Origin of the sequence: Mycobacterium sp. SMC-21, assembly GCF_045310825.1 — a bacterium.
Classification (GTDB): Bacteria; Actinomycetota; Actinomycetes; order Mycobacteriales; family Mycobacteriaceae; genus Mycobacterium.
In genome coordinates this window covers 1-55,974 of sequence record NZ_JBJIAO010000014.1, presented here as the reverse complement: position 1 = coordinate 55,974, position 55,974 = coordinate 1, and the positions used below count along the sequence as shown (strand labels likewise).

56 protein-coding genes and 1 pseudogene (1 of these 57 only partly in view) are annotated in these 55,974 nt (G+C 67.1%); 23 read left to right on the top strand and 34 right to left on the bottom strand.

What is annotated here, in order from left to right; translation table 11 throughout:
• Positions 1-253, top strand: partial view of a response regulator transcription factor gene (locus tag ACJH6H_RS15750; protein WP_061005779.1) — the end only. The gene continues 398 nt to the left of window position 1, outside the view; only the last 253 of its 651 coding nucleotides appear in the window; the start codon falls outside the window, past its left edge; its stop codon occupies positions 251-253.
• Between the two features lie 10 nt (positions 254-263).
• Here ACJH6H_RS15750 and ACJH6H_RS15745 read toward each other — a convergent pair whose 3' ends face one another.
• Together ACJH6H_RS15745 and ACJH6H_RS15740 are read right to left on the bottom strand one after the other, a co-directional pair.
• On the bottom strand, positions 264-791 hold the full coding sequence (locus ACJH6H_RS15745; RefSeq protein ID WP_064857298.1) for a hypothetical protein: 528 nt from the start codon (positions 789-791) through the stop codon (positions 264-266).
• Positions 792-1,128: 337 nt separating this feature from the next.
• A complete protein-coding gene (locus ACJH6H_RS15740) occupies positions 1,129-1,980 on the bottom strand; it encodes an SDR family oxidoreductase (RefSeq protein WP_061010310.1) in 852 nt (283 codons plus the stop codon).
• A gap of 151 nt (positions 1,981-2,131) precedes the next feature.
• Here ACJH6H_RS15740 and ACJH6H_RS15735 point away from each other — a divergent pair, with 151 nt between their 5' ends.
• The 3 genes from ACJH6H_RS15735 (at position 2,132) to ACJH6H_RS15725 (ending at position 4,157) form a co-directional block, all read left to right on the top strand.
• A complete protein-coding gene (locus tag ACJH6H_RS15735) occupies positions 2,132-2,467 on the top strand; it encodes a hypothetical protein (protein WP_061005785.1) in 336 nt (111 codons plus the stop codon).
• A gap of 23 nt (positions 2,468-2,490) precedes the next feature.
• Positions 2,491-2,655, top strand: a complete 165-nt coding sequence (locus ACJH6H_RS15730) for a hypothetical protein (RefSeq protein WP_090562895.1) — start codon at positions 2,491-2,493, stop codon at positions 2,653-2,655.
• A gap of 83 nt (positions 2,656-2,738) precedes the next feature.
• A complete protein-coding gene (locus tag ACJH6H_RS15725) occupies positions 2,739-4,157 on the top strand; it encodes a trehalose-6-phosphate synthase (RefSeq protein WP_406775278.1) in 1,419 nt (472 codons plus the stop codon).
• 57 nt (positions 4,158-4,214) lie between these two features.
• Here the strand turns inward: ACJH6H_RS15725 and ACJH6H_RS15720 are convergent, their stop codons facing one another.
• The 12 genes from ACJH6H_RS15720 to ACJH6H_RS15665 form a co-directional block, all read right to left on the bottom strand.
• Positions 4,215-4,703, bottom strand: a complete 489-nt coding sequence (locus tag ACJH6H_RS15720; RefSeq protein ID WP_061005788.1) for a hypothetical protein — start codon at positions 4,701-4,703, stop codon at positions 4,215-4,217.
• Positions 4,703-5,311: a mammalian cell entry protein gene (locus tag ACJH6H_RS15715; protein WP_406775249.1), complete on the bottom strand. Its 609-nt coding sequence runs from the start codon at positions 5,309-5,311 to the stop codon at positions 4,703-4,705. Before ACJH6H_RS15715 ends, ACJH6H_RS15720 begins: the two co-directional genes overlap by 1 nt.
• A 70-nt stretch (positions 5,312-5,381) precedes the next feature.
• Positions 5,382-7,037, bottom strand: coding sequence for an MCE family protein (locus tag ACJH6H_RS15710; RefSeq protein WP_406775277.1), 1,656 nt, complete (start codon positions 7,035-7,037; stop codon positions 5,382-5,384).
• Between the two features lie 2 nt (positions 7,038-7,039).
• Positions 7,040-8,209 (bottom strand): MCE family protein, encoded by a 1,170-nt coding sequence (locus ACJH6H_RS15705; protein ID WP_406775248.1) that lies wholly within the window; start codon positions 8,207-8,209, stop codon positions 7,040-7,042.
• Positions 8,209-9,618 (bottom strand): MCE family protein, encoded by a 1,410-nt coding sequence (locus ACJH6H_RS15700; protein WP_406775247.1) that lies wholly within the window; start codon positions 9,616-9,618, stop codon positions 8,209-8,211. Before ACJH6H_RS15700 ends, ACJH6H_RS15705 begins: the two co-directional genes overlap by 1 nt.
• 8 nt (positions 9,619-9,626) lie before the next feature.
• Positions 9,627-10,682: an MCE family protein gene (locus tag ACJH6H_RS15695; RefSeq protein ID WP_406775246.1), complete on the bottom strand. Its 1,056-nt coding sequence runs from the start codon at positions 10,680-10,682 to the stop codon at positions 9,627-9,629.
• Positions 10,675-11,709, bottom strand: coding sequence for an MCE family protein (locus ACJH6H_RS15690; RefSeq protein WP_406775245.1), 1,035 nt, complete (start codon positions 11,707-11,709; stop codon positions 10,675-10,677). Before ACJH6H_RS15690 ends, ACJH6H_RS15695 begins: the two co-directional genes overlap by 8 nt.
• Positions 11,710-11,734: 25 nt before the next feature.
• Positions 11,735-12,937, bottom strand: a complete 1,203-nt coding sequence (locus ACJH6H_RS15685) for an MCE family protein (protein ID WP_406775244.1) — start codon at positions 12,935-12,937, stop codon at positions 11,735-11,737.
• Between the two features lie 13 nt (positions 12,938-12,950).
• On the bottom strand, positions 12,951-13,793 hold the full coding sequence (locus tag ACJH6H_RS15680; protein ID WP_061005803.1) for an ABC transporter permease: 843 nt from the start codon (positions 13,791-13,793) through the stop codon (positions 12,951-12,953).
• A 7-nt stretch (positions 13,794-13,800) separates the two neighbouring features.
• Complete coding sequence (locus ACJH6H_RS15675; RefSeq protein WP_029105067.1) at positions 13,801-14,565, bottom strand: ABC transporter permease; 765 nt, start codon at positions 14,563-14,565, stop codon at positions 13,801-13,803.
• Between the two features lie 275 nt (positions 14,566-14,840).
• Positions 14,841-15,767, bottom strand: a complete 927-nt coding sequence (locus ACJH6H_RS15670) for a 3-oxoacyl-ACP reductase (RefSeq protein ID WP_406775276.1) — start codon at positions 15,765-15,767, stop codon at positions 14,841-14,843.
• Positions 15,768-15,771: 4 nt separating this feature from the next.
• Positions 15,772-15,963 carry a ferredoxin gene (locus ACJH6H_RS15665; RefSeq protein WP_043398182.1) on the bottom strand — a complete coding sequence of 64 codons (192 nt, stop codon included), beginning with the start codon at positions 15,961-15,963 and terminating at the stop codon, positions 15,772-15,774.
• Positions 15,964-16,164: 201 nt separating this feature from the next.
• Between ACJH6H_RS15665 and ACJH6H_RS15660 the strand changes: the two genes are divergently transcribed.
• From ACJH6H_RS15660 to fadD17, 3 genes are read left to right on the top strand one after another with little or no spacing between them, the layout of a single operon-like run.
• Positions 16,165-17,346, top strand: coding sequence for an acyl-CoA dehydrogenase family protein (locus tag ACJH6H_RS15660; protein ID WP_029105069.1), 1,182 nt, complete (start codon positions 16,165-16,167; stop codon positions 17,344-17,346).
• Positions 17,347-17,354: 8 nt separating this feature from the next.
• Complete coding sequence (locus ACJH6H_RS15655; protein WP_406775243.1) at positions 17,355-18,455, top strand: acyl-CoA dehydrogenase family protein; 1,101 nt, start codon at positions 17,355-17,357, stop codon at positions 18,453-18,455.
• Positions 18,456-18,464: 9 nt separating this feature from the next.
• On the top strand, positions 18,465-20,024 hold the full coding sequence (gene fadD17, locus ACJH6H_RS15650) for a long-chain-fatty-acid--CoA ligase FadD17 (RefSeq protein ID WP_406775242.1): 1,560 nt from the start codon (positions 18,465-18,467) through the stop codon (positions 20,022-20,024).
• On the opposite strand, the gene ACJH6H_RS15645 is transcribed toward fadD17, so the two are convergent.
• Positions 20,021-21,124 carry a methyltransferase gene (locus tag ACJH6H_RS15645; protein ID WP_406775241.1) on the bottom strand — a complete coding sequence of 368 codons (1,104 nt, stop codon included), beginning with the start codon at positions 21,122-21,124 and terminating at the stop codon, positions 20,021-20,023. The genes fadD17 and ACJH6H_RS15645 overlap by 4 nt on opposite strands.
• Positions 21,125-21,225: 101 nt before the next feature.
• On the opposite strand from ACJH6H_RS15645, the gene ACJH6H_RS15640 reads away from it, so the two are divergent.
• Positions 21,226-21,912: an LpqN/LpqT family lipoprotein gene (locus ACJH6H_RS15640; protein ID WP_318985477.1), complete on the top strand. Its 687-nt coding sequence runs from the start codon at positions 21,226-21,228 to the stop codon at positions 21,910-21,912.
• A 29-nt stretch (positions 21,913-21,941) separates the two neighbouring features.
• Here ACJH6H_RS15640 and ACJH6H_RS15635 read toward each other — a convergent pair whose 3' ends face one another.
• Both ACJH6H_RS15635 and ACJH6H_RS15630 read right to left on the bottom strand, forming a co-directional pair.
• Positions 21,942-23,063 carry an NAD(P)H-dependent flavin oxidoreductase gene (locus ACJH6H_RS15635; protein ID WP_406775240.1) on the bottom strand — a complete coding sequence of 374 codons (1,122 nt, stop codon included), beginning with the start codon at positions 23,061-23,063 and terminating at the stop codon, positions 21,942-21,944.
• 13 nt (positions 23,064-23,076) lie between these two features.
• A complete protein-coding gene (locus ACJH6H_RS15630) occupies positions 23,077-24,729 on the bottom strand; it encodes an acyl-CoA synthetase (protein WP_138250785.1) in 1,653 nt (550 codons plus the stop codon).
• A 69-nt stretch (positions 24,730-24,798) separates the two neighbouring features.
• Between ACJH6H_RS15630 and ACJH6H_RS15625 the strand changes: the two genes are divergently transcribed.
• From ACJH6H_RS15625 to ACJH6H_RS15615, 3 genes are all read left to right on the top strand, one after another.
• Positions 24,799-25,599 carry a crotonase/enoyl-CoA hydratase family protein gene (locus ACJH6H_RS15625; protein ID WP_061005817.1) on the top strand — a complete coding sequence of 267 codons (801 nt, stop codon included), beginning with the start codon at positions 24,799-24,801 and terminating at the stop codon, positions 25,597-25,599.
• Positions 25,599-26,567: an NAD-dependent epimerase/dehydratase family protein gene (locus tag ACJH6H_RS15620; protein ID WP_406775239.1), complete on the top strand. Its 969-nt coding sequence runs from the start codon at positions 25,599-25,601 to the stop codon at positions 26,565-26,567. The genes ACJH6H_RS15625 and ACJH6H_RS15620 overlap by 1 nt, the downstream gene beginning before the upstream one ends.
• A 68-nt stretch (positions 26,568-26,635) precedes the next feature.
• Positions 26,636-27,847 (top strand): sensor histidine kinase, encoded by a 1,212-nt coding sequence (locus tag ACJH6H_RS15615; protein WP_406775238.1) that lies wholly within the window; start codon positions 26,636-26,638, stop codon positions 27,845-27,847.
• Between the two features lies 1 nt (position 27,848).
• Here ACJH6H_RS15615 and ACJH6H_RS15610 read toward each other — a convergent pair whose 3' ends face one another.
• The 3 genes from ACJH6H_RS15610 to ACJH6H_RS15600 all read right to left on the bottom strand — a co-directional run bounded on the left by ACJH6H_RS15610 (position 27,849) and on the right by ACJH6H_RS15600 (position 30,941).
• Positions 27,849-29,054 carry a cytochrome P450 gene (locus tag ACJH6H_RS15610; RefSeq protein WP_406775237.1) on the bottom strand — a complete coding sequence of 402 codons (1,206 nt, stop codon included), beginning with the start codon at positions 29,052-29,054 and terminating at the stop codon, positions 27,849-27,851.
• On the bottom strand, positions 29,051-29,725 hold the full coding sequence (locus ACJH6H_RS15605) for an acetoacetate decarboxylase family protein (protein ID WP_406775275.1): 675 nt from the start codon (positions 29,723-29,725) through the stop codon (positions 29,051-29,053). Before ACJH6H_RS15605 ends, ACJH6H_RS15610 begins: the two co-directional genes overlap by 4 nt.
• 184 nt (positions 29,726-29,909) lie before the next feature.
• Positions 29,910-30,941 (bottom strand): LLM class F420-dependent oxidoreductase, encoded by a 1,032-nt coding sequence (locus tag ACJH6H_RS15600; RefSeq protein WP_406775236.1) that lies wholly within the window; start codon positions 30,939-30,941, stop codon positions 29,910-29,912.
• Between the two features lie 58 nt (positions 30,942-30,999).
• On the opposite strand from ACJH6H_RS15600, the gene ACJH6H_RS15595 reads away from it, so the two are divergent.
• The 5 genes and pseudogenes from ACJH6H_RS15595 (at position 31,000) to ACJH6H_RS15575 (ending at position 34,802) form a co-directional block, all read left to right on the top strand.
• Positions 31,000-32,001 carry a Zn-ribbon domain-containing OB-fold protein gene (locus tag ACJH6H_RS15595; protein ID WP_138250791.1) on the top strand — a complete coding sequence of 334 codons (1,002 nt, stop codon included), beginning with the start codon at positions 31,000-31,002 and terminating at the stop codon, positions 31,999-32,001.
• A gap of 14 nt (positions 32,002-32,015) precedes the next feature.
• Positions 32,016-33,080 (top strand): thiolase domain-containing protein, encoded by a 1,065-nt coding sequence (locus ACJH6H_RS15590; RefSeq protein ID WP_138250792.1) that lies wholly within the window; start codon positions 32,016-32,018, stop codon positions 33,078-33,080.
• The gene (locus ACJH6H_RS15585; protein WP_138250793.1) at positions 33,080-34,252 is read left to right on the top strand and encodes a thiolase domain-containing protein; all 1,173 of its coding nucleotides are present in this window, start codon (positions 33,080-33,082) and stop codon (positions 34,250-34,252) included. The genes ACJH6H_RS15590 and ACJH6H_RS15585 overlap by 1 nt, the downstream gene beginning before the upstream one ends.
• A 48-nt stretch (positions 34,253-34,300) precedes the next feature.
• Positions 34,301-34,399, top strand: a pseudogene (locus ACJH6H_RS15580) (LLM class F420-dependent oxidoreductase); the annotation flags it as partial.
• A gap of 1 nt (position 34,400) precedes the next feature.
• Positions 34,401-34,802: a nuclear transport factor 2 family protein gene (locus ACJH6H_RS15575; protein ID WP_138250794.1), complete on the top strand. Its 402-nt coding sequence runs from the start codon at positions 34,401-34,403 to the stop codon at positions 34,800-34,802.
• A gap of 51 nt (positions 34,803-34,853) precedes the next feature.
• Here the strand turns inward: ACJH6H_RS15575 and ACJH6H_RS15570 are convergent, their stop codons facing one another.
• On the bottom strand, positions 34,854-35,378 hold the full coding sequence (locus ACJH6H_RS15570; protein ID WP_138250795.1) for a hypothetical protein: 525 nt from the start codon (positions 35,376-35,378) through the stop codon (positions 34,854-34,856).
• Between the two features lie 56 nt (positions 35,379-35,434).
• Entirely contained in the window at positions 35,435-35,959 is a 525-nt protein-coding gene (locus ACJH6H_RS15565; RefSeq protein WP_133426449.1) for a gamma carbonic anhydrase family protein, read from the bottom strand.
• A gap of 127 nt (positions 35,960-36,086) precedes the next feature.
• Between ACJH6H_RS15565 and ACJH6H_RS15560 the strand changes: the two genes are divergently transcribed.
• The gene (locus ACJH6H_RS15560) at positions 36,087-37,241 is read left to right on the top strand and encodes a Rieske 2Fe-2S domain-containing protein (RefSeq protein ID WP_138250796.1); all 1,155 of its coding nucleotides are present in this window, start codon (positions 36,087-36,089) and stop codon (positions 37,239-37,241) included.
• On the top strand, positions 37,241-37,741 hold the full coding sequence (locus ACJH6H_RS15555) for a hypothetical protein (RefSeq protein WP_138250797.1): 501 nt from the start codon (positions 37,241-37,243) through the stop codon (positions 37,739-37,741). The genes ACJH6H_RS15560 and ACJH6H_RS15555 overlap by 1 nt, the downstream gene beginning before the upstream one ends.
• A gap of 66 nt (positions 37,742-37,807) precedes the next feature.
• Here ACJH6H_RS15555 and ACJH6H_RS15550 read toward each other — a convergent pair whose 3' ends face one another.
• Genes ACJH6H_RS15550 through ACJH6H_RS15540 form a run of 3 tightly spaced genes read right to left on the bottom strand, consistent with a single transcriptional unit; the run spans position 37,808 to position 40,865 of the window.
• The gene (locus ACJH6H_RS15550; protein ID WP_406775235.1) at positions 37,808-38,956 is read right to left on the bottom strand and encodes a sulfotransferase family protein; all 1,149 of its coding nucleotides are present in this window, start codon (positions 38,954-38,956) and stop codon (positions 37,808-37,810) included.
• A complete protein-coding gene (locus tag ACJH6H_RS15545; protein WP_138250799.1) occupies positions 38,953-39,735 on the bottom strand; it encodes an SDR family oxidoreductase in 783 nt (260 codons plus the stop codon). Before ACJH6H_RS15545 ends, ACJH6H_RS15550 begins: the two co-directional genes overlap by 4 nt.
• Before the next feature lie 2 nt (positions 39,736-39,737).
• Complete coding sequence (locus ACJH6H_RS15540; protein ID WP_406775234.1) at positions 39,738-40,865, bottom strand: hypothetical protein; 1,128 nt, start codon at positions 40,863-40,865, stop codon at positions 39,738-39,740.
• A 197-nt stretch (positions 40,866-41,062) separates the two neighbouring features.
• Between ACJH6H_RS15540 and ACJH6H_RS15535 the strand changes: the two genes are divergently transcribed.
• On the top strand, positions 41,063-41,971 hold the full coding sequence (locus ACJH6H_RS15535; RefSeq protein ID WP_226519786.1) for an IclR family transcriptional regulator: 909 nt from the start codon (positions 41,063-41,065) through the stop codon (positions 41,969-41,971).
• A 59-nt stretch (positions 41,972-42,030) separates the two neighbouring features.
• Here ACJH6H_RS15535 and ACJH6H_RS15530 read toward each other — a convergent pair whose 3' ends face one another.
• A complete protein-coding gene (locus tag ACJH6H_RS15530; protein WP_346416052.1) occupies positions 42,031-42,561 on the bottom strand; it encodes a hemophore-related protein in 531 nt (176 codons plus the stop codon).
• A 165-nt stretch (positions 42,562-42,726) separates the two neighbouring features.
• On the opposite strand from ACJH6H_RS15530, the gene ACJH6H_RS15525 reads away from it, so the two are divergent.
• A complete protein-coding gene (locus ACJH6H_RS15525; RefSeq protein ID WP_406775233.1) occupies positions 42,727-43,377 on the top strand; it encodes a GNAT family N-acetyltransferase in 651 nt (216 codons plus the stop codon).
• Positions 43,378-43,382: 5 nt separating this feature from the next.
• Here the strand turns inward: ACJH6H_RS15525 and ACJH6H_RS15520 are convergent, their stop codons facing one another.
• Genes ACJH6H_RS15520 through ACJH6H_RS15500 form a run of 5 tightly spaced genes read right to left on the bottom strand, consistent with a single transcriptional unit; the run spans position 43,383 to position 48,710 of the window.
• Entirely contained in the window at positions 43,383-45,482 is a 2,100-nt protein-coding gene (locus ACJH6H_RS15520; protein ID WP_406775232.1) for a RecQ family ATP-dependent DNA helicase, read from the bottom strand.
• The gene (locus ACJH6H_RS15515; protein WP_406775231.1) at positions 45,439-46,104 is read right to left on the bottom strand and encodes a TIGR03943 family putative permease subunit; all 666 of its coding nucleotides are present in this window, start codon (positions 46,102-46,104) and stop codon (positions 45,439-45,441) included. Before ACJH6H_RS15515 ends, ACJH6H_RS15520 begins: the two co-directional genes overlap by 44 nt.
• Positions 46,101-47,102 (bottom strand): permease, encoded by a 1,002-nt coding sequence (locus ACJH6H_RS15510; RefSeq protein WP_406775230.1) that lies wholly within the window; start codon positions 47,100-47,102, stop codon positions 46,101-46,103. The genes ACJH6H_RS15515 and ACJH6H_RS15510 overlap by 4 nt, the downstream gene beginning before the upstream one ends.
• A gap of 37 nt (positions 47,103-47,139) precedes the next feature.
• Positions 47,140-47,910 (bottom strand): glucose 1-dehydrogenase, encoded by a 771-nt coding sequence (locus ACJH6H_RS15505; protein ID WP_406775229.1) that lies wholly within the window; start codon positions 47,908-47,910, stop codon positions 47,140-47,142.
• A 2-nt stretch (positions 47,911-47,912) separates the two neighbouring features.
• Entirely contained in the window at positions 47,913-48,710 is a 798-nt protein-coding gene (locus tag ACJH6H_RS15500) for an SDR family oxidoreductase (RefSeq protein ID WP_138250807.1), read from the bottom strand.
• Positions 48,711-48,886: 176 nt separating this feature from the next.
• On the opposite strand from ACJH6H_RS15500, the gene ACJH6H_RS15495 reads away from it, so the two are divergent.
• A complete protein-coding gene (locus tag ACJH6H_RS15495) occupies positions 48,887-50,296 on the top strand; it encodes a wax ester/triacylglycerol synthase family O-acyltransferase (RefSeq protein ID WP_406775228.1) in 1,410 nt (469 codons plus the stop codon).
• A 92-nt stretch (positions 50,297-50,388) separates the two neighbouring features.
• Here the strand turns inward: ACJH6H_RS15495 and dmpG are convergent, their stop codons facing one another.
• Genes dmpG through ACJH6H_RS15480 form a run of 3 tightly spaced genes read right to left on the bottom strand, consistent with a single transcriptional unit; the run spans position 50,389 to position 53,169 of the window.
• On the bottom strand, positions 50,389-51,453 hold the full coding sequence (gene dmpG, locus ACJH6H_RS15490) for a 4-hydroxy-2-oxovalerate aldolase (protein WP_406775227.1): 1,065 nt from the start codon (positions 51,451-51,453) through the stop codon (positions 50,389-50,391).
• A complete protein-coding gene (locus ACJH6H_RS15485) occupies positions 51,450-52,355 on the bottom strand; it encodes an acetaldehyde dehydrogenase (acetylating) (RefSeq protein WP_406775226.1) in 906 nt (301 codons plus the stop codon). Before ACJH6H_RS15485 ends, dmpG begins: the two co-directional genes overlap by 4 nt.
• A gap of 28 nt (positions 52,356-52,383) precedes the next feature.
• Positions 52,384-53,169 (bottom strand): 2-keto-4-pentenoate hydratase, encoded by a 786-nt coding sequence (locus tag ACJH6H_RS15480; RefSeq protein WP_406775225.1) that lies wholly within the window; start codon positions 53,167-53,169, stop codon positions 52,384-52,386.
• A gap of 71 nt (positions 53,170-53,240) precedes the next feature.
• Between ACJH6H_RS15480 and kstD the strand changes: the two genes are divergently transcribed.
• A complete protein-coding gene (kstD, locus tag ACJH6H_RS15475) occupies positions 53,241-54,923 on the top strand; it encodes a 3-oxosteroid 1-dehydrogenase (RefSeq protein WP_135356020.1) in 1,683 nt (560 codons plus the stop codon).
• A gap of 1 nt (position 54,924) precedes the next feature.
• The gene (locus tag ACJH6H_RS15470) at positions 54,925-55,785 is read left to right on the top strand and encodes a MaoC family dehydratase (RefSeq protein WP_138250813.1); all 861 of its coding nucleotides are present in this window, start codon (positions 54,925-54,927) and stop codon (positions 55,783-55,785) included.
• Positions 55,786-55,974 lie beyond the last annotated feature (189 nt).

Sequence of the window (55,974 nt, the reverse complement as noted above, 5' to 3'; positions counted from 1 at the left end):
CGTGCTGAACGGCTACCGGCGCGCGCCCGGCGCCCCGTCGGACGACGTCGCCGACCGGCTGACCGCCCGCGAACTCGATGTGCTGCAGCTGATCGGATCGGGCGCGACCAACGCCGAGATCGCCGGCCGGCTGGTCATCTCGGAGGTGACGGTGAAGAGTCACATCGGGCGGATCTTCACCAAGCTGGACCTACGGGACCGTGCGGCCGCGATCGTCTACGCCTACGACCACGGCGTGGTCGCGCCGAAGTAGCGGCTACTCACTACCCGGCGGCGAATTCCTTCAACATCGCATTCAGCTGGTCTTTATCGGGGTCGCCGTACATTTTGTGGCTCGAGGCGGTGTACAGAGCCACAACCGGGCATCGGGTCGAAGGCCCTGGCACGGAGCCGAGGCTTTTGATGCGCTCACCAGTTTTGGCCTCGCGCAACTCCACGTCGTAGTCGACCGAGTAGCGACTCACACGGTCCTTGTCGCCGCCGCTGTCGTAGTCACACGTGCCCTCTTTCTTCTCGCTGCCCGCCCGCCGCGACAGGCACGCGACGACATTGATCGACGAAGGCGGCAGATTGGCCCCGGCATAGTCTGCTCCGGCGCCCAGCATGGTCACTGCCGACCACCCGGTCACCGACTCGTAGAACGTGACGACCTTGTGGGGCTTTTGGTAGTCGGCGGCATTGCTCACCGAACCGTTCTTACAAACGGCCTTGAAATCGTCCGCAGTGGTCGCGGTGGTCGGCGGTTCACCGCGGATGCCCGCGGTGATACCGACTATCGCCGCGATGACCACCGGTATGGCGAAGACCGCGGCGACGACACCGATGATGCGGCCGGCGGCGCTCTTTTTGGGCGGTGGCGGATACTGCGGCCACTGGCCCTGCGGGACCTGACCGTACGGCGCCTGACCATACGCAGCTTGCCAATAGGGTTGCGGCCCTTGATTACCCGCGCCCGGCTGTGCCGCCGCCGGCCACTGCGGAGCCGGCGGCCCGTAGTGCTGCCCAGGCCCTCGACAGCCGGGCGGCGGGTACGGAGGCTGCGTCATTCGTCGATCGTAAGCACAGCCAACGCCCCGGTTTGACGCCAAATACCGACCGCAGTCCCGTGGGCAGGCGCAGCGCACGGCCTCAGTCGGCGAAAACCCCGCGCATGGCGTCGGCGCCGAACATCGGCTCCATCATGGCCGAGAAGTCCGGGCCGCGGCGCAGCTTCTGGCCGCCGTCGACGTTGATCAGCTGGCCGGTGATCCACTGCGATGCATCGCTGAGCAGGAACAGCGCCAGGTTGGCGACGTCCTCGACCTCGCCGGCCCGGGGCAGCGGCGTGCACTGCCGGTAATCCTCCCGCAGCGGCTCGAATTCGAAGATGCTGGCCGCCACGAGATCGGTGCGGATCAGCCCGGGGCGGATGCTGTTGGCGCGCACCCACGAGGCGCCGAGCTCGTCGGCCGCCAGCTGGACCAGGTGGTCGAGCGCGGACTTGGTGACGCCGTACGGCCCGAACCAGCGGTGGGTGTTGCTCGCCGCGATCGACGAGATGCCGACGAACGAGCCGCCGCCGCCACGCACCATCTCCCGCGCGGTGTGCTTGACGACGTACATGCTGCCGTTGACGTTCAGGTCGACGGTCTGGCGCCACATCTCCGAATCCAGGTGCGTGACGGGCCCGACGGTCAGCGAGCCGCCGGCACAGTGCACGGCGCCGGAGAGCTTGCCGTTCCACGCGGCCGCGGTCGCGACGGCGCTGGCGACGTCGTCCTCGTTGGTGACGTCGGCGGTCTGGAAGCGGATGGCGCCCGGTCCCCCGGCCGCGGAGATCTCGTCGACGGCGGACTGCAACGTGGCCTCGGTGCGGCCGACGATGAGCGCGTTGCCGCCGGCGGCCACGACGCCCTGGGCGATGGCCTTACCGATGCCGCTGCCACCGCCGGTGATCAACACCGTCCGGTCCGTCAGCCAACCCTGGACTGAAAATTGCACCGACGTACTCCTCTGGACAGATCGACGGGGATACGTCCTGTATACACTTTTCGAAAGTTGTACACAATGCTGGTCGGGCGGCCAATTTCCCCGTTCGCCACACAGCGCCTGGGCGTACGCTGAAATTTTCCCCGACGAAAGCGGTGACGCCATGAGCATCCGGATCCATCGACGTCTCCTGGTCGCCGGCGGCTTCGCCGTCGCAACGGTCGCCGCGCCCGCCGTACTCGCGCTGAGCGGCCCCGCGTCCCCCGCACTACTCGGGGAAACCAGCTGCCCGCCCGGCATGACGGCGAACCCCGTCAGCGGGTCCTGTTTCGAGAGCGGCAACGAGCAGGCACCCGGCCCCGTCGAAGCGGCGCCGAACCAACTCGGCCAGGTCGACGGCATTCCGTGCACCGGCCACAACACCGGCGAATGCATCGGCCTCTCGGAAGAACAGGTACCCGAGGTGCACCCGCACTCGTCGGTGAGTTCCAGCCCGTAACAACAGTCGCCTAAGGTTGTGTAATGCCTGCAAAAACTGATCCCGCCGATATCGGCGACGTGGAGCCCCTGGCCGACAGCACCGCCCGTCAGGCCCGCCGCGTCGTGGCCGCGTACGCCAACGACGCCGACGAATGTCGCATGTTCCTGTCCATGCTGGGTATCGGGCCCACGAAGCTCGACGCGTGACGGCCCGCGGAGGCAACGACGCTTCTGCGGCGTCCACCGCGAGTCCCAAATCCTCCAAGGGCGGTAAGTCCGCCGCGAAGCCCGTGGGCAACTCCGACTTCGTAGTGGTCGCCAACCGGCTGCCCGTCGACATGGAACGGCTCCCCGACGGCTCCGTCACCTGGAAACGCAGCCCCGGCGGGCTCGTCACCGCACTGGAGCCGCTGCTGCGCAAGCAGCGCGGCGCCTGGATCGGCTGGCCCGGCGTCGCCGACAGCGACGAAGAGCTGATCGTCCAGGACGAGCTGACGATGTGCCCGGTCAAGATGTCGGCCGACGAGATCGCCGACTACTACGAGGGTTTCTCCAACGCGACGCTGTGGCCGCTGTACCACGACGTCATCGTCAAACCCATCTATCACCGCCACTGGTGGGACGCCTACGTCGCAGTCAACCAGCGCTTCGCCGAGGCCACTGCGCGCATCGCGGCGAAGGGCGCGACGGTCTGGGTGCAGGACTACCAGCTGCAGCTGGTCCCCAAGATGCTCCGGGAGCTGCGTCCTGATCTGACCATCGGCTTCTTCCTGCACATCCCGTTCCCGCCCGTCGAGCTGTTCATGCAGATGCCGTGGCGCACCGAGATCATCGAAGGCCTGCTCGGCGCCGACCTGGTGGGCTTCCACCTGCCCGGCGGCGCGCAGAACTTCCTGGTGCTGGCCCGTCGACTGCTCGACGCCAACACATCGCGTCACACCATCGGTGTCCGGTCCCGGCTCGGCGAGGTGAGCCACGACGGCCGCACGGTCAAGGTCGGCGCGTTCCCCATCTCGATCGACTCGGCGGCGCTGGACGCCCAGGCCCGCAGTCGCACCATCCGGCAGCGTGCCCGTCAGATCCGCGATGAGCTGGGCAACCCGCGCAAGATCATGCTGGGCGTGGACCGGCTGGACTACACCAAGGGCATCGACGTGCGGCTGCGCGCGTTCTCGGAGCTGCTCGCCGAAGGCCGGGCCAACCGGCACGACACCGTGCTGGTGCAGCTGGCCACTCCGAGCCGGGAGCGCGTGGACAGTTACAAGGTCATGCGGGAGGACATCGAGCGCCAGGTCGGGCACATCAACGGCGAGTACAGCGAGGTCGGTCACGCGGTGGTGCACTACATGCACCGGGCGATCGGCCGCGAGGAACTCATCGCGTTCTTCGTCGCGGCCGACGTGATGCTGGTGACGCCGCTGCGCGACGGCATGAACCTGGTGGCCAAGGAGTACGTGGCATGCCGCAGCGACCTCGGCGGCGCCCTCGTGCTCAGCGAATTCACCGGCGCCGCAGAGGAATTGCGACAGGCGTACCTGACCAACCCGCATCACCTGGACGGGGTCAAGGACGCGATCGCCGAAGCCCTGACCCAGTCCCCCGAAGAGGGACGACGCCGCATGCGCGCGCTGCGCCGGCAGGTGCTGGCCCATGACGTCGACCGCTGGGCCCGGGCGTTCCTCGACGCCCTGTCGCACACCCGCGACTGACCGACCAAGAACTCAGGCCCCGGAGCACCGCTCCGGGGCCTGAATCATGTTGGGGTACTAGAAGATCGGCGTCATTTCGTCGATCAACCACTTGCCGTCGATCTTGCGGTAGTCGACCTTCAGCCGGCTGCCCTCGTAGTTGGGCTGCTTGCGCTCATCGGTGATGACCCGGTTCACGAACGCGAGGACCGTGCCCGAGTCGCGGTGCGACGAGATCATGCCCGCGCCAACCACATTCACCTGGCTGATCAGCTTGCGCTTCACCGCGTCGTTGAAGATGTTGTTCTTGGCCGTCAGTTCCTCGTACCGCTTGCGGAACGCCGGAGTCATCAGCGTCAGTGCCTGCGTCGTGGAACGCTGCACGCTGCTGTACTCGTAGCCGAGGATCTGTGGGATTTGGGACCTGGCCAGGCTGGGCAGCTCGTCGGCCGTCGCCTGTTCGCCGGAGAGCTCCACGTGACTCCAGAACGCCGAGCCGCCGAGCGCCCCGAGCGCCACCACGGCGACCGCCAACAGTGCGCCGAGCGCCACCAGCAACCGGTTCATCAGTTGCCTCCGTCCGGGTACTTGATGTCGTAGGCCGCCATGTGTCCGCTGTCGTCCTCGCGGATGAACACCCGCTGCCGGTACGGCGTCGACGGCTGGTTCACCCCGTTCATGTCGGACAGTGTCACGCGGACCGTCACGAGCACCTTCGCGATGTTGGAGGTGTTGTCGATACTCTCCAGTGCCGCCGCGGTGATGACCGCCTCCGAGTTGGCCTGCGTCTGCTTGAACAGGTACTTCAGGTTGTCGGCGTTGTTGCTCTGGTTCATCATGTCGCGCAGCGGGCCGGGGCCGATGCCATTGACGAAGCGGTTCACGCTCTCGTCGACGGTGTTCTGCGTGTAACTGAACATGTTGACCACGGTCTGCTTCGCGGTGTCCACGAACCGCTGATCACGGTCCTGCGTCGCCTCGATCTGTCCGTTGCCGTGGCGGAGGAACCAGGTGCCGCCGGCCAGGGCCGCCACCAGCACGGCGACGACCGCCAGGCCGATGGTCATGACCAGCGACCGGTGCGGTTGGCGGCGCGGTACCTGGATCGCGGGCCGCGCCTTGGAGGTCACCGATTGGGTTGATGATGTCTTGCTCGCGGTCGACGGTACCGCCACGTCGAGCACTGTTGCCTCTGCTGAACCGGCGGCTTCGACGTCTCGTCCGTCGCAGCCGGTTCGTCACTCATTAAACCTGCCTTGGATCCTTCATCAGGTCGACCCAGGACTCGCCTGCGTCGCCGTTACTCGAGCCGGCGTTGAACACTCCCGTACCGCCGGCAGGGTCAGCGAAGACCCCGGTATTCGCATCGTACGTCGTGCTCTGCGGCCCCTTCGGCCCGCTAGCCTGCGGCTGGCCCTCGGGGCCGGGCGCCGGCGGGTTGTTGATCGCGTACGGCGGAGTCACCTGATCCGGCGGCGCGAAGAACGGCCAGGGCAGCGGCTGCGGACCCGGATCGCTCGGCGGGTACGGCAGCGGGAACGGCGCGTTGGGCGCAGGTCCCGGCCCGGCGGGCACGCCCGGCGGCAGCTGCACCGAGGGCGGACCCGGGTCGTAGTCGGCACCCGGCGGAATCATGGGGAACCGGTTCGGTGGCGTGATGTTCCGCGGGTCGGTGACCGGGGTGTCGTACGGCACTGGTGGACCGCGCCACGGGTTGCTGCCGATCGGCACGTAACCGCGGGGGTCACGACAGAGCTGGACCGTGGGTGCGCGCTTGCCCGGGTACTCCATGCACGGGTAGTTGCGGGCACCGCGCACAGTGCTCGGGTCGCTCTGCGCGGTCTTGCAGTACAAGTCATTCGGCAGATCGCGCACGGTGGTGTCAGCCGGCGTGCGGATCTCCGGCGCCGGGATGAAGCCCGTCACGCACGGCGGCTGGCCGAGGCTGATCTTGAAGTCCAGCTTGCCGCCTTCGTCGATGGGCAACTGGCCGGCGTCCGTCAGCAGTGCCGCGATCAGCGCCGGGAAGATGACCAGCGCTTGCTCGATCGACTTGTGGTAGATCACGCCGATCCGGCCGAAGTTGGCGAGGTTGGCCGCCAGCACCGGGAACGTCGGCCGGATGCCGTCGAACGTCTCGTTGACGGTGTCGACGGCGCCCGGGACGGTCTTGAGCACCGACCGAATCTGCGGGTCGGCCTGGGCGGCTTCGCCGGTCAGCGTCGCGAGGCTGCTGGCCATGGTCTTGAGATCGGCACCGGCGCGGATCTGCGCCTTGAGCAGCGGGCCGGCCTGATCGAGCAGCTTGTTGATCTCATTGGTATTGGCGTTGGCCTCGTCAACCAGCAGTCGCGACGACTGGATCATGCGCGACAGCTCCGGACCCGACCCGTTGAACGCCTTGAACGACTCCCGCAACAGGTCCTGCAAGCGGGTGTTGCTGATGCTGCTGACCAGACTTTGGGCCTGGTTGAGCAGGTCCACGATGTCCTGCCCGACCGCGGTCCGGTCGACGCCGATGGTGGCGCCGTTCTTGAGCATGTTCTTCGAGACGTTGGCGGGCGGCACCAGATCGATGTACTGCTCACCGATCGCGGACACGCTCTTGACCGTGGCGGTCACGTTGTCCGGCACCGGGGTGTCGGTGTTCAGTCGCATCCGCGCCGTCACGCCGTTGTCAGTCAGGCCGACGTTCGTCACGCGGCCGACCGTCACGCCGCGGTAGGTGACGTTGGCGTTCTGGTAGATGCCGCCACCGACGACGAACTTGGCGTCCACGTTGTAGACACCGAGGCCGACAGCGGCCGGCAGGTGCAGGTACGACGTCGTGATCAGCGCTAGGCAGATGACGGTGACGACGCCGAAGATCGCCAGCTGGAAACGCGCAAGACGGGGCAACAACATTACGGCTTCACCCCTCCATGTTGCGTCGCTGTGCCGGGCGGAATCTTGAACGGATCGGCGGCCTGTCCGGACAGGTTCGCCAGTGCGCCCAACAGGAAGTCCGGCGGGTTGACCACTTCGTCCAGGCGCCTCATGTTCGGGTCGAGACCCCCCGAGGTCGCAAAGAAGGTCTCACCGAGGCGGCGCAGCGTCAGGTCGAACGTCACGTACACGTTCAGGTAGTCACCGCGCACCGCGTTCTTGAAGTACTTGTTGGAGAACGGGAACGTCGCCATCAGATCCTGGTCGTGGATGAAGTCGTCGGCGTTGTCGTTGAGCGCTTTGATGACAGGAAAGAGGTCCTTGAAGTCGGCCGCGAAGTCATCCTTGGTTGCGGCCATGACCTTGGCACCGACCACCGCGAGCTTCCGCAGCGCGGTGAACGCATCCACGATGTTCTTGCGGTTGTCATTGAGGACCTTGATCGCCCCCGGCAGGGTGTCGAGCGTGCGGCCCAGGCTGTCCTTGCTCTTGGTCAGGATCGAGGCGAAGCGGTTCAGCCCGTCCATGGCCCCGACTATGTCGGTGGTCTGCTTGTCCAGGGACTGGGTGAGCTCGGCCAACCGCGGGATGAAGTCGGCGAACTGCCCGGCCCGGCCCGCGACGGCGGCATAGGCCTCATCGGTGATGTCCTGCAGCGCACCGAGATTGCCTTTGTTCACCACCAGGCCCAGCGACGACAGCACCTCTTCGGTGGTCGGGTACCGGGCGGTGTGCGCCAGCGGAATCTCTGAGCCCTGCTTCAGCCGGCCCTGCGGCGCTTCCTCGACGGGTTCCGACAGCTGCACGTGCTGCGAGCCCAGCAGCGACGTCTGGGCGACCCTAGCCCGCGCGTTCGCCGGCAGCTTCACATCGCCGTTGATCGACAGTTTGGCCGCCGCATAGAACGTGCCGTCAGGACGCTGGACCGCGTCCAGGCCCGACACGCTGCCGACGGTGACGTCGTTGACCATCACCGGCGAGTTCTGCGGCAACGTCGCGACGTCGGGCAGCTGCACGGTGACGGTGTAGGAGCCGGCGCCGTGGCCCTGGGTACCGGGCATGTCCAGCGAGTTCAGGCCACCGAACTGGCAACCGGCGAGCATCACGGCACTCGATCCGAGTGCCAGGACCTTCACAACCGTCCTCATCAGTTGCCACCTCCAGCTTCAGCGGGCAGCGGAGCACCCACCGGCGCTGCGGGCGCCGGGGCGGGGCCGGGCAGCGGGCCCGAACCGTTCAGCGGCGCCGGGCCCGGTCCGACCCGCGGCGTGGCCGGCGAAATCTGGCCCGGGACGGCCGGCGGCGGCAGGATCAGGTCGCTGAGCGATCCGTCCGGCTGGACCTTCGGCGGGATGACGCCAGGTGCGGCATTCCACTGCAGGTACGGCACCGGAGTCTGAGCCTTGGCCTCGGTCTGCGGGGTGTCGTAGATGATTTGGCCCTTGTACGCCGTGATGCTGTTGATCGGGTGGAACAGCACCGGCGGGTAGTTCATCGCGATCCGACGCAGCACGGGAGCCATGCGCTGACGGCAGATTTCCGCGCGCTTGTAGTTGTCCGGCGTCGCTCCGATGTCGAAGTTGCCGCCGCACAGGAACTGCACCGGGTTCGCGAAGTTCGGCAGGGACAGCAGACCGTCCAGGGAACCCTGCGCCGGGTTGTAGATGTTGTAGAAGTTGGCCAGGCCGTTCGGTGTGATATGCAGAACCTGCTCGATGTTGTCGCTGTTGTCGGTCAGCATCTGCGTGAACTCGGCCAGCTTGCCGACCTGGTCGATCAGGGCCGTGTTGTTGTCCTTGAGCAGGCCTTTGACGTCGCCCAGGGCCTGGTTGAGGGCGCCGAGCGTCTGGTCAAGCCCAGCGGAGCTCTCCGCCAGCACCTGCGAGACGGACGCCACGTGGTCGGTGAACTGCACGATCTGCTCGTTGCTGTTCGACAACGCATTGACCAGGATCTGCAGGTTCTTGATGGTGCCGAACAGGTCGCCACGCGAATCACCAAGGCGCCCAGCTGTTTGCGACAGTTCACGCAAGGCACTGCGGAACGAGCCGCCCTTACCGTCCAGGGTGTCGGCGGCCTGGTTGATGAAGGCACCGAGCGGGCCCTGCGGCGCACCGTCCTGCGGACCGAGCTGCGCGCTGAGCTGGGTCAGCTGCTTCTTCACGTCGTCCCACTCGACCGGGACACCGGTCCGATTCAGCGGCACCTCAGCGCCGTCGGCCAGCGCGGCGCCACCGCTGTAGGCCGGGGTGAACTGCACGAACCGAGCCGCCACCAGGTTCGGCGAGATGATGATCGCCCGCGCATCGGCTGGGATCTTCACGCCGCCCTGCACCGTGATGCTGACCTTGACCGAATTGGGCTGCGGCTCAACCGAATCGATGGTGCCCACCGGCACCCCGAGCACCCGGACGTCGTCGCCCGCGTAGAGGCCGACGGCGTTCGTGAAGTAGGCGACCACCTTGTGGCCGCCACGCGGCGGCCATAGCAGGTAGGCACCGCCGGCGACCAGCGCCACCAGTGCGACCACCAGGGCGATGATCGCCCCACGTGACATGTTCTTTATCATGGCGACTTCGGCCTCACGACGATCCGTTCAGAGATGTAGCCCTTCAGCATGTCGCCGAGGCTGGCCGGCAGCTTGCCCGGCTGAAAGTACGCGTCGAGTGCGACTTCCGACATCGTCGAGGGCGGCAGGCCGTACAGGTTGATGTTGAAGCCCGGACCGTTAGCGACCACCTCGCCGAGTGTGGTGGCGTAACCCGGCAGCCGCTTGAGCGCCTCGCTGATGTGTTCCTTGCGCTTCAGCAATTCGTCCAGCACCAGGTTCAGCTGCTTGAGGGCCGGACCGAACTCGCGCTTGTTGTCCGCCACAAATCCCGAAAGCTGTTGCGAGACAACGCGAATACCGGATATCAGCGTGCCCAGCGACTGACGCCGCTCGCCCAGCGCGGCGAACAGCTGATTGCCGTCGATGACCAGCTTGTTCACCTGGTCGGCGCGCTGCGCCAGGGTGTCGGACACCTTATTGGCGTGCCCGAGTAGCTGTTCGAGCGCCTGGTCGCGCGTGTTCAGGCTGCGCGACAGGGCAGCTACCCCGTCGAGCGCGCCACGCAGCTGCGGCGTCGCGTCGTGCAGCGTGTCGGTCAGCACCTGGAGCGCCTGCTGCAGCTGCGGCTTGTCCAGCTCACTGGTGTTCTGGCCCAGGTCCTGCAGCGCGGTGCTGATGGTGTACGGAGTCGTGGTGCGGCCCAACGGGATAACTGTGGCTTCCTTCGTGCCCTTCGGGGTGACCCAGAGAGACTTCTGCCCCAGCACCGTGTCGGTCTTGATCGATGCCAGCGACTGGTCGCCGACCACGATCTGACGGTCGACGGTGAAGTTCACTTTCGCCGAGGTCCCGGCGAGCTCCACGTCCCCGACCTTGCCGACCTTGATACCCGCGACGCGCACGTCACTGCCCGGGGTGATGCCACCGGCGTCGCCGAAGTACGCGGAGTAGTTCTTGCCCTGCGGCCAGAACGGCAGGCCGGTGTAGCCAAACGAGATCAGCACCAGGCACACCACGATGAACACACCGAGAATGCCGGTGCGAACCGGATCCTTTTCTGGCTTAGCCACTTTCGGAGCACCTGCCCTTCGACGGATCCGCGGGACCACCGAACGGAACGATCAGATCGCTACCCGCGGGGCCACTCATCTTGATCTTCACCGAGCAGTAGTAGATGTTGAAGAACGCGCCGTAGGCACCGAGGGCGTTGAGTCGCAGGTAGTCCTCCGCGAGGTTCTCGATGACCGGGTTCACCTCCGCCCGGCGCTCGTACATACGCTGCGCGAACGGCCGGGCGTTCTCGATGACGCCCTGCACCGGGCGCCGCGACTTCTGCAGCATCTCGGTCAGGTCGTTCTCGGCCGAGGCCAGCGGGCCGATGGCACCGGCGATCGGGTCGCGCCCCTTGGCCAGGCCGGTGATGAGCTGCTGCAGCTGGTCGATGCTGGTGTTGAACTGAGCACCCTTGGCGTCGACCGTGCCGAGCACCGTGTTGAGGTTGGTGATCGTGTCGCCGATCAGCTGGTCGCGCTCGGCCAGCGTCTGGCTGAACGAACCGGTGTTGGACAGCAGGTCGCTCAGCGCACCGCCCTCCCCCTGCAGGGCCTCGATCATGGCGGCGGTGATCTCGTTGACCTTCTTGCCGTCCAGACCCTTCACGACCGGGCGCAGACCGCCGAGCAGTGCGTCGAGGTCGAGCGCCGGCTGGGTGTTGGCGAGGGCAACGGTGCCGCCGGCGGGCAGCTTGCGCAGCTCGCCGGGGCCGGAGGTGATCTCCATGTAGCGGTCACCGACCAGGTTCTGGTAGCGGATGACGGCGCGGCTCGAGGTGTACAGCTGGTAGCGATCGTTCAGCGTGAACTTGACGTCGACGGTGTTGTCGCTCTTGAGTTTCACGCTCTTCACCGAGCCGACCTGGACACCGGCGATGCGGACGTCCTCGCCGGCCTTGAGCCGGGACGCGTCGGTGAAGTTGGCGTGATAGGTGTTCGACGAGGCGAAGCGGAACTGGCCGAACACCACCACCAGACCGGCGGCGACCAGCAACATCACGACGGTGAACACCGTGACGTTGATCATTGCGCGCTTGTGTCTCATGGGCGGCCCCACTCACTCGCGGACATCAGTAGCGGTCCTTCTCTGCGTAGGCACCGTTGAACAGGAACTGCAGCGTCGAGGGCGCGTCGAACTGCAGCTCGGTGTTCGGCTGGTACGGGATGTAGGCGTTGTCGGTCACCAAGAAGGGCGTGTGATACCACGAGCCGCCGTACTGCTTGGACGGCACGTCCGGAAGGCCACGGCAGTTCGGACCACCCGAGGCGTTCACCATCGGGAGGCTCTCGGGGTAGGTGTAGTTGGGCGCACCCGGGAAGAAGTTCGAGGAGACGAACAAGCCCGGCTTGACGCCACCGAACACCGGGCCGAAGCGGTCGACGGCCTTCGACAAGCCCTGGATGAGGCATGGGAATTCCGGTGAGTAGTCACCCAGAACCTTCAGCGGGGCCCGCAACCGCTGGATTGCGGCGATGTAGTCGTCGGCGGCCGGTGAGATGGTCGCGTACGCGTTGTTGGCGAACCCGGTGGACGCGAGCAGCGCGGCGTTCAGGTCGTCCTTCTCGTCGACCAGCGTCTTGCTGACGGTCGGCGCGTTGTCCAGGACCTTCGCCAGGTCGGGCGCGGCGTCGCCATAGATGCCGGCGACCGTCGAGGTGTCCTTCAAATCCTGCTGCAGCGTGGGCAGCTTGGGGTTGAAGTACTCCAGGTACTTGCTCAACCCGGCCACCGCGGCGCCGGCGTCGTCACCGTGGCCGCGCAGGCCTTCACCGAGCGCGGTGACGGTGGCGTTCAGGCTGACCGGATCGATCTTGTCGAGCAGGTCGGTCAGCGTCTGGAAGACGGTGTTCATCTCCAGCTGGACGTCCTTGGCCTGCACCTGGGCACCGGGACGCAGTGACTCCTTCGACGGATGCTCCGGCGGCAGGAACTCGACCGACTTGGCGCCGAACACCGTCGTGCTGCCGAGCCGGACGCGGGCGTTGGACGGGATGTAGCGCATCTGGTCGCTCAGGACCGCCAGCTTCAGCTTCGCCTGGTCACCGGCGTAGTCGATCTGCTCGACCTTGCCGACCTGGATGCCGCGGTACTTGACCTTGGCATCAGGGTCCATGACCAGACCGGCGCGGGGCGCCATGACCGAGACGGTGTCGGTGGGGGTGAAGGCCGCGGTGTACGACAAATAGGTGAACACCACGGCGGCCAGCATGATGCTGATCAGCACCGCTGCCGCGAGCCTCACATGGCTGCGTTTAGGACCGCCGGAAGACATCGTCGTGCACCCCCTATCCGGAGAGGTTGAAGTTGCCGGACGCGCCGTACACGGCCAGGGAGATGAGCAGGACGATCGTGACGACCACGATCAGCGAGGTCCGCACGGCCTGACCGACGGCGATGCCCACGCCCACGGGTCCACCGCTGGCGTTGTAGCCGTAGTAGGTGTGCACCAGCATGACCGCGACGGACATGACGATGGCCTGCAGGAATGACCACAGCAGGTCGGTGGGCACCATGAAGGTGCTGAAGTAGTGGTCGTACAGACCAGCCGACTGGCCGTTGATGTACACCGTGGTGGCCCGCGCCGCGAAGAATGACGCCAGGACGGCCAGCGCGTACAGCGGGATGACGGCGATCAGGCCCGCGATGATGCGCGTGGACACCAGGTAGGACACCGAGTGCACGGCCATCGATTCGACGGCGTCGATCTCCTCGGCCACGCGCATGGCGCCCAACTGCGCCGTACAGCCGGCGCCGATGGTCGCGGCCAGCGCGATGCCGGCGATGATCGGCGCGACGATGCGCACGTTGAGGAAGGCCGACAGGAAGCCGGTCAGCGCCTCGATACCGATGTTGCCCAGCGAGGAGTAGCCCTGGACGGCGATGACGCCGCCGGAGGCCAGCGTCATGAACGCGGCGACACCGACGGTGCCGCCGATCATCACCAGCGCACCGGTTCCCATCGTCATCTCGGCGATGAGCCGGATGGTCTCGCGGCGGTAGCGGGTCAGCGCGTTGGGGATGTACCGGAAGGACTCCCCGTAGAACAGCGCCTGCTCACCGATGCCGTCGAAGACGCCGGGCACGGCCCGGAACAATCGTTTGAAACGGAGGGTTGCGTCGTAACTCATGGCCGAATCACCTCACCAGTACTCGGACGCCGATGGCGGTCATGATCACGTTGATGACGAACAGACAGATGAAGGCGTAGACCACGGTCTCGTTCACCGCGATGCCGACGCCCTTGGGGCCGCCCTTGACGGTGAGGCCGCGGTAGCAGCCGACCATGCCGGCGAGCAGCCCGAACAACACGGCCTTGATCTCGGCGAGCATCAGCTCGCCCAGGCCCGTCAGCACCGTCAGGCCGTTGATGAACGAACCCGGGTTGACGCCCTGCAGGAAGACGGAGAAGACGTAGCCACCCGAGATGCCGATGGCGCACACCAGGTTGTTCAGCAGCACGGCGACGAAGGTCGACGCGAGGACGCGGGGCACGACCAGCCGCTGGATCGGATCGATGCCGAGCACGCGCATCGCGTCGATCTCTTCGCGGATGGTGCGGGCGCCCAGGTCGGCGCAGATTGCGGTGGCACCCGCGCCGGCGACCACCAGCACGGTGACGACGGGGCCCAGCTGGGTGACCGTTCCGAACGCGGTGCCGGCGCCGGAGAGATCGGCGGCGCCGATCTCACGCAGCAGGATGTTCAGCGTGAAGGCGACCAGCACGGTGAACGGAATGGCGACGAGCAGGGTCGGCACGAGCGATACGCGGGCGATCATCCAGGTCTGTTCGAAGAACTCCCGGAATTGAAAAGGGCGACGCCACATCTTTGTGAATGTGTCGAGGGCCATTTCGAAGAACCCGCCGACGGCCCGGGCCGGAGCCGCAAGCTGTTCGATCAACCTTCGACTCCATTCTCGGTCCGGGCTGAGCAGTCACGGCGAAGAGTGGGGTTTCCCTCTTCCACAGCGGCCTGATCACCACGTTGCAATGCATGGCTCTTGTGAGCCGGCTCATAGTAGCTAGAACATGTTCGCACTGGCAAAAGAACAGCAAAATCACTGAGAAACGACATATAATCGCAGCTCAGGATATATTTTGACGTTGCCGTCACTGTAACAAGTTCTAGTGCCTACGCGGCGCTTTCTACGCCGCGTCAGCACTCGATCCGGGACGTTCAGTCCCTCGACTCCATCAGGGCAGTCGCCGAGAAATTCCGCTCCGGATCGCGGTCAGCAAAATATCCGCGCAACGTGGCACTCAGTTGTGTCATGTCCCACTCAGCGGACGACGCCGTGAAGTGGCTCTCCACGGTCGGGGCTGCTACCAGGGTCACAGTCGGACCATAAACGATGAAGAGCTGGCCATTCACGTTTTCCGACGCGGGCGAGGAAAGGAAACGCACCAATTTCACAACGTGTTCCGGCGACAGCGGGTCGACCTCTCCTTCACCAGGAGCCGCACCGAACACATCGGCCGTCATCGCGGTACGCGCCCGCGGCGCAATCGCGTTGGCGCGGACGCCGTAGCGCTCCAGACCGCGGGCCGCGGTCAGGGTCAGGGCCGTGATGCCGGCCTTGGCGGCGCCGTAGTTCGCCTGCCCCACCGGACCGGCCAGGCCGGCCTCGGACGAGGTGTTGACAATCCGGCCGTACACCTTGCCGTCGGCCGACTCCTTGGCCTTGGCGCGCCAGTAGGTCGCGGCGTTGCGGGTCAGCAGGAAGTGGCCGCGCAGGTGGACCGCGATGACCGCGTCCCAGTCCTCGTCGGTCATGTTGAACAGCATCTTGTCGCGGGTGATGCCCGCGTTGTTGACCACGATGGCTAGCCCGCCCAGGCTGTCCGCCGTGGCGACGATCTCGTCGGCGGTGCTGCGGGCGCTGATGTCGCCCGCCACCGCAACGCCTTTGGAGCCGGCGGCCTCGATCTCGGCGAGCACGTCCGACTTGTCGAGCGCGCCGGCCATGTCGTTCACCACGACGGTGGCGCCGGCCTGCGCCAGGCCGATGGCCTCGGCGCGGCCCAGCCCCGCGGCGGCACCGGTGACCACGGCCACCTTCCCGGACAGGTCAGTGGAGTCGATTTGGCTGGTCAATTTATGAATACCTCTAGTCTTTACGGAGAAGGGCGGCGCGGGGGCATTCCGCGATGGACTGCTCGGCCAGTTCTTCCTGGTCGGCAGGCACCGGATCGGCCTTGACTACTGCATAGTCGTTGTCGTCGAGATCGAAAAGGTCCGGCGCAATTCCCACGCAAACCGCGTTTCCTTCACAGCGATCGTGATCAACTTCAACCCGCATGACACCCTCCTGAGAGCCCGGATTTCGACGGTGAGGCCAACATAACGACACCACCATGGCGATGCCAGTGTGGCACGCTCTGGACCCCAAGACTAGAACGTGTTACAAGTTTGAATAGGCACGGGTCGACGAAAGCCGCCCCGGCAACGTGACAAACGGACCGAAGACCCAACCCAATTCAACTGATAAAGGATGAGTTCGATGCGGATCGGCTACACGCCCGAGCAGGAGGAGCTGCGGCGCGAACTGCGCTCGTACTTCACCAAGCTCATGACCCCGGAGCGCGCCGAGGCGCTGGCGTCCAACGACGGCGAGATGGGACGCGGCAACGTCTACCGCGAGACCGTCGAGCAGATGGGCAAGGACGGCTGGCTGACGCTGAGCTGGCCCAAGGAGTATGGCGGCCAGGCCCGCCCGCCGATGGACGGCCTGATCTTCAACGACGAGGCCGCCATCGCCAACGTCCCGGTGCCGTTCCTGACCATCAACTCCGTGGCGCCGACGATCATGCACTTCGGCACCGAGGAGCAGAAGAAGTTCTTCCTACCCAAGATCGCCGCGGGCCAGCTGCACTTCTCCATCGGCTATTCCGAGCCCGGCGCCGGCACCGACCTGGCGTCGCTGCGCACCACCGCGGTCCGCGACGGTGACGACTACGTCATCAACGGCCAGAAGATGTGGACGTCGCTGATCGCCTACGCCGACTACGTCTGGCTGGCGGCCCGCACCAACCCCGAGGCCAAGAAGCACCGCGGCATCTCGATGCTGATCGTGCCGACCACCGCCGAGGGCTTCTCCTGGACACCGGTGCACACCATGTCCGGTGTGGACACCAGCGCCACCTACTACCAGGACGTTCGCGTCCCGACCTCCAGCCTGGTCGGCGAAGAGCACGGCGGCTGGAAGCTGGTCACCAACCAGCTCAACCACGAGCGCGTGGCCCTGGTGTCTGCGCAGCCGATCTTCGTCGCACTGGACGGGGTTCGGGAATGGGCCCAGAACACCAAGGACCACCACGGCAAGCGCCTGATCGACTCCGAGTGGGTGCAGCTGAACCTGGCCCGGGTGCACGCCAAGGCCGAGGTGCTGAAGCTGATCAACTGGGAGCTGGCCTCGGCCACCGACTCCGCGCCCTCCCCCGCCGACGCATCGGCGGCCAAGGTCTACGGCACCGAGCTGGCCACCGAGGCCTACCGGCTGCTGATGGAGGTGCTCGGCACCTCGGCGACGCTGCGCCGTGACACCCCGGGGGCACTGCTGCGCGGCCGGATCGAGCGCTGGCACCGGTCCTGCCTGATCCTGACCTTCGGCGGCGGCACCAACGAGATTCAGCGCGACATCATCGGCATGGTGGCTCTTGGCCTGCCCCGAGTGAACCGGTAAGGACTGACATGGATTTCAAGACAACCGAAGCATCTGAGGACCTCGGCGGCCTGGTCCGGTCCATCACCGAATCGGTGGTGACCCCGGAACGGCAGAAGGAGCTGGACAAGCTCGACGAACGGTTCGACCGTGAGCTGTGGGACAAGCTGATCGATTCCGACATCCTGTCCACCACCGCACCGGAGTCGGTGGGCGGCGGTGGTTTCGGTCCGCTGGAGCAGTCCGCCGTGCTCGTGGCACTGGGCCGTCAGCTCGCGGCGGTGCCGTACCTCGAGTCGACCATCCTGGCCGCCGGCGCCATCGCCGAATTCGGTTCGGCCGAGCTGCAATCCGAGTGGGCCGCCCCGGCGGTCGCCGGCAGCAAGATCGTCGTGCCGGCGCTCGACGGCGAGATGGGTCAGGGCCCGGTGCAGGCCACCGGCAGCGATGAGACCGGCTACAAGCTCACCGGCACCCGCACCCAGGTCGCCTACGGCCCGGTCGCCGACGCCGTCCTGGTGCCTGCCGAAAGCGATTCCGGCGTCAAGGTTTTCCTGGTCGCGGCGGCCGACGCGGGCGTCACCGTCACCTCGCTCGACACCACCGGGCACGGCAGCGTCGCGCACCTGGATCTGCAGGGCGTGACTGTCGCCGCTGACCGCATCGTCGGCGGCGCCGAGGTGCTCGCCTGGCTGCAGCTGCACAATGCTTTGGGCCGCACCGCATTCCAGCTCGGTGTGGTGGAGTGCGCGCTGGAGCTCACCGCGTTGTACGCCCGCGAGCGCGAGCAGTTCGACCGCCCCATCGGCAGCTTCCAGGCCGTGTCGTCCCGGTTGGCCGACGGCTACATCGACGTCAAGGCGCTGCGCCTGACGCTGACCCAGGCCTCCTGGCGCGTGGCCGAGGGCCTGCCCGCCGAGGTGGACGTGAACACCGCGGCGTTCTGGGCCGCCGAGGCCGGACACCGGGTGGCACACACCGCGGTGCACGTACACGGTGGTGTCGGCATCGACATGGATCACCCCGTGCACCGCTACTTCCTGGCCGCCAAGCAGACCGAGTTCGCGGTCGGCGGGGCCACCGGGCAGCTGCTGCAGATCGGGCGCGAACTCGCCGAGACGCCCGTCTAGATTCGACTGATGTCCTCCCGGCCCACCGTCAGCGACCTGCTGCGCCCGCTCATCGACGTCACCGACCGCGGGTTGTACGACTGCACCACGGCGCCGGACGACTCATCACAAGATGACGGCGGCCCAGCCGGTTTCACCAGCTGGGCCGACCACATCGCCGCGGGCGCACAGTTGGCCGCGGCGCTGAAGGCGCGACTGGACCCGGCCAAGCCGCCGCACATCGGTGTGCTGCTGAGCAATACGACGTTCTTCTCGTCGCTGCTGGTGGCCGCCGCGCTGGCCGGGCTGGTTCCGGTCGGCCTCAACCCGACCCGCCGCGGGGCGGCGCTGGTCGGCGACGCCGAGCGCTCCGACTGCCAGTTGGTGCTCGCCGACAATCCCGACCTGGTCCCGGCCGGTCTCGATGCCGCGGGCATCGACGTCATAGACGTCGAATCCGCTTCGTGGGCAACCGAACTCGCCGGGTTCGCCGGCACCGCGGTGCAATTCGCGGACGTCGATCCCGACGACCTGTTCATGCTGATCTTCACGTCGGGCACCAGCGGTGACCCCAAGGCCGTCCGGGTCACCCACGACAAGGTGGCGTTCCCGGGCCAGATGCTGGCCGATCGTTTCGGCCTCGGGCGCGACGACACGTTCTACCTGTCCATGCCGCTGTTCCACTCCAACGCCGTGATGGCGGGCTGGGCCGTGGCGCTCGCCGCGCAGGGGTCGATTGCGTTGCGCCGCAAGTTCTCTGCCTCCGGATTCCTCCCGGACGTGCGCCGCTACGGCGCCACCTATGCCAACTACGTCGGCAAGCCGCTGTCGTACATCCTGGCCACCCCGGCCCGGCCGGACGACACCGACAATCCCCTGAAGTTCATGTACGGCAACGAGGGTGCCCCCCGTGACCTCAACCGGTTCGCGCAGCGCTTCGGCGTCGTCGTCGTCGACGGCTTCGGCTCCACCGAGGGCGGTGTCGCGATCGCCCGCACCCCGGACACCCCGGCCGGCGCGCTCGGGCCGCTGACCGAAGAGGTGGCCATCGTCGATGTGGAGACCGGCCAGCCGTGCCCGCCGGGCGTCGTCGGCGAAATCGTGAACCCGACCGGCCGGGGCTGGTTCCGCGGCTACTACAACAACGACGCGGCCGAGGCCGAGCGCATGGCCGGCGGCGTCTACCACACCGGCGACCTGGCCTACCGGGACGAAGCGGGGTTCATCTATTTCGCTGGGCGCCTTGGCGATTGGATGCGGGTCGACGGCGAGAACCTCGGCACCGCACCCATCGAGCAGGTGCTGCTGCGGCACCCTGACGTGGTCGAGGCAGCCGTCTACCCGATACCCGATCCCGCCGTCGGCGACCAGGTGATGTCGGCACTCGTCCTCCTCGACCACGCGGAGTTCTCCGCGGACGACTTCAGCGCCTTCCTTGCCGCACAGGAGGATCTGGGCCCCAAGCAGTGGCCCCGGTTCATCCGCGTCGCCACGACGCTGCCGCGGACCGAGACGTTCAAGGTCATCAAGCGGCAACTGTCGGCCGAGGGCACCGACTGCGCCGACCCGGTTTTCGCGATCGCCCGCTAGTCGTGGACCGGGACGGCCTCGACGAGTGACATCGGACCCGCCGTCGAGACCACGCGGCTCTGCCGAAAGCCGGCGCGCGCCAACAGGTCCGCGTATTGCGCACCGGTACGCTCCCGACCACCGGCAGCCACCAGCATCTCCAGATCGAGAAGCATGCCGGGATGGTGCGCCGTGCCTTCCGGCAGGACCATTTCGATGAGGGCCAGGGTCCCGGCCGGGTCGATCGCCTTGCGGATGTTCCGCAGGATCACCAGCGCACTGTCCTCGTCCCAGTCGTGGATGATCGTCTTCAACAGGTAGGCATCCCCACCTTCGGGGACCGCTTCGAAGAATGAGCCGCCGGTGACCGCGACCCGGTCGGATACGCCGGCCGCGTCCAGCACCGGACCGGCGCCGGCCACGACGGACGGCAGATCGAACAGCACACCCTCGGCATCAGTGGCCTGCTGCAGCACCGCGGCGAGCAGCGCCCCGTGCCCGCCGCCGACGTCGACGATCGTCCGGAAACGAGTGAAATCGTAAGCGGGCATGAGGGTTTCGATCGCCATGGCCGATACCGCGGTCATCGCGTTGTTGAACACCTCGGCGAGGTCGCGGTCGGTCTCCAGGTATTCGAAGATGGGCATGCCGCGCAGCATCTCCGCGGACGTCTTGCCGGTCTGCACCGAATACAACAGCTGCCCCCAGTGCTCCCAGTGCTTCGGGTGGCCGACGAACTGCAGCATGGGCGCCATGGAACCCGGCGCATCGGACCGCAGCGCATCTCCGAGCCGGGTCAGCGCGAACCGGCCGTCGCGATCCTGCTTGAGCAGCGAGTTGCCGGCCAGCGCCCGCATCAACCGGAACGTGGCGCCGGGATCGGCGCCCACGCGGCGCGCGATGTCATCGGCAGTTGCGGGACCACCAGCGAGAGCGTCGAAGATGCCGAGTTTGGACGCCGCGTACATCGCCTGGGTCAACCAGCTGCCCTGCACCATCTCGAACACGGTCAGATTGGGCGGCACCACGGCCTGCCGGATCTGACTCAGCCCTTCCCGGACCCGGCCGATACCGTCCATGAACCAGGCGGGCGGTGGTTTCTGCGCATTTGCCACTGGCACACAGTAATGCCACAGCTAATGCCCACGCTAGAGCCGGTTTCGAGTAGCTCGCCGTCCGGCTCACAGGATCACCGCGAGCATTGTCGATTAGTCTCGGCCATATGAGAACGTCCGCGATCACCGGCCTCGTCGCGGCAGCGACCGCACTGTCTGTGGTGCTGGCCGGTTGCGACTCCGGCAAAGACGCGAGCGCGTCGTCCGACAACGTGACAAGCGCCGCGCCGACCGCGGCGGACGCGGGCAACAAGCAGGCAACCGACGGTCCCAACCCGACGATTGCCAGCTACATCAAAGACCACAAGATCACCGAACAGCAGGTGCACCGCACCGATCCGGGCGAGCCGAAGGTCGACCTGCCGAAGCCCGATGGCTGGCGAGCCTCCGGTGATGACAACCCGCCGTGGGCCTACGACTCGATCATCTACACCGGACCGGTCGACGCGGCGAACTATGCGCCGAGCGTGATCGCGCTGCTGTCGAAGCTGACCGGTGACGTCGACGCCAAGGCGCTGATGGCCACCGCGCCCGGGGAGATTCAGAACCTCCCGGGCTTCACACCGGCGGGCCCCGGCACCGAAACCAAGGTGCGCAACTACCCCGCCTACCGGATCGCCGGTACCTGGGTTTCGGACGGCAAGACGAAGTTCGTCGCACAGCAGACGGTGATCTTCCCGTCGGACGGGGCAACCTATGTCCTGCAACTGAATTCAGACGGCGCGGCGGATCAGACGCCCATCATCCAGGCCGCCACCGATGTGGTGGCGCAGCAGGTGAAGATCACGCCGTAGCGCTGATCGTCACCTGCCGCGCGGCGAAATCAGTTGTCGCGGATGGCGTCCAGGCGCTTGGTGGCGGCCTCGAACTCGGCGACCAGTTCGGCGATGATGACCGCGACCGGACGGATCTCGTTCATCCGGCCGACGATCTGACCGACCGGCATGGCGACGGCGGTCGGGTCACCGGACTCGTTCATCCGCTGGTGGGCCTCGCTGACGAGGATGTTCTGCAACGGCATCGGCAGTGGATCGGGTGCGCCGTCGGCGTCCCAGGCGTCGGTCCAGCGGCTCTTGAGCAGCCGGGCCGGCTTGCCGGTGTAGATCTTGCGGCGGACGGTGTCGGCCGAGGTCGCGTTCAGCATCGCCTGCTGCACAACGGAAACGCCCGATTCCAGACGGACCCCGAGGTCGTATTCGGCCGAGGTCAGGAACGCCGAGCCCATCCAGACGCCCTGCGCGCCCAGCGCCAGCGCGGCGGCCAGCTGGCGTCCCGTGCCGATGCCGCCGGCGGCCAGCACCGGGGCCGAACCACCAAGGGCGTCAACGATTTCCGGCCACAACACCATGGAACCGATCTCACCGGTGTGGCCACCGGCCTCGTGCCCCTGGGCGACGACGATGTCGACGCCGTTCTCCACGTGCCGTGCCGCGTGCTTGGCCGAGCCGGCCAGCGCGGCGACCGGAACGCCCGCGGCATGCGCCTGGTCGATGACGTCCTTGGGTGGCGAGCCGAGTGCGTTGGCGATCAGCTTGATCGGGTGCTTGAGCGCCACCTCGACGTGGCTGCGCGCCACCGAGTGCAGCCAGCCGAGCACGCCTTCGTTCTTCTCCTCGTCCGCCGGCAGCGGCGGCACCCCGAGCTCGGCGAGGGTCTTGGCGACGAAGTCCTTGTGCCCCTGCGGGATCAGCTTGTTGATGTCGACGCTGGTGCCCTCGGTGGGGACCTTGGCGGGCATCACGATATCGACGCCGTACGGCTTGCCGTCGGTGTTGGCGTCCATCCACTGCAGGACGTTCTCGAGATCGTCGGCGTCGTTGAACCGGACGCAACCCAGCACGCCCATGCCGCCGGCGCGGGTCACGGCGGCGGCCACCTTCTCCGACGGCGTGAAGACGAAGATCGGGTATTCGATCCCGAAGCGTTCACAGAGTTCGGTTTTCATTTCTCGTTCCTGACTAGGCTTGTGCGCCTGCGTGTTTCGCGTGAACCTCATCGGCGGGACGCGCCTCGGTCTGATCCTTGGCCCAGCGGTAGTCGGGCTTGCCGGCCGGGGAGCGCTTGACCTCGTCGACCAGCCACAGGCTGCGCGGCACCTTGTAGCCGGCGATCTCGCTCCGGACGAACGCATCCAGGTCTGCCAGCGCAGGCCTGGTGCCCTCGCGGGGCTGCACCACGGCCGCGACGTGCTGACCGAAGCGCGGGTCCGGCACGCCGACGACCAGGGCGTCGAACACATCCGGGTGTCCCTTGAGCGCGGCCTCGACCTCTTCGGGGTAGATCTTCTCGCCACCGGAGTTGATCGACACCGAGCCGCGGCCCAGCATCGTCACGCTGCCGTCGGCCTCGACCTCGGCGTAGTCGCCGGGGATCGCGTACCGGACCCCGTTGTAGGTGCGGAAGGTCTCGGCGGTCTTCTTCTCGTCCTTGAAGTAGCCGACCGGGATGTGCCCGCACTTGGCGATGATGCCGCGCACGCCCGAGCCCGGAACCACCTCGTTGCCGTCCTCGTCGAGGACCTTGGTGTTCTTGTCGATGGTGACGCGGGGACCGCCGGTGTGCGACTGGCCCTTCGCCACGATGCTGGTGCCGCCGAAGCCGGTCTCCGACGAGCCGATCGAGTCGGTGATCACGCGGTTCGGCAGCAGCTCGAGGAACTTCTCCTTGAGGCTGGTCGAGAACAGCGCGGCGGTGCTGGCGAGCAGGAACAAGCTGGAGAGGTCGTATTCGTTGCCGGCGTCCTGATGCGCCAGCAGCGCGTCCAACAGTGGCCGCGCCATCGCGTCCCCGGTGAAGAACAGCAGATTGACCTTGTGCTCGTGGATCATTCGCCAGGCGGCGTCGGCGTCGAACTCCGGCATCAGCACCACGGTGTGTCCGGTGAACAGCGCCATCCAGGTGGCGGACTGTGTCGCGCCGTGAATCATCGGCGGAATGGGGAGCCGAATCATCGGCGGGTTGGCGGCGGCCTGCTTGGACAGGTCGTACTCGTCGGCGATGGGCTCGCCGGTGGCGAAGTCGGTGCCGCCGAACAGCACGCGGTAGATGTCCTCGTGCCGCCACATGACGCCCTTGGGGAATCCGGTGGTGCCGCCGGTGTAGAGCAGGTAGATGTCGTCCTCGCTGCGCGGACCGAAGTCACGCTCGGGCGAGCTGTCGGCGATGGCGGAGTAGAACTCGACGCCGCCGTAGCGCTGGAAGTCGTTGTCGGACCCGTCCTCGACGACGAGGATCGTCTTCAGCAGCGGCAACTCGGGCAGCACATTGGCGACCCGGTCGGAGTACTGGCGCTCATGGATCAGGGCGACCATGTCCGAGTTGTCGAACAGGTACTTCAGCTCGCCCTCGACGTAGCGGAAGTTGACGTTGACCAGGATCGCGCCGGCTTTGACGATGCCGAGCATGCCGATCACGATCTCGATGCGGTTGCGGCAGTAGAGCCCAACCTTGTCGTCTTTCTTCACGCCCTGCGACTGGAGGTAGTGAGCCAGGCGGTTGGCCTTCTCCTCCAACTGGGCATAGGTCAGCTGTTCGTCGCCACAGATGAGTGCGACGCGGTCCGGCACAGCATCAATGGCGTGCTCGGCGAGATCTGCGATGTTCAGAGCCACGTTACATAAACTAGAACGTGTTACATTTTGTGACAAGTCTAACGATCTCGAGACCGGAAGTTGGTACCCGTGAGCGAACCCGAAAAAGGCCCCGACGCCCTCATTGAGCAGCGCGGACACACGCTGATCGTCACCTTGAACCGGCCCGAGGCCCGCAACGCCCTTTCGGGCGAGATGCTCTCGATAATGGTCGAGGCGTGGGACCGCGTCGACAACGATCCCGAGATCCGCACCTGCATCCTGACCGGTGCCGGCGGCTACTTCTGTGCCGGCATGGACCTCAAGGGCGCCACCAAGAAGCCGCCGGGCGACTCGTTCAAGGACGGCAGCTACGACCCGTCGCGCATCGACGGTCTGCTCAAGGGCCGCCGCCTGACCAAGCCGCTGATCGCGGCGGTCGAGGGCCCGGCCATCGCCGGCGGCACCGAGATCCTGCAGGGCACCGACATCCGCATCGCCGGGGAGAGCGCCAAGTTCGGCATCTCTGAGGCCAAGTGGAGCCTGTACCCGATGGGCGGTTCGGCAGTGCGCCTCGTGCGCCAGATTCCGTACACCATCGCGTGCGACATGCTGCTGACCGGCCGGCACATCACCGCCCAGCAGGCCCTGGACTACGGGCTCATCGGATACGTCGTGCCGGACGGCACCGCGCTGGACAAGGCTCTCGAGATCGCCGAGGTGATCAACAACAACGGTCCGCTGGCGGTCCAGGCCATCCTCAAGACCATCCGCGAGACCGAGGGCATGCACGAGCTGGACGCCTTCAAGCCCGACACCGCCAACGGCATCCCGGTCTTCCTGTCCGAGGACTCCAAGGAAGGCCCGCTGGCGTTCAAGGAGAAGCGCGCACCGCAGTTCAAGATGCGCTGATGCACATCGCAGTGACGGGAGGCACCGGCTACGTCGGCGCCCACACCGTCCGCGCCCTGCTGGCCGCCGGGCACACCGTGCGACTGCTGGTGTTTCCCGGCGGCAGCGACGATGCCGCGCTCGACGCGCTGGGCCGGATCGGTCCGCTCGAGATCCTGACCGGCGATATCCGGGACCCCGCAACGGTTTCCGAGCTGTTGGCCGGCTGCGACGCCGCGCTGCACGCCGCCGGCGTCGTCGGCACCGACAGCCGGCGCACCCAGCTGATGTGGGACATCAACGCCCACGCCACCGAGGCGCTGCTCACGCGGGCCTGCGAGCTCGGGCTGGACCCGGTGGTGTCGGTGTCGTCCTACAGCTCACTGTTCCCGCCGACCGACGGCGTCATCGGGCCCGACACTCCCCCGGCGCCCGGTCGCAGCGACTACGCCCGCACCAAGGCCTACGCCGACAATGCGGCCCGCCGGTTGCAGGCCGAGGGCGCGCCCGTCGTCGTGACGTACCCGTCGTCGGTCGTCGGTCCGGCGTTCCACACGGCAGTCGGTGTGACACAACGTGGTTGGGACCCCATCGTGCGCTACCGCGTCGCCCCGCGGCTGCGCGGCGGCATGCAGATGATCGATGTCGGTGATGTCGCCCGGGTACACACGGCGCTGATGCGGCCCGGCCGCGGCCCGAAGCGCTATGTCTGCGGCGGCGTGCTGCTGACGTTCGATCAGATGGTCGACGCGCTGCAGTCGGCGCTGGGCCGGCCGATCCGGCGGATTCCGCTGTCGCCCGGCATGTTTCGCGGCGTCGGCCGGGTGTCGGATGTCGCCGGGCGCTGGCTGCCCCTGGCCGAGGGGCTGAGCTACGAAGCCGCCCTGCTGCTGACGGCCGCCGTCCCCACCGACGACAGCCTGACCTTGTCCGACCTGAGCCTGACCTGGCGCGACCCCCGAGAGTCGATCGTCGAATCTTTTGCGTGATTTGTGCACGATTTTCCGCGGCCATCGCGGAAAATCGTGCACAAATCACGAACGCCGGGGGGACCAGGATGCCAACCACCGACACCTCGCTGGTGCGTGGTCTGCTGCTGCAGTTCGCGCTGCGGGCGCTGTTGGTGGTGTTCGTCGGGTTCGGCCTGTTGCTGGAGCCCCCGAACGCCAACCTGCCGCTGCACTGGGGCGTCTTCGCCTGTTACGTCGCGATGGTCGCGGCATGGGGTTGGTGGGGACGGCGCTCGGCCGACCAGTCCGACCGGCGCACCCAGCGCGTGGTGGCACTGCTCATGCTGTGCGCGGATCTGACTGTGGTGGCGGTCATTTCCGTGGACAGCGGGCTCAGTTCCCCGGAAACCTGGACGTCGGACGTGATGCAGCACGGGCTCTTCCTGATCCCACTGATCGCGGCAGCTCAGCTCGATCCCGCCGTCAGCGCCATGATCGCGATTCCCACCGTCGCCACGTTCTTCGTCGTCAACTGGATCGACCGGGAGGCCAACGGCGACGAACCCTGGGGCTCGATCCTGCTGCGGACCGCCATCGTGTTCGGCCTGGCCGCCGGTTCGGTCGCGCTGTCGTGGGTGCAGCAGTCCAAGACCAGGACCATCGCCGGGCTGGCCCAGGAGCGGACCCGTCTGCTCGAAGAGGTGATCAGCCTGGAGAAGCGCGAACGTCAATCCCTCTCGGAGCGCCTGCACGACGGTGCGCTGCAGTACGTCCTGGTGGCGCGGCACGACATGGAGGACGTCCGTGACGGGTCGGTCGAGGGCATGGACCGCGTCGACTTCGCGCTCGCGGAATCTTCCCGGCTGCTGCGCGACGTGGTGCGCGAACTACATCCCGAGGTGCTGGCCCGCTCCGGCCTCAAGGCCGCGATCACCGCGCTGGCCGACGGCATCGGCGCACGGACCAGCATCACGGTTCATCTGGACGCCGACGACTGGCCCGACAGCCTGCGCACCGACGCCGACCATCTGCTCTACAGCGCGGCCCGGGAGTTCTCGACCAACGCGATCAAGCACGCGCACGCCGACAATCTGCGATTCACGCTGGCGCACAAGGGAAACCGTGCCGAGCTGTGCATCGCCGACGACGGCGTCGGGATCCCGCCCGACCGGCTCTCCCAGAGCGTCGAGGACGGGCACATCGGGTTCGCGTCGATCTGCACGAAAGTGCTTGCCACCGGCGGCGAATTCACTGTCACGGGCGCACCCGGCACCGTCATCTCGCTCTCGGTGCCCGCGACGAGCACCGAGAGCGGCTAGTTCAGAGCACCCGCGCAGTCGGGGTGAAGACCACCGGCATGGCCTCGGGGCCGCTGACGAAGTTGGCGGCGCGCAGCGGAATGTCCGCACCGTCGGCCAGACGCAGGTCGGGCAGCCGCTGGAGCAGCCGCTCGGTCATCAGGCGCAGCTCCAGCCGGGCCAGCTGGTTGCCCATGCAGAAGTGGGTGCCGAAGCCGAAAGCCAAGTGGCTGTTGGGATTCCGGTCGATGTGGAATTCGTCCGGGTTCTCGAACTGGTCACCGTCGAAGTTCGCCGACTCGAACATCAGCATGACCTTCTCGTCCTTCTTCAGCTCGGTGCCGTAGAAGACGGTGTCCGCGGTCAGCGTGCGACACATGTTCTTGATGGGCGAGGTCCAGCGCAGCATCTCCTCGATCGCGCCGGGCATCAGCGACGGATCCGCGACGAGGCGGTCCCACTGGTCGCGGTTGCGCATCAGCTGCTCGGTGCCGCCGGACAGCGTGTGCCGCGTGGTCTCGTCGCCGCCGATCAGGATCAGCAGTGTCTCCATGACGATCTCGTCATCGCTCAGCCGCTGACCTTCGACCTCGGAGTTGATGAACACCGAGAACAGGTCGTCGGTCGGGTTGGCCCGCCGGTCCTTGATGACGTCCATGGTGAAAGCGGTGTATGCCGCAAAGGTTTCCATCAGCTTCTGGATCGACGTCTCGTCCAGGTGCGACGACAGCCCCGACACCAGCTCATCGGACCAGTCGAGCAACATCTCGCGCTCTTCGGGCACCACGCCGAGCATGTCGCCGATGACGGCCATGGGCAGCGGGGCCGCCAGGTCGCGGACGAAGTCGGCCTCGCCCTTCTCGCAGACGTTGTCGATCAGCGCATCGACCAGACGCCCGATCGACGGCACCTTGTCCATGACGCGCTTGCGGGTGAAGCCGGCGTTGACGAGCTTGCGCCGCAACAGGTGTGCCGGATCGTCCATGTCGATCATGTACGGCATCCCCGGCTGGTCGGGGCGGATGCCGCCGGCGTTGGAGAACAGCTCGGCATTGCGCTCGGCGTCGAGGACGGACTGGTAGGTCGTCACCGCGGCCTGTCCGGTGCGGTCCCGGAACACCGGCTCGTTGGCCCGCATCCACCGGTACGCCTCGTGCGCGGCTGCCCGGTCGGCATAGAACCGGCCGTCGGCCAGGTCAACGTCGGGGCGGGTGATAACACTGGTCACTTGATCTCCTGAGCGTCGGCGAAGGTCATGTCTACGTTGTCAGCGGAACCCGAGAGCATGGCGCGTTTCGGCAATCCGAGGGCCGCCAATTCCCGGGCGTACGGGTGGTCACCGAGGCGCACCGTCACGCCCCCGGGCCGGTAGCGCACGCCGGACGGTCTCATCACGCCGACGGTCTCGCGGGTGACACCGTCGAGGTGCGAATAGGTCGGGGGCGCCTGGGGTTTCGACGGCGCGGGCACCGGCAGGCCGGGCCGGAAGTCCATCCCGACGGCGAACCGGCCGTCGATGGTGACGTCGAAGCCGAAGTTCTTCCCGTCACGGACGGCGAAGTCCGCCATGACCTTCGGATAACCCCAGATCGATCGACCGGCTTCCAGCGTGAAGGCCTGGTCGACGGGCAGGTGATGGATGAAGGCGCCGGCGGACTGCAGGGCGCGCAGGCCCGAGGCGTTCGAGCCGGGCGGGTTCACCATGATGTTGGTGCCGTACTCGTAGTACTCGCCGAGGTCGCTGTCGACGTAGTGCATCAGCATCAGCACGGCCACCGCCCGGCGCGGGCGAAACCGGCACACCTGCAGGCCGCTGTAGTCGATCATGCGCTGTGCGGCATCGGCGTCGACCGAGAACATCGCCATGTGCTGCGTCGCCTTCCGGACGCGCACGGGCATGGTCAGCACGGTGCCGGCAATGACATGCTGCGACGGTGCGGACTCGGTGGCGTCTGTCACAGCACAAATCTAGAACACGTTATAGACACTTTGCAATAAGTGTCTACTGCCAACTTCGCGAGCAGACGCAAAACTGCACGTCGACAGCCCAAAACGACAGTTTTACGTCTGTTCGCGAGGGAAACTAGACCAATTCAGCCAGCTGGTTGATCTGCTCGACCGACTTGGCCCCGACGACCATCATCGTCACGCCCGAGGCTTCCCAGGCCTTGATCTGTTCCTTGACGTAGTCCAGGTTGCCGACGATCGCGGAGTCGTCGACCAACTCGTCCGGAATGACCTTGGCCGCCTCGTCCTTGCGGTCGCTGCGGAACAGCTTGGTGACATCGTCGACGACCTCGGAGTAGCCCATGCGGCGGTACACCTCGGCGTGGAAGTTGGTGTCCTCCGAACCCATGCCGCCCATGTAGAGCGCCAGGTGCGGCTTCATCATCTCCATGACCATCGGCCGGTCGTCGGTGACGATGATCTGTGCGGTGGCACAGATTTCGAACGTCTCGCGGGTCCGGCGAGCGCCGGCGCGCGCGAAGCCCTCGTCGAGCCATTCGTTGTACATGCCGGAGATCCGGGGCGAGTAGAAGATCGGCAACCACCCGTCGGCGATCTCGGCGGCCAGCGCGACGTTCTTGGGGCCTTCGGCGCCCAGCATCACCGGGATGTCCGCGCGCAGCGGATGCGTGATCGGCTTGAGCGGCTTGCCCAGACCCGTCGTGCCCTCACCCGAGAGCGGCAGCGGGTAGTGCGGGCCGTCGCTCGTCACCGGGGCCTCGCGGGCCCAGACCTGGCGCAGGATGTCGATGTACTCGCGGGTGCGCGCCAGCGGCTTCGGGAACTTCTGCCCGTACCAGCCCTCGACGACCTGCGGACCCGACACACCCAGCCCCAGGATGTGGCGGCCACCCGACAGGTGGTCGAGCGTCAGCGCTGCCATGGCGCACGCCGTGGGCGTGCGGGCCGACATCTGAATGACCGACGTACCCAGGCGCATCCGCGTGGTTTCCCGGCCCCACCAGGCCAGCGGGGTGTAGGCATCCGAGCCCCAGGCCTCCGCGGTGAAGACGGTGTCGAACCCCGCTTCTTCCGCCGCGGCGACGAGCGTCGCGTGATCGGTGGGCGGCTTGGCGCCCCAGTATCCGAGCTGCAAACCGAGTTTCATGGGGCCGCCTTTCCGAACGTGCTTGCCACGATTGTTAGAACCTGTTCTACTCGATGCCGTGAGCGTTAGCCAAAGCAGCCCAGCCCAGATGGCAGGCCATGAGCCGCCCCTTTCGGCTCCGCTGAAACTGTCATTCGACTACACCCGTTCAGTCGGTCCGGTCCTGAGTCAGTTCTTCACCGCGCTGCGCGGCCGACGCATCGTCGGCACCCGCGGTTCAGACGGCCGGGTACACGTACCTCCCGCCGAGTATGACCCTGTCACGTACGAGGCCCTGACCGAGGTGGTTCCGGTCTCCAGCGTCGGCACCGTGGTGTCGTGGACCTGGCAGCCCGAGCCCCTGGAGGGCCAGCCCCTGCAGAAGCCGTTCGCCTGGGCGCTGATCAAGCTCGACGGCGCCGACACTCCGCTGCTGCACGCCGTCGACGCCCCTGAGGGTTCACTGAAGGCCGGTGACCGTGTCCGTGCGCACTGGGTCGACGAACCCGTCGGCGCCATCACCGACATCGCCTACTTCGTGCCTGGCGAAGATGCTGTCGAGCCGTTGCCGGCTGATGACCGCGACCCGGTGACCATGCTGGTCGTGCCGTCGTCCATCGAAATCCAGCACACCGCTTCACTTCCCGAGAGCACCTTCCTGCGTGGTCTGCAGGAGGGCAAGCTGCTCGGCGGCCGCACCAAGGTGGGCCGCGACGGCAAGCCCGGCCCGGTGCTGTTCCCGCCGAAGGAGGCCGACCCGGCCACCGGCCTGGAACTCGACGAATTCGTCGAGCTGGTCGATCGCGGCACCGTCACCACCTTCGCGATCATCAACATCCCGTTCGCCGGCCAGCGCATCAAACCGCCGTATGTGGCCGCCTACGTGCTGCTCGACGGCGCCGACATCCCGTTCCTGCACCTGGTCACCGAGATCGACGCGGCCGACGTCCGGATGGGCATGCGGGTCGAGGCGGTGTGGAAGCCCCGCGAGGAGTGGGGCCTGGGCATCGACAACATCTCGCACTTCAAACCGTCCGGCGAACCCGACGCCGACTACGACTCGTACAAGCACCACCTGTAAAAGGAACTGCAACAATGACTTCCAGTGACGTAGCGGTCGTCGGGTTCGCGCATGCCCCGCATGTGCGCCGCACTGACGGCACCACCAACGGCGTCGAGATGCTGATGCCGTGCTTCCAGAAGCTGTACACCGAGTTGGGCCTGAAGCAGACCGACATCGGCTTCTGGTGCTCCGGTTCGTCGGATTACCTTGCCGGCCGGGCATTTTCCTTCATCTCGGCGATCGACTCGATCGGCGCCATCCCGCCGATCAACGAATCGCACGTCGAGATGGACGCGGCCTGGGCGCTGTACGAGGCCTACATCAAGATCCTGACGGGCGAGGTCGATACCGCGCTGGTCTACGGCTTCGGCAAGGGCAGCGCCGGCACCCTGCGCCGGGTGCTCGCCCTGCAGACCGACCCGTACACCGTCGCGCCGCTGTGGCCGGACGCCGTGTCGATGGCGGGTCTGCAGGCCCGCTTCGGTCTGGACGCCGGCAAGTGGACCGCCGAGCAGATGGCTCAGGTGGCGCTCGACGCGTTCGCCGCCGGCGGCCGCACCGACCGCGAAGAGGTCACCGGCAGCATCGACGACCTGTTGTCGCGGCCGTTCTTCGCCGACCCGCTGCGCCGCCACGACATCGCCCCGATCACCGACGGTGCCGCCGCCATCGTGCTGGCGTCGGCCGACAAGGCCCGGGAACTGCGGGAAAACCCGGCCTGGATCACCGGTTTCGAGCACCGCATCGAGACCCCGATCCTGGGTGCCCGCGACCTGACGACGTCGCCCTCGACCGCCGCCTCGGCGCAGGTCGCCACCGGCGGCGACGCCGGTTCGATCGACATCGCCGAGCTGCACGCGCCGTTCAGCCACCAGCAGCTGATCCTCAAAGAGGCCATCGGACTTGGTGAGTCGACGAAGATCAACCCGTCCGGTGGCGCGCTGGCCGCCAACCCGATGTTCTCGGCGGGTCTGGAGCGCATCGGCTTCGCCGCCGAACACATCTTCAACGGCACTGCGGGCCGCGTGCTGGCTCATGCCACGAGTGGTCCTGCGCTGCAACAGAATCTGATTGCCGTCCTGGAGGGTAAGAACTAATGGCGAACAAAGCCGCCGTCCTCGGCACGGGACAGACCAAGTACGTCGCCAAGCGGCTCGACGTCTCGATGAATGGCCTGGTGCGCGAGGCGATCGACCGTGCACTGGCCGATTCCGGCTGCACGATGGCCGACATCGACGCGGTCGTCGTCGGCAAGGCACCGGACTTCTTCGAGGGCGTCATGATGCCCGAGCTGTTCATGGCCGACGCCACCGGCGCCACCAACAAGCCACTGATCCGCGTGCACACCGCCGGTTCGGTGGGTGGCTCGACCGCGATCGTCGCCGCCAGCCTGGTGAAATCCGGCAAGTACCGCCGCGTGCTGACCATGGCCTGGGAGAAGCAGTCCGAGTCGAACGCCATGTGGGCGTTGTCCATTCCGGTGCCGTTCACCAAGCCCGTCGGCGCGGGTGCGGGCGGCTACTTCGCCCCGCACGTGCGCGCATACATCCGCCGCTCGGGCGCGCCGGAGCACATCGGCGCCATGGTGGCGGTCAAGGACCGGCTCAACGGCGCCAAGAACCCACTGGCCCATCTGCACCAGCCCGACATCACCGTCGAGAAGGTGATGGCATCCCAGATGCTCTGGGACCCAATCCGTTTCGACGAGACCTGCCCGTCATCGGACGGCGCGGCCGCACTGGTGATCGGCAACGAGGAAGTAGCCGACGCCCGCGTCGCCGAGGGCCATCCGGTGGCCTGGATCCACGCCACCGCACTGCGGACCGAACCACTGGCCTACTCGGGCCGCGACCAGGTGAACCCGCAGGCCGGTCGCGACGCCGCCGCCGCCCTGTGGCGCGACGCCGGCATCACCAGCCCCATCGACGAAATCGACTGCGCCGAGGTCTATGTGCCGTTCTCGTGGTTCGAGCCGATGTGGCTGGAGAACCTGGGCTTCGCCGCCGAGGGTGAGGGCTGGAAGCTGACCGAGGCCGGCGAGACCGCCATCGGCGGCAGGATTCCGTTCAACGCCTCCGGCGGTGTGCTGAGCTCCAACCCGATCGGCGCGTCCGGCATGATCCGGTTCGCCGAGTCGGCCATCCAGGTCATGGGCAAGGCCGGTGACCACCAGGTCGAGGGCGCCCGCAAGGCGCTCGGTCACGCGTACGGCGGTGGCGCACAGTACTACTCGATGTGGGTCGTCTCGAGCGACAAGCCGGGCAAGTAGTTGCCTGGGCGTACGCCGTGAGGGTCGCGCCGGTCCCGACCGAAGTAGGTCGGGTCCGGCGCGACCTTTGACGCCCTCATCGAAAAGAAGAAAGATTCACTGAAGCGGTACGCCGACATCCACATCCACTCCGGCTGGCAGGACTGACATGACAGTTTCCGATCCGAATCATCCCGCGCACCTGGCCGGCAAGCGTTCCCGCGATGCCGTTGCCGCCCGCGACAAGGACGCCTGGCTGGCCAACTTCGCCGACGACGCCATCGTGCAGGACCCGATCGGGCCGTCGTTCCTGGATCCCGAGGGCAAGGGGCACCGAGGCAAGGAAGCCATTTCGGGCTTCTGGGACAAGGCGATCGCCCCCACCGACAGTCTCGTGTTCAACTTCGAGACCACCTACCAGTGCGGCGACGAGGAGGCCAACGTCGGCAACATCGTGACCACCATCGGCGGGCACGACTTCACCACCCATGGCGTCTTCACCTACCGCGCCAACGAAGCCGGGCAGCTGGTGGCGCTGCGCGCGTTCTGGGAAGCGCCGCGCACTTCGTGATTTGTGCACGAAAATCCGCGGCCACCGCGGATTTTCGTGCACAAATCCCGGTCAGAAAGTCCAGGACCCCGACGGCTGCAGCACGAAGCCGTGGCCGCCGTCGGTGGTGTCGATGCATGCGGTGACGCTGCCGGCAACCACACCGCACGTCATCGTCGTCAGAGTCACCTTCTCGCCCGGCGCCAGTAGCGGTGCACCGGCGAGATCGGTCGGATAGTCGCCGCGGTAGTTGCTGATCGTGCCCTCGTTGGCCGCGTGCACCTGCGCGACCCCGAAATCGCGGGGCGCCTTGGCGTTGGGGTCGGCAGTGACGGCCAGACCCGTCGTCCCCGGCACCGGGCCGTAGCACCGCACGGTCGGCGCCACCCCGCCCAGCGCGCTGACGAGGCACGCCAGCCCGTCGGGTGTCGAGAACTTCACCACCTGCTGATCAGTGCGCTGGTAGGTCGCCAGATGGGTCGACGTGACGATGCTGAAGCCCGCGAGGTCGGGAAAGTTGGGTGGCGGCGCGGCCTGTGCGAACGGCGCCGTGAGCACCACGACTGCACCGGTCAGGGCGATGAGCGGCAGCTTCATGCGCCCAGTCTCGGCCGAAGCTCGGCCGGAATGTCAGATTTCGGCGAAATCCGGGGCTACAGCTCTTCCAGGCCGGTCAGGTAGCGCTCGGCCAGTTCCCGGTAGGCCTGCGGATTGGTGTTGATCCACGTCTCGGCGCCGGTTCCGGAGATGGGGCCGCGGATCTTGGCGGGCGACCCCACGACCAGAACCTCATCGGGGATCTTGGTCCCGGCGACCACCAGCGAATGGGCTGCGACGAGCGTGCGCCGGCCGATCACCGCGCCATCGAGAATCGTGCTGTTGTTCGCGATCAGCGCCTCGGCACCGACGTGGGCGCCGTGGACGACGCACAGGTGGGCGATGGTCGCGCCGGGCCCGATGTCCACCGGGATACCGGGAGGGGCGTGCAGCACAGACCCGTCCTGCACGTTTGCCCCGTTGCGGATGACGACCGGCGCGTAATCGGCGCGCAGAACCGCGTTGAACCACACCGACGCCCCGGCCTCGACGCGAACATCGCCGATCAACACGGCGGTGGGGGCGATGAACGCCGTGGGGTCGACGACCGGGCTTCGGCCCTCGAAGGAGTAGAGCGGCATGGTCAGAACCTACCCCGTCGCTTCGCTCGCGCTCGCGACATACCGCAGGTCGGGACGCTTGCATTGCGCTGCACCGAGAAAAAACTGTAACGTGTTCTAGTTACTAGGCACAGATTGGGAGGCCAAGGTGAGCACCGAAACCGCGGGGGTTCGCGAGATCGATACCGGCGCGCTGCCGGACCGCTTTGCCCGTGGATGGCACTGCGTGGGTCCTGTGAAGAACTTCCTGGACGGCAAGCCGCACTCGTTCGAGGCGTTCGGCACCAAATTGGTGGTGTTCGCAGACTCGCAGGGCGACCTGAAGATTCTGGACGGCTACTGCCGCCACATGGGCGGGGATCTGTCGCAGGGCACCATCAAGGGTGACGCGGTCGCATGCCCGTTCCACGACTGGCGCTGGGGCGGCGACGGCAAGTGCCAGCTGGTGCCCTACGCCAAGCGCACGCCGCGGCTGGCCCGCACCCGCGCCTGGCACACCGACGTCCGGGGCGGCCTCCTCTTCGTCTGGCACGACCACGAGGGCAACGCCCCCACCGACGACGTGCGGATCCCGGAAATCCCCGAGGCCGCCAGCGACGAGTGGACCGACTGGCAGTGGAACTCGATGCTGATCGAGGGCAGCAACTGCCGCGAGATCATCGACAACGTCACCGACATGGCGCACTTCTTCTACATCCACTACGGCCTGCCGACGTACTTCAAGAACGTCTTCGAGGGCCACATCGCCAGCCAGTACCTGCACAACGTGGGCCGGCCGGACATCGGTGGCATGGGCACCCAGTACGGCGAGGCGCACCTCGACTCGGAGGCCTCGTACTTCGGGCCGTCGTTCATGATCAACTGGCTGCACAACAACTACAGCGGCTACAAGGCCGAGTCGATCCTGATCAACTGCCACTACCCGGTCAGCCAGGACGCGTTCGTGCTGCAGTGGGGCGTCATCGTCGAAAAGCCCAAGGGCATGGACGAGAAGACCACCCAGAAGCTCGCCAACGCCATGACCGACGGTGTCAGCAAGGGCTTCCTGCAGGACGTCGAAATCTGGAAGCACAAGACCCGCATCGACAACCCGCTGCTGGTCGAGGAAGACGGCGCGGTGTACCAGATGCGCCGTTGGTACCAGCAGTTCTACGTCGACGTCGCCGACATCACCCCGGACATGACCGACCGCTTCGAGCTAGAGATCGACACCACGGTCGCCAACGAGAAGTGGCAGGGCGAGGTGGCCGAAAACCTGCGCTTGCAGGCCGAGGCCAAGGAATCCGCAGAGCAGTCCAGCTGATGACCCAGCACGACGAACGGGCCCAGGCTCGGAGCCCATTTGTCGGCGCCGCCGACGAAGCCGAGAGCCTGGCCCGTTCGATGCTGCAGCTGATGGGGCACGGCGACGATGACGACCACGCGCATCCCGCCTCCAACTCGCCGGCCAACGGATCCTGGTCCAAGGCCCCGGATTTCGCCGGTGACCCGGTGCGCCTGGCCGCGGTTCGCGAGGCCACCGCGGCCGACCGGGAGCGGTACCTGACCTCCGGCCTGGTTCCGGTGGACTGCCGGTTCTGCCACTCGACGGTGGCGGTCAAGAAGCTGGGCCCGGAACACACTGCGGTGCAGTGGAATTCGGAGGCGACAGCGCGCTGCGCGTATTTCAGCGAGATCCGCGCCGAAGGCGGCGACCCCAGCCGCAGCCGCTCCTGCCCGAAGATGTCTGACAGCATCAAGCACGCGGTCGCCGAAGGGTGCCTGGAGGAGTTCTCCACCGCCCCCTCCCCCGGCGACGGCTAGGCATATACCCACAGCGAAAGCCCCCTGAATCGTTTGATTCAGGGGGCTTTCGCAGCTGCCGGGCAATTACAGGTTCGCGAAGCGCTCCTTGACCTGTTCCTCGGTCAGCCCGTAGTCGGACAGCGAGTAGGTGTGCTTCGGTGCGCGCGGACCCTGCTGGCTCTGGGCGTGGCTCTCGGTGATGGCCTCGCGTGCGGCGTCGGTGAACTCGATGTCGAACGTGCGGTAGATACCCTCGACGGCGCCGACCGGGTCCTTGATGAACTCGAAGTAGTCGACGTCGCAGAACTGCTTGGGATCATGCTTGGCCCGTTCGGCATTGAACAGCTCGAGGCCGCGTGACCACGTTTCCATCGAGTCGGCGCCGATCACCTTGCCGGTGAAGGTGTTCGACCAGCCGGCCGTGGTGTGCTGCGCGAGCGAGCACATCGACGCCATGATGGTCTCGGCCGGCCGGTGGCACTGCACGACGAGCGCATCCGGATAGACCTTGAGCAGCGCCTCCAGCGCGAACAGGTGGCTGGGGTTCTTGAGCACCCAACGCTTTTCGGGCTCGTTGAGGCCGATCAGCTGCAGGTTCTTGCGGTGCCGCTGGTAGGACTTGGTCCAGTCCTGCTGAGCCAGCCACTTGGCGTACGACGGCACGTGCGCCAGCGTCTCGTAGGACACCGAGTGCAGCGACTGACGCAGCAGCTGCCAGCATTCCTCGACCTCGTCGGCCGTCATGAAGTGCAGGCCGGTGTAGTCCGGATTCTCCTCGTGCGCCTGCTTGAACCGGGCGTCGAGCGCACTGAAAACCGGGTTGTCCGGCCAGGTTTCGCGCGGCGGCCGCGGCTGCGGGAACTCGGCGAGCCACATCTCCAGGCCCTGGTGCCGCGGGTCGGCCGTCAGGAGCCGGTGGATCACCGTGGTGCCGGTGCGCGGCAGGCCCGTGACGAAGATGGGCCGCTCGATCGGCACGTCGGCGTGCTGCGGGTACTGCTTGAACGCGGCGTTGGACACCAGGCGGGCCACCAGCGCGTTGCGGGTGAAGAACCGCTGCATCTTGCTGCCGAGCTCGGTCAGATCGGCCTCGCGCTGGTACGAATCCAGCAGCACGCCAAGAGCTTCCAGGTAGTTGTCGTCGTCGCCGCCGAAGTCGTCCAGGCCACAGGCCTTGACGGCCGAGGCGTGCAGGTCCTCGACGGTTCCGACATTTGTCCGCACCGCACTCATGCCTTGTACTCCCCGCAGTTGACGTCGAGCGACTGGCCGGTGATGCCACTGGACAGGTCGCTGGCCAGGAACAGGATGGCAGAAGCCACCTCATCCTCGGTCGGCAGCCGCTTGAGGTCGGAGCCGGCGGCCGACGCCGCGTAGATCTGCTCGACGGTGGTGCCATACTTCTGGGCCTGGTGGCTGAAGTAGCCCTCCAGGGTTTCGCCCCAGATGTAGCCCGGCATCACGGAGTTCACCCGGATGCCCTTCTCCCCCAGCTCGGTCGAGAGGGTCTGCGACATGGCCAGCAGCGCCGACTTCGCCATCTTGTAGGCGCCGTACTTGGCCTGCGAATGCCGAACGACCATCGAATTCACGTTCACCACAGAACCTTTGGCGGTCTCGAGTGCCGGGGTGAAGCCCTGGGTCATGCGCAGCGCACCGAACACCGTCAGCTCGATCGCATCGCGCATGTGCTCAAAGGTCGTGTTCGCGAAGGGCTTCATCGACGGCACCCGGAACGCGTTGTTGATCAACACGTCTGCCTTGCCGAACTCCGCCGTGGTGCGGGCCACCACATTGGCGACCTGCTCCTCGTCGGTGATGTCGGCGCCCACCACCAGCGCGCGACGGCCCAGCTCCGTCACCTCCTTGGCGACGACCTCGAGCCGCTCCACCGTGCGGGCGACCAGCACCAGGTCGGCACCGTTCTCCGCACATCGGCGCGCCAGCGTCGTCCCGAGCCCAGGCCCGACGCCGCTGATCACCACCACCTTGCTCGTCAGCAGTCCGCTCACGGTCAGCCCACCATCCTCTCGCCAATAAGCCTCTGGCGCAGCGCAATCCGTGCGCGCCAATCTTCTTCGGAAATCTTGTTGGTCTCGTAGAACGGCAACTTCGACGCCACCTCATCGAGGCCGACGACCTCGCACGTCGGGCCGTCCTCGACCGTCAGCTCGCGGGACACCCGCTGCCAGCGGAACTGCAGGTAGCCCTTGGCGTGGCCCAGGGTTTCGCACCAGTTGGTGACGCCAGGGTTGTTCTCGGACACCACGATCCGGATCTTGCCGTCCGGATCCGCCTGCGCCTGGGTGCCGTTCAGCGACGTCTGGTGGTTGATGTAGTCGAGCGAGATGTACCAGAGGCTGCCCAGCTGGAAGCCCAGGTACGGCGCATCCGACACCGGCAACGTGATGACCATGGCCTGGTCCGGCGTCATGTCGTAGTGCCCGACGGACGAGTACTGCGTGGCCAGGCCGCCCGGCGTCAGTCGCGGCGCGGTCAGGGTGTTGACCGGCAGGTTGTCGTAGAACCACTTCGGGAACTGCAGCCAGGTCTTGACCCGCTGCACCAGCTGCTTGCCGGCGACGGCGTAGCGCTTCTCGATCAGCTCGCGGGTCAACGGCTCCGGTGCGGTGCCCGCGGTGTCGATGCGGGAGATCGCGAACGTGCCGCGCTGCGCCGACCAGTCGTTGTAGACCTCGCGGATCACCAGCTGCGCCGGGGTGGCCGGCGTGAACCGCCACTCGAACGTGCCGTCCTCGGCGATGTCGAGCTTGCGGTCGTCGAACGCCGTCTCGCTGTCCGGCACGTTGGCGTCGGTGTACTCACCGCCGAGCAGCTGGAAGCTGACATCGGTGGTGGTGCCGCGGCGTCCGGTGACGACGTACTCGTGGCCCGGCTGCACGCGGGTGCCGAAGTACATAGTGTCGGGATTGTCGAGGCCCATCTTCTCGAACGGGCCGGTGCCGCTGTGCAGGAACGGGTGGTCCTTGTCGAAGTCGAAGGCGACGTGCGTGCACGACGCGATACACCCGGCGAGGTACTGCAGGCCTTCGAGCAGGTCGGCCTCGGTTTCGATGAACGGCGCCGCGGCGACGAGGCGCTCCGCCTCGGCGACGGCGTCGGCGAACGACTGCGTGAACATACGGTCAACACCCTTCCGTTCCAATATTGGAACGCATCGGTAGATATTCCGACTGAAGAGTAGAACGTGTTGCAGTCATCGTCAATGACGCCCAGCTCGGTCGCGTCAGTCGACCTGCGACTTCGTCCCGAACTGCCCCGACATCCGCACGTCGACAGAACGGTCCATATTTGGACCGATGTCGTACATTCCTTGCCATGACCGACACCGGCCGCGCGTCGCCGCCCACCGCCCGCGTCGTCGCGGTGCTGGATTTCCTGGCCAGTCACCCCCAGGAACAGTTCGGGCTGTCCGAGTTGGCGCGCCGGCTCGACCTCAGCAAGCCGACGTGCCTGGGCATCGTCACGACGCTCGCCGACGCCGGCTATCTGGTGCGTGACGCGGCCGAGAAGACCTATCGACTGGGCCCGCGGTTGATCACGCTGGGCCACACCGCGCAGGAGTCCATGCGCATCAGCCCCGCCGCGCGGGCGGAACTGCGCCGGCTGTCGGAGGCCTTCAACGCCACGGCGGCATTGTCGGCGGTCGTCGACGACCGCATCACCCTGCTGGAACTCGTTGCCCCACACGGCAGTCCGGAGCCCGTACAGGTCGGGCAGAGCTATCCGTTCGCGCCGCCGGTCGGCCTGATGTTCGTGCTGTGGGATGAGCGCGCGGTGCGCGACTGGCTGGCCAAGGAACCGACGATCCCGCTGCGCACCGACAGCGCGCGGCTGGAACGGGTCATCACCGAGTGCCGCGAATCGGGCTATCTCGTGGAGCGGCTGACGCCGGGCGGCCGGCGGCTGTACGCCATGATGGCCGGCATGTCGAGCAACCTGCCCGACGAATTACGGGTGCTGCTGGGCGAATTGGTCTCGGACATCGGCGAGCGCGTGTACCTGCCCAGCGAATCGAGCGCGGCGGCGGGCGGCCGGGCCAAGCACGACATCAGCGTCATCGCCGCGCCGGTGTTCGACCACCACCAACGCCAGGTGATGGTGCTGTCACTGCAGATCGGACATGCCCTGACCGACGCGGAGATCAGCAAGCGAGCGCGCGGGCTGGTGGCCGCCGCCGCGACCCTGACGGCGCAACTCGGCGGCTCCCAGCCCGGCCGAACGTGAGCGTGTGCGCGAAATCCGTTGAGACAGTGGCACACAAGCTCACGTTCGGAAAGCGATGACTAAACCCCGTTGAGGACGGCCAGCGCGTCGGTCGGCGCGACCTGCAGGCCGCAGCGGTCCTTGAACGCGGCCAGCGGGGCCTGGATGCCGCGCAGCGCGTCGGCCTGGTCCGGGTGCTCCTTGAAGTAGTTGTCGAACTGGCTCATCGCGGTGAACGCCGGCTGACGGGTGGCGTCGAGCAGCGAGCTGTCGGCATCCGGGTGCGCGGCGAAGTAGTCCGACAGCTGCAGCGTGACCGAGCTGATGGTCTTGGCGAGCGTCGCGGTGCTGCAGTCGGCGACGGTCGCGGCCGGGGCGACGGTGGTCGTCGTCGTGGTCGACGGCGCCGTGGCGGACGTGGTGGGCGTCGCCGAAGTCGTGGGGGTGGCGGCGGTGGTCGCGGTGGTGCTCGGCGACGCGGTGGCCGTCGTGGTCGGCGCCGTCGGGCTCACAGGATCGGCCGATGCCCGAGGCACGACAACCGCGGCACAGGCAGCGCCCAGGGCGATGAAGCCGAGGGTGGAACGGCCGAACGGAACGGCACGAGTCATGGAATCCTCCTTTGTTCTGGCCGCATCCGTCTTCCCCGGCCTCTGGGTGTGTTTCGCTCGGCCCGGTGCAGCTGTTACACATGCGGCCAAAGTTGCAGGTCAGCCCGGCTCGGGACAGAGAATATTCGCTTTCGTGAATTAGCTCGGCTGTGTTGGTATTGAGGCATGCGTCCTTCGCCCTGGCCCCTGGCGGAACTGGAGGTGATCACTCCGGTTCTGCGGCTCTGCCATGTGACCGACGACCTCGCCGACGCACTCGCCCAGCTGGCCGCCGAGGGCATCCACGATCCGGCCACCATGCCGTTCGCGGTCCCGTGGACCGACGCGGTCTCCCCCGAACTGGAGCGCAACACCGTCGCGTACTTCCAGCAGACCCGTGCCGAGGTGTCGACGGAGCACTGGGACGTGCCGCTGGCCGTCATCGTCGGAGACGAGGCCGTGGGCGTCTGTGCGGTGACCGCCGACGGTTTCCCCGCCCGACGGACCGTGTCGACGGGCTCGTGGCTCGGCCGCCGCTACCAGGGCCACGGTCTCGGCCGCGAGATGCGCACAGCCGCGCTGCAGCTGATCTTCGCCGGGTTCGACGCCGATGCCGCCCGCACCGCCGCATGGCACGACAACGCGGCATCACTCGGCGTCACGCGGTCACTGCCCTACGTACAGACCGGCTCGTCACGGCAATCGCGGCGCGGGGTTTTCGACACCATGCTCGAGTTCACCATGACCCGTGCGCAGTGGGAAACGCTGCGGCGCAGCGACATCGAGTTGATCGGCGTCGACGCCGTGATCGACCAATTGGCGCTACGGCGTGCGTAGCCCACTCAGCTGACCGATGCCATCGCGAACGGCAGCACTGCCGGCGCCCCGGCGGTGCGCAGTACCTGCGTCGCCATGGTGATGGTCCAGCCGGTGTCGACCAGGTCGTCGACGAGCAGCACCGGACCGGTCACGTCCAGCGTGGGCGCCTCCCACGAATCCACCAGCGCCGCAACCCGATACGCCGAGTTGGCCGCCGTCACGGGTCGCCGCTGCGGCCGGTAGTACAGCGTGCCCAGGTTCTGCAGTCGGCCCAGCTCCGCCAGTCGGGTGACGAGCGATCCGATCAGCAGAGGATGCCGCTCGGAATCCAGACCCATCACGGCCACCGGACGCTCTTTCCAGTTCCACGCCTTGAGGACCGCGACGGCCGCCTGCACGACGACGTCGGGAACCTCGCCGTCGGGCCCGTCGAGCAACTGGCGCAGCCGGGCGCCCCACCCCAGGTCCGTCAGGCGCCCGATGACGCGGCCCGGTTCAGCACCGCCGGAGATGCGTCCGGACAACCCGATTCCCAGGGAGCCCAGCCCCGTCGGCCATTGTTTGCGCGGGGCGATCTCGACACCCGGCCGCATCAGTTGGTCGCGCACCGCCGATGCCGCCTCCACATCGACGTCAGCGGTGTAGCGCGCACCCGCACAGTTGTCACACCGGCCGCAGCCCTGGCCGTCGAGCTCGGGATCGTCGAGCTGACTGCGCAGGAACACCATTCGGCACTCGGTCGTCGATTGGTAATCCAGCATGGCCTGCTGTTCACGCTGCCGCGCGGCATCCAGATTGCGGTAGCGCTCCTCGTCGTACGACCACGGCTGGCCGGTGCTGATCCAGCCGCCCTTGACGCGGCGCACCGCGCCGTCGACGTCCAGCACCTTGAGCACCATCTCGAGCCGCGACCGGCCCAGGTCCACCAGCGGTTCCAGGGCCGCCGTGGACAACGCCCGGTCGGGTTCGAGTTCGCCGATCACCTTGCGCACCAGGGCTTCCGACGGGAACGCGACCGAAGCGAAGTACCGCCAGATGTCGGCGTCCTCTTTGCCCGGCAGCAGGATCACCTCGGCGCTCGAGGTGGCGCGGCCGGCACGGCCGACCTGCTGGTAGTACGCGATGGGCGACGACGGGGCGCCCAGGTGCACGACGAAGCCCAGGTCCGGTTTGTCGAACCCCATGCCCAGCGCCGAGGTGGCAATGAGCGCCTTGACCCGGTTACCCAGCAGGTCGGCTTCCAGCTGTTCGCGCTCGGCGGTCTCGGTGGAGCCGGTGTAAGAAGCGACGGTGTGCCCCTGCTCACGCAGGAGCGCGGCCATGTCATGTGCCTGCGACACCGTCAGGGTGTAGACGATGCCCGAGCCGGGCAGCGAATCCAGATGCGCCGCAAGCCATGCCGCCCGTTGCGCCGGCCCCCCGGCGTGCACCACCGACAGGCGCAGCGACTCGCGGTCCAGCCCACCGCGCAGCACCAGGGTGTCCCCACCGCCGACGCCCAGCTGCGCGGCGACGTCCTGCACCACGCGGTCATTGGCGGTCGCGGTGGTGGCGAGCACCGGGATACCCGCACCCAACTCGCCGATCAGGGTGCGGATGCGCCGGTAGTCCGGGCGGAAGTCGTGCCCCCAGTCGGACACACAGTGCGCCTCGTCGACCACGACCAGCCCGGCATCGGCGGCCAATGCGGGCAGAACGGCGTCACGAAAGTCGGGATTGTTCAAGCGCTCCGGACTCACGAGCAGCACGTCGAGATCGCCGGAGGCGACGCGCTGATGCACCTCGTCCCATTCGGTGACATTGCTGGAGTTGATGGTCGCGGCCCGGACGCCCGCGCGTTCGGCGGCCGCCACCTGGTTGCGCATCAGGGCCAGCAGCGGCGAGACGATGACCGTCGGGCCGCGGCCGGCGGCCCGCAGCAGCTTGGCGGCGATGAAGTACACCGCGGACTTGCCCCACCCGGTGCGCTGCACGACGAGCGCCCGGCGGCCCTGGACGACCAGGGCCTCGATGGCCACCCACTGGTCGTCACGCAGCACCGCGCCCGGGCCGGCGAGCTGTTCCAGCAGGGCCTGCGCGTCAGTACGCGTAGGTGTTGCGGGGCTTGGGTATTGGGTCGGCACTGGTCACTTCCATGGTCGGGACGAAATTCGTGGACGGATTGGACGTCCCGGGTATCACCTTGCCCTGCACCTTCAGCCAGGTGTCGTTCGGGTGCGCACCGAGTGCGCCGGTCAGGTGAATGCGGGCCAGCTGCGCGTCGGCGGCACAACACACGATCACGACCCGGGCCAGATCGTCGCCCATGGTGAAACCGGTGACGGTGATGGTCCGTCCCTCAAGGCTTTTCGTGGAATCGGCAGCGGCCCGCAGCACGACTTCCGGCAGCGGCACCACGCCGTCGGCCGGCAGCGGCGGGAACGCCCGCTTGGGCGGCGCCACCGCCGCGGTGACGGTCTCCGCGCCGACCGCGCTCATCGGCGGCACGCTGACGAACGCGGTGAGCGCCACCGGGACGAGCAGCAGCCACGCCAGCAGTCCCCGGTGGTGATGCCCGGCCAGCGGCCCCTGGCGCAGATCCCGCACCAGGCACACCGCGGCGAGCGCCACCAGCAGGACCGCCGCCACCAGCAGCCACGGGAACAATGCCGGCTTCACGAAATTCAGGTACGTGCCCTTGACCGCGATCAGGCCTGTGCTCAGCCCGATCAACAGCACCAGGATGTTCTGCGTTTCCCGGCTCACGACGCGCCCCCGAGCACCAGCAGCCCGACGACCGTCGCACATGCCGTCGCCACCACCAGCGTCACCGGTGCGAATCGCACGGCGAACGGCCGGCCGAACACGCCGGCCTGCATCGCGAACAGCTTGACGTCCACCGCCGGACCGACCACCAGGAACACCAGACGCGGCACCAGCGGGACCATGGTCAGGCTCGCCGCGACGAACGCGTCGGCCTCCGAACACAGCGCCAGTACGACGGCCAGCAGCGCCATGGTCACCACACCGACCACCAGGTTGCCCGCGACGTGCTCGAACACCCACGGCGGCACGGCCGCGCGCAGCACCGCGGCCGCTGCGGCGCCGACCACCAGATATGCCGCGGACTGCAGGAAGTCGTGGCGGGCCGCCTCGGTGAAGACGGTGAACCGGGAGGCGCCCTCGTCGTGGTGCGCGGGCAGCGTGCGGGTGACCCATTCGGTGCGGCCCCAGCGCTGCCACAGCAGCCCCATCACCACGGCCGTCGCCAGCGACGCCACGCAGCGCGCCACCACCATCTGCGGCTGGCCGGGGAAGGCGACCGCCGTCGCCACCAACACCACCGGGTTGATCGCCGGTGCGGACAACATGAAGGTCAGGGCGGCCCCGGCCGTCTCCCCGCTGAACAACCTGCGTGCCACGGGCACCGAGCCGCATTCGCATCCGGGCAGCGCGGCACCACCGACACCTGCGACCGCCACCGCGAGCGCCGGCCGGCGCGGCAACCGGCGGGCCAGTCGCTCCGGCGTGAGGTACGCGGCCACCAGGCCGCTCACGATGACGCCCAGCACCAGGAACGGCAGGGCCTGCACGAAGACACCGCAGAACACCGTGGCCGCGGCGGCCAGGCGAGCATGGTCGGTCAGGACACCGCTGACCCAGGAACCCGACAGTGCCAGTGCGGTGAGGGCGATGAGCAACAGTTCCATCGACCCGGCCCGCCGCCGGCGAACCGGCGCCAGTGTGGATTCGTCCCCGGCCATGCGCCCATCTTGCCGGGCAAGTCTGACAAGTCGCTCGCTACGTCGCTTGTGGCCGGGTGGGCACGACCGGGATCCGGCCCGCGCTCGCGCCGCCGTCGACCGCCAGGTCCGCACCCGTCATGTACGACGACGCGTCCGACGCCAGGAACGCCACCACCTCGGCGACTTCCGCGGGGTCGCCGACGCGCGTGAGCGGCGCGCCCGGGTGCCCGCCGGGGCCACGTTCGATCGGCAGGTGCGCCACCATCGGGGTGTCGATCATGCCGGGGTAGACGGTATTGACGCGAATTCCCATGGGGCCCAACTCGATTGCGGCGACCTTAGAGAAGCCCCGCAGGCCCCACTTCGACGCGCCGTAGGCGCTGTAGCCGGCCAGGCCCTGCAGACCGGCCTGCGAGGACACATTGATGATCGAGCCGCCGCCGACCGCTCGCATGGGCTCGACGACGGCCTTGGTACCCAGGAAAGGCCCGATCAGGTTGACCCGCAGTTGCCGTTCCCACGACTCGGCGGTGTGGTCCAGCAGCGGTTCGACGGTACAGATCGCGGCGTTGTTGACCAGCGCGTCGATCCGGCCGAACTCGCTCAGCGCAAGCTCGACTGTTGTGCGCCAATCAGTTTCGCTGCCGACGTCATGCCGTTGGAACCGGGCGGCGGTGCCGATCGACGCGGCGACCGCCTCCCCTTCGTCGACCAGGACGTCGGTGAGCACGACCTGCGCGCCGCGCTCGGCGAACAGCCGCGCCTCGGCCTCACCCTGACCGCGCGCCGCGCCGGTGATGATCGCGACCTTGCCGATCAGGTCCATAACTAGTCGCTGTCCTGGTCGATGCCGGTCAGCATGAGCTCGGAAACCCGGCGCGGGGTCTCGGTGAGGTAGGCCATCGCCGCGATCCGCTTGGGCAGGATGACGTGCTTCTTCTCCTTCTCGACGGCATCAGCGATGGCCTCGGCGACCATGTCGGCGTCCAGCGGCTCCTGCGGGATCATCCGGAATTTCAGGGACCGCTCGATGGTGCGGCGGGCCGGCCCGAACGACCGGATGTGGTCGATCATGTCGGTCTTGACCTCGCCGATCTGCACCAGCGTGGTGCCCACCGGCTTGTTGCGCAGCTCGGAACGGATGCCTGCGGTGAAGTGGCTGAGGCCGGCCTTGGACGCGCCGTACAGAGTCACGCCCGGGCCGGTGGAGATGGCGCCCATCGAGGACACGTTGACGATGTGCCCGCGGCCGCGCGCGATCATCCCCGGCATCACCTGACGACACAGCTCCATCGGAGCAATCAGGTTGACCTGCAACAGGTCTCGCACGTCCGCCGCCGACGCCTCGTAGAAGCGGCCGACCCGGTCCACACCGGCGTTGTTGATGATGACGTCGACGGGGCCGTCGGCTTCGACGCGGCCGATCAGCTCCTCGACCGCCGCCGGATCCATCAGGTCCGCGGGATATGCCTTGCCGCCCAGCTCTTTCGCCAGCTCTTCGAGCTGCTCGGCGTTACGGGCGACGAGTGCGACGTCGGCGCCGCGGCGGGCCATCGCCTGCGCGATGTTCCGGCCCAGGCCACGGCTGGCACCGGTGACCAGAACCCGGCTGTTCCTCAGTTGCATATCCCTGCTCCATTCACGATCGTGCTGTCCCGGCGGAGCCCTCGAGCTCCGCATCGCGACGCCGAGTCACCTCGTGGTGAGCACGCTAAGCGCGGGACGCGCCGAAATTCAGAGGTAGTTCCCGATCACCGAGACAACATGTCCGCTGGCTCACATTTTTGGCTTCATAGTGATGTATGCGACGTTTATCGGGCGAGGACAACAGCTTCCTGGCGTGGGAAAGTGCCGTCCAGCCGCAGCACACCATCAAGGCCGTCGTCCTCGATCCGGCGCAGGGCCACGAGCCCGTCACCTTCGAAGCCGTGCGGGCCGCGCTGCCCGGCCTCGTCGACCGCGTCGAACCCATGCAGTGGCAGCTGATGTCGCCGCGATTCGGCGCCGGCCGGCCGTGGTGGATCACCCGCGCCCGGGGCGACCTGAACTACCACATGAAGCGCGCCACGGCCGCTACGCCCGGAACCGATCGCGAGCTGGGTGCGGAGATCGCCAAGCTCTTCGAGGAGCCACTCGACCGGAACCGCCCGGCCTGGCAGCTGTGGTACATCGACGGCCTGGCCGACGGCCGCATCGCGCTCGTGCTCAAGATCCACCACGCGGTGGCCGACGGCATGGCGTCGCTGAACCTGCTCGAGCAGTTCTACAGCCAGGATCCCGCCGACCGACTGCCCGAGCCGTCGGCCCGTCCCGTGCCCGACGAGCACCGGCCGCCGACCGCGGAGTGGCTGCCGATGGTGGCGCGTCAGCAGGTCAAGTCGCTCACCAGGTTTCCGAAAGTCCTGGCGCGCACCGCCAAGGTCACCCGCACCATCCAGAACCGGCAGAAGGCGGGCAAGCCCGGCTACGCCGAAGCCTTCATCCCGCCGGCCCTGCCGTTCAACGAACCGCTGACCGCGCGCCGCGGCTTCGCGTTCGTGGGCGTCGAGATGGACCAGATCAAACGGGTGTCGAAGGCGTTCGGCGTGAGCGTCAACGATGTCTTCCTCGCCATGTGCAGCACCGTTCTTCGCGAGTACCAGGCGTCCCGCGGTCCCGTGGGCGACGACACCATGACGGCCGTGGTGCCGGTGTCGATGCGCCCGCAGGACGGCGACCGCTGGGGCAACAAAGTGGCGCGCTGGAACGTCGAGCTCGCCACCAACATCGCCGACCCGGTCGAGCGGTTGAAGACCATCTCGGCGAACACCGCCACCGCCCGTGAGGTGCAGAGCGAGCGCGATGCCTGGCTGCAGCACGACTGGATGGAGTACTGGCCGCTGTTCAAGGTGTACTCGCGGGTGCTGCCGACCATCGGGGCGCAGGTCAAGAAGCGGCCGATGTTCAGCATGATCGCCTCGAACATGCGCGGCCCGCAGCAGACGCTGTATTTCGGCGGCGCACCGGTCGAGAAGCTCATCTCGACCGGGCCGCTGGTCTTCCCGATGGGCATGAACATCACCGGCTGGAGCTACGAGGGCGGCATGCAGATCTGTGTGCTCACCTGCACCGACCAGGTTTCCGATCCGCAGGCCATCGCCGACCGCCTGCCGGCGGCGCTCGCTGAGTTGGTGGCGCGCTGCGAAACCGCCGCGGACCCCGTCACCAGCTGACCCGGCTACGCAAAACGCTTCTCGGCTGACGAATGTGAGTGTTACGCACGGAATTTGGCTCAAATCCGTGCATAGCACTCACAGGCGTCGAGCTAGGACTTACCCTCGGCCCGCTCGCGCTGGATCTCGAGAGCGATGTCGATCAGTTGATCCTCCTGGCCGCCGATCAGCTTGCGCTGGCCGACGCGGAGCAGCAGTTCGTGAGCGGGCACGCCGTAGCGTTCACCCTGGCGCACCGCATGCTTGAGGAAGCTGGAGTACACACCCGCGTAGCCCATCACCAGCGCGTTGCGGTCCAGCAGGCACTCAGCCGGCATCGCCGGGGCGACAACCTCTTCCGCGGCGTCCGCGATGTCGAAGAAGTCGATACCGGTCTTGACGCCGATCTTGTCGAACACGCCGACGAGCGCCTCGACCGGCGCGTTACCAGCACCGGCACCGAAGCGGCGGCACGAACCGTCGATCTGCTTGGCACCCGCGCGCACGGCCTCGACCGAATTGGCAACGCCCAGACCGAGATTCTCGTGCCCGTGGAAACCCACCTGCGCGTCGTTGCCGAGTTCGGCAACCAACGCACCCACGCGGTCGGCGACACCTTCGAGCACCAGCGCACCCGCGGAGTCCACCACGTAGATGCACTGGCAGCCGGCGTCGGCCATGATGCGCGCCTGCGCGGCCAGCTTCTCCGGGGAGATGGTGTGGCTCATCATCAGGAAGCCGACGGTCTCCAGGCCCAGCTCGCGGGCCAGGCCGAAGTGCTGGATCGAGACGTCGGCCTCGGTGCAGTGCGTGGCGATGCGGCAGATCGACCCGCCGTTGCCCTGGGCTTCCTTGATGTCCTCCTTGGTGCCGACACCGGGCAGCATCAGGAACGCGATCTTCGCGGTCTTCGCGGTCTCTGCCGCGATCTTGATCAGTTCCTGCTCCGGCGTCTTCGAGAAGCCATAGTTGAAGCTCGAACCGCCGAGTCCGTCGCCGTGCGTGACCTCGATGACCGGCACACCGGCGTTGTCGAGCGCACCGACGATCGCGCGGACCTCGTCACCGGTGAACTGGTGGCGCTTGTGGTGCGAGCCGTCGCGCAGCGAGGTGTCCGTCATCCGGACGTCCCAAGCTGCGTCGAAGAAGATGTCTCCGGGCTCCAGTGCGGTGCTCATGCCTTAACCTCCACGATCTGCTTGGCGATCTCTTCGCCCACCTTGGTGGCCGCGGCCGTCATGATGTCCAGATTTCCAGCGTAGGGCGGCAGGTAGTCACCTGCACCCTCCACCTCGACGAAGATGCTGACGACGTGCTGGCCGCCGTTGACCATCGACGGCTCGTCGAACTGCGGCTCGTTGAGCAGCCGGTAGCCGGGCACGTAGGTCTGCACCTCGGCGGCCACGTCCTTGACCGACTGCGTGATGGCGGCGTGGTCGGCATCTTCAGGGATGGCGCAGAAGATGGTGTCGCGCATGATCATTGGCGGATCGGCCGGGTTCAGGATGATGATGGCCTTGCCGTCCCTGGCGCCACCGATGTCGCGCACACCGGCGCTCGTGGTCTTGGTGAACTCATCGATGTTGGCGCGGGTGCCGGGGCCGGCCGACGCCGACGACACCGACGCCACGATCTCGGCGTAGGGCACGTCGACAACGCGGGACACCGCGTAGACCATCGGGATGGTGGCCTGGCCGCCGCACGTGACCATGTTGACGTTCATCGAATCCAGGTGCGCCCGCAGGTTGGCCGGCGGGATCACGCCCGGGCCGACGGCGGCCGGGGTCAGGTCGATGGCCCGGATGCCGGCTTCCTCGTACCGCGGCGCGTAGGCCTTGTGCACGTAGGCGCTGGTGGCCTCGAAGATGAAGTCCGGCTTCTCGCTCTGGGCCAGTAGCCAATCCGCCCCTTCTGCGCTGGTCTCCAGACCCAGCTTGCGGGCGCGGGCCAGGCCCTCGCTCTCCGGGTCGATACCGATCATCCAGCGCGGCTCGAGCCAGTCCGACCGCAGCAGCTTGTACAGCAGGTCAGTACTGATGTTTCCCGAGCCGACGATCGCGACGCTCGCTTTGGACGGCATGCTCACTCCTCTATAGAAACTTTGGGTATTACACGAAAGACAGGTGGACAGAACCCAATCCGGCGAATTCGGCGACGAAGTCGTCACCCGGCTTGGCATCGAACGCCCGCATGCAGGCACCCGGCAGCACCACGTCGCCGGCCTTGAGACGCACGCCGAACTGGTCGACCTTGCGGGCCAGCCACGCCACCGCGGTCACCGGGTTGCCCAGCACCGCGTCGCTGCGGCCCTCGCCGAGCACCTCACCGTTGCACTTGAGCACGGCATCGATGTTCCTGATGTCGATGTCCTTGGGCGACACCCGCTCCTTGCCGAGCACCCAGCCGGCCGAGGACGCGTTGTCGGCGATGGTGTCGCACAGCTTGATCTGCCAGTTGGTGATGCGGGTGTCGATCAGTTCGATGGCGGGCGCGAAGGCGGCGGTGGCGGCCAGCACGTCGTCCTCGGTGCAACCGGCGCCCGGCAGATCGTCGGCCAGGACGAAGCCGACCTCAACCTCGACGCGCGGCGACAGGTAATTCGAGGTCAGCACGGGCTTGTCCTCGAATACCTGCATGTCGTCGAGGAGGTGCCCGTAGTCGGGTTCGTCCACATTCATCATTTTCTGCATGGCCTCGCTGGACAGACCAACCTTGTGTCCCACCACGCGGGCACCTTCCGCGACCCGCTGCCGGATGTTGAGCAGCTGAATCTCGTACGCGTCGATGACGTCGATGTCGGCATGGTCGTCGGTCATCGGCGTCATCGCGACCCGGCTGCGCTCGGCTTGGGCCAGCGCGGCGGCGAGCTCGGCACGCACGTTGTCGGACAGCATTCGTGAATTCCCCTAACTTCATGGACCGGCGCAGTTGTCCACAGGCCGGGCAATTCTATAACGTGTTCTACATGACTGGACAGGAGTACGACGTTGTCGTCGTCGGCAGCGGTGCAGCCGGTATGGTCGCCGCCCTCACCGCAGCCCATCAGGGCCTTTCGACAGTAGTCGTTGAAAAGGCCCCACACTATGGAGGTTCCACTGCGCGGTCAGGTGGCGGCGTCTGGATCCCGAACAATGAGATTCTGCAGCGTGCGGGGGTAAAGGACACCCCGGAAGCGGCCCGCACCTACCTGCACAAGATCGTCGGCGACGTGGTGCCCGCGGAGAAGATCGACACCTACCTGCAGCGCGGCCCCGAGATGCTGTCCTTCGTTCTGAAGAACTCGCCGCTGAAGCTGTGCTGGGTGCCGAACTACTCCGACTATTACCCGGAGGTCGAGGGCGGTCGCGCAGGCGGACGGTCCGTCGAGCCCAAGCCGTTCAACGCCAAGAAGCTCGGCGTCGACGAGAAGGGCCTGGAGCCGGCCTACGGCAAGGTCCCGCTGAACATGGTTGTGATGCAACAGGATTACGTCCGGCTCAACCAGCTCAAGCGCCACCCGCGCGGCGTGCTGCGCAGCCTCAAGGTCGGCATCCGCGCCACCTGGGCCGGCGCCACCGGCAAGAACCTCGTCGGTATGGGCCGCGCCCTGATCGCCCCGCTGCGCATCGGCCTGCAGAAGGCCGGCGTCCCGGTGCAGCTGAACACCGCGCTGACCGACCTGTACTACGAGAACGGCCGGGTCGCCGGCATCTATGTCCGTGACACCAACGCTCCGGAAAGCGCTGAGCCGCAACTGATCCGGGCCCGCCGTGCGGTGATCCTGGGCAGCGGTGGCTTCGAGAAGAACCAGGAGATGCGCACCAAGTACCAGCGCCAGCCGATCACCACCGACTGGACCGTCGGCGCCAAGGCCAATACCGGCGACGGCATCCTGGCCGCCGAAAAGCTCGGCGCCGCACTGGAAATCATGGAAGACGCCTGGTGGGGCCCGACGGTGCCGCTGCCCGACAACCCGTGGTTCGCCCTATCGGAGCGCAACTCCCCCGGCTCCATCATCGTCAACATGAACGGCAAGCGGTTCATGAACGAGTCCATGCCGTATGTCGAGGCCTGCCACCACATGTACGGCGGCCAGTACGGCCAGGGCGAGGGCCCGGGCGAGAACGTGCCGGCCTGGCTGCTGTTCGACCAGCAGTACCGCAACCGCTACATCTTCGCGGGTCTGCAGCCGGGACAACGCATCCCGAAGAAGTGGACCGAGGCCGGCGTCGTCGTCAAGGCCGACACCATCGAAGAATTGGCAGCGCTCACCAACCTGCCCGTCGACGAGCTCAAGGCCACCATCGAGCGCTTCAACGGCTTCGCCCGTAGCGGCGTCGACGAGGACTTCGGCCGTGGCAACAGCGCCTACGACCGGTACTACGGCGACCCGACCAACAAGCCGAACCCGAACCTGGGCGAGATCAAGCACGGCCCGTTCTACGCGGCCAAGATGGTGCCGGGCGACCTCGGCACCAAGGGCGGCATCGTCACCGATATCCACGGCCGCGCGCTGCGGGAAGACGGCTCGGTGATCGAGGGCCTGTACGCATCTGGCAACGTCAGCGGACCGGTCATGGGTCACACCTACCCCGGCCCCGGCGGGACCATCGGCCCCGCCATGACATTCGGATACCTCGCGGCACTTCACGTGGCAGGAAAGGGCTGACATGCCGATCAATCTCGACGAGGCCATCGGAGCTGAACTCGCACCCGTCGAATTCTCGTGGAGCAGCAGCGATGTGCAGCTCTACCACCTGGGCCTGGGTGCCGGCGCCGACCCGATGAGCGAGCGCGAGCTGCGCTACCTGATCGACGACAAGCCCCAGGTGCTGCCGACGTTCGGCAACGTGGCGCAGAGCTTCCACGAGACCAAGGCGCCGTCGGTCAAGTTTCCGGGCATCGACATCGAACTGAGCCGGGTGCTGCACGCCAGCGAGGCCATCTACACCGATGCGCCGATCCCGCCGTCGGGCACGGGCCGCGCCGTCACCCGGTTCACCGAGATCTGGGACAAGGGCAAGGCCGCAGTCATCTGGTCGGAGACCACCGTGACCACCCTCGACGGTGCTCCGCTGTGGAAGCAGAAGCGGTCCATCTTCGCCCGCGGTGAGGGCGGTTTCGGCGGCGACCGAGGTCCGTCGACCTCGGCGGCCGAGCCCGACCGCGCGCCGGACCTACAGATCGCGCTGCCCACGCTGCCGCAGCAGGCCCTGCTGTACCGGCTCTGCGGTGACCGCAACCCGCTGCACTCGGACCCGGCGTTCGCCAAGGCCGCCGGCTTCGACCGCCCGATCCTGCACGGTCTGTGCACCTATGGCATCGGCTGCAAGGCCATCGTCGACAACGTGCTCGACGGCGACGCCGGCCGGGTCCGGTCCTACGGCGCGCGCTTCGCGGGCACCGTCATCCCTGGTGAAACCTTGCAGGCCAACCTTTGGCGTGACGGTGAACGAATTACCGGCGTGCTGACGGCGCCGAGCCGAGACAACGTCGTCGTACTTGCTGGAATCGAGCTCACCGCGTCCTGACCAGGACGTATTCGGAATCGGCCGCCTATTCGGCGGCCGATTCCGGCAAACCAGGGCCGGCGGTCGGGTCGCCGACGGCGCGTCAACCTCTATCCACAGCTGACGCTTAACCGGCTCTTCGCACTTGACGGTGTAGGGACGATCAGCTGCTTTCGGTTGGTCCTGTGATCGGGTGTCTGGTTGGCTGGG

Coding starts and splice junctions, on each gene's coding strand:
- fadD17 (WP_406775242.1), top strand. CDS start 18,465: ATGTCCTCCCGGCCCACCGTCAGCGACCTGCTGCGCCCGCTCATCGAC.
- ACJH6H_RS15585 (WP_138250793.1), top strand. CDS start 33,080: ATGGCGAACAAAGCCGCCGTCCTCGGCACGGGACAGACCAAGTACGTC.
- ACJH6H_RS15690 (WP_406775245.1), bottom strand. CDS start 11,709: ATGAGACACAAGCGCGCAATGATCAACGTCACGGTGTTCACCGTCGTG.
- kstD (WP_135356020.1), top strand. CDS start 53,241: ATGACTGGACAGGAGTACGACGTTGTCGTCGTCGGCAGCGGTGCAGCC.
- ACJH6H_RS15615 (WP_406775238.1), top strand. CDS start 26,636: ATGCCAACCACCGACACCTCGCTGGTGCGTGGTCTGCTGCTGCAGTTC.
- ACJH6H_RS15640 (WP_318985477.1), top strand. CDS start 21,226: ATGAGAACGTCCGCGATCACCGGCCTCGTCGCGGCAGCGACCGCACTG.
- ACJH6H_RS15495 (WP_406775228.1), top strand. CDS start 48,887: ATGCGACGTTTATCGGGCGAGGACAACAGCTTCCTGGCGTGGGAAAGT.
- ACJH6H_RS15575 (WP_138250794.1), top strand. CDS start 34,401: ATGACAGTTTCCGATCCGAATCATCCCGCGCACCTGGCCGGCAAGCGT.
- ACJH6H_RS15485 (WP_406775226.1), bottom strand. CDS start 52,355: ATGCCGTCCAAAGCGAGCGTCGCGATCGTCGGCTCGGGAAACATCAGT.
- ACJH6H_RS15660 (WP_029105069.1), top strand. CDS start 16,165: ATGCGGATCGGCTACACGCCCGAGCAGGAGGAGCTGCGGCGCGAACTG.
- ACJH6H_RS15635 (WP_406775240.1), bottom strand. CDS start 23,063: ATGAAAACCGAACTCTGTGAACGCTTCGGGATCGAATACCCGATCTTC.
- ACJH6H_RS15735 (WP_061005785.1), top strand. CDS start 2,132: ATGAGCATCCGGATCCATCGACGTCTCCTGGTCGCCGGCGGCTTCGCC.
- ACJH6H_RS15680 (WP_061005803.1), bottom strand. CDS start 13,793: ATGAGTTACGACGCAACCCTCCGTTTCAAACGATTGTTCCGGGCCGTG.
- ACJH6H_RS15590 (WP_138250792.1), top strand. CDS start 32,016: ATGACTTCCAGTGACGTAGCGGTCGTCGGGTTCGCGCATGCCCCGCAT.
- ACJH6H_RS15655 (WP_406775243.1), top strand. CDS start 17,355: ATGGATTTCAAGACAACCGAAGCATCTGAGGACCTCGGCGGCCTGGTC.
- ACJH6H_RS15535 (WP_226519786.1), top strand. CDS start 41,063: ATGACCGACACCGGCCGCGCGTCGCCGCCCACCGCCCGCGTCGTCGCG.
- ACJH6H_RS15620 (WP_406775239.1), top strand. CDS start 25,599: ATGCACATCGCAGTGACGGGAGGCACCGGCTACGTCGGCGCCCACACC.
- ACJH6H_RS15510 (WP_406775230.1), bottom strand. CDS start 47,102: ATGGCCGGGGACGAATCCACACTGGCGCCGGTTCGCCGGCGGCGGGCC.
- ACJH6H_RS15470 (WP_138250813.1), top strand. CDS start 54,925: ATGCCGATCAATCTCGACGAGGCCATCGGAGCTGAACTCGCACCCGTC.
- ACJH6H_RS15685 (WP_406775244.1), bottom strand. CDS start 12,937: ATGTCTTCCGGCGGTCCTAAACGCAGCCATGTGAGGCTCGCGGCAGCG.
- ACJH6H_RS15705 (WP_406775248.1), bottom strand. CDS start 8,209: ATGAGGACGGTTGTGAAGGTCCTGGCACTCGGATCGAGTGCCGTGATG.
- ACJH6H_RS15480 (WP_406775225.1), bottom strand. CDS start 53,169: ATGCTGTCCGACAACGTGCGTGCCGAGCTCGCCGCCGCGCTGGCCCAA.
- ACJH6H_RS15570 (WP_138250795.1), bottom strand. CDS start 35,378: ATGAAGCTGCCGCTCATCGCCCTGACCGGTGCAGTCGTGGTGCTCACG.
- ACJH6H_RS15730 (WP_090562895.1), top strand. CDS start 2,491: ATGCCTGCAAAAACTGATCCCGCCGATATCGGCGACGTGGAGCCCCTG.
- dmpG (WP_406775227.1), bottom strand. CDS start 51,453: ATGAGCACCGCACTGGAGCCCGGAGACATCTTCTTCGACGCAGCTTGG.
- ACJH6H_RS15555 (WP_138250797.1), top strand. CDS start 37,241: ATGACCCAGCACGACGAACGGGCCCAGGCTCGGAGCCCATTTGTCGGC.
- ACJH6H_RS15530 (WP_346416052.1), bottom strand. CDS start 42,561: ATGACTCGTGCCGTTCCGTTCGGCCGTTCCACCCTCGGCTTCATCGCC.
- ACJH6H_RS15665 (WP_043398182.1), bottom strand. CDS start 15,963: ATGCGGGTTGAAGTTGATCACGATCGCTGTGAAGGAAACGCGGTTTGC.
- ACJH6H_RS15600 (WP_406775236.1), bottom strand. CDS start 30,941: ATGAAACTCGGTTTGCAGCTCGGATACTGGGGCGCCAAGCCGCCCACC.
- ACJH6H_RS15605 (WP_406775275.1), bottom strand. CDS start 29,725: ATGCCCGTGCGCGTCCGGAAGGCGACGCAGCACATGGCGATGTTCTCG.
- ACJH6H_RS15525 (WP_406775233.1), top strand. CDS start 42,727: ATGCGTCCTTCGCCCTGGCCCCTGGCGGAACTGGAGGTGATCACTCCG.
- ACJH6H_RS15540 (WP_406775234.1), bottom strand. CDS start 40,865: ATGTTCACGCAGTCGTTCGCCGACGCCGTCGCCGAGGCGGAGCGCCTC.
- ACJH6H_RS15500 (WP_138250807.1), bottom strand. CDS start 48,710: ATGCAACTGAGGAACAGCCGGGTTCTGGTCACCGGTGCCAGCCGTGGC.
- ACJH6H_RS15720 (WP_061005788.1), bottom strand. CDS start 4,703: ATGAACCGGTTGCTGGTGGCGCTCGGCGCACTGTTGGCGGTCGCCGTG.
- ACJH6H_RS15505 (WP_406775229.1), bottom strand. CDS start 47,910: ATGGACCTGATCGGCAAGGTCGCGATCATCACCGGCGCGGCGCGCGGT.
- ACJH6H_RS15565 (WP_133426449.1), bottom strand. CDS start 35,959: ATGCCGCTCTACTCCTTCGAGGGCCGAAGCCCGGTCGTCGACCCCACG.
- ACJH6H_RS15550 (WP_406775235.1), bottom strand. CDS start 38,956: ATGAGTGCGGTGCGGACAAATGTCGGAACCGTCGAGGACCTGCACGCC.
- ACJH6H_RS15700 (WP_406775247.1), bottom strand. CDS start 9,618: ATGTCACGTGGGGCGATCATCGCCCTGGTGGTCGCACTGGTGGCGCTG.